This is a genomic window from Desulfacinum infernum DSM 9756 (assembly GCF_900129305.1).
Lineage (GTDB): Bacteria > Desulfobacterota > Syntrophobacteria > Syntrophobacterales > DSM-9756 > Desulfacinum > Desulfacinum infernum.
The window spans coordinates 1-57671 of the sequence record NZ_FQVB01000013.1 but is presented as its reverse complement, the minus strand read 5'-3'; the positions used below and the strand labels follow the sequence as shown (position 1 = coordinate 57671).

The 57671-nt window shown below is 62.5% G+C and carries 50 protein-coding genes and 1 tRNA gene (1 of these 51 running past the window's edge); 19 read left to right on the top strand and 32 right to left on the bottom strand.

All coding sequences use genetic code 11. From position 1 onward, the window contains the following. The 10 genes from BUB04_RS07900 to hflX form a co-directional block, all read left to right on the top strand. On the top strand, positions 1-391 hold the final stretch of the coding sequence (locus BUB04_RS07900; RefSeq protein ID WP_073038451.1) for a YkgJ family cysteine cluster protein. The gene continues 398 nt to the left of window position 1, outside the view; the window shows 391 of its 789 coding nt (coding positions 399-789); the start codon falls outside the window, past its left edge; the stop codon is at positions 389-391. A gap of 50 nt (positions 392-441) precedes the next feature. Continuing rightward, positions 442-2058, top strand: a complete 1617-nt coding sequence (locus BUB04_RS07895) for an ASKHA domain-containing protein (RefSeq protein ID WP_084076303.1) — start codon at positions 442-444, stop codon at positions 2056-2058. Then, complete coding sequence (locus BUB04_RS07890) at positions 2055-2384, top strand: FtsB family cell division protein (RefSeq protein ID WP_073038450.1); 330 nt, start codon at positions 2055-2057, stop codon at positions 2382-2384. The genes BUB04_RS07895 and BUB04_RS07890 overlap by 4 nt, the downstream gene beginning before the upstream one ends. A 516-nt stretch (positions 2385-2900) precedes the next feature. Beyond that, a complete protein-coding gene (rpsF, locus tag BUB04_RS19300; protein WP_178371940.1) occupies positions 2901-3329 on the top strand; it encodes a 30S ribosomal protein S6 in 429 nt (142 codons plus the stop codon). A gap of 39 nt (positions 3330-3368) precedes the next feature. Next, positions 3369-3623 carry a 30S ribosomal protein S18 gene (gene rpsR / locus BUB04_RS07880; RefSeq protein ID WP_084076301.1) on the top strand — a complete coding sequence of 85 codons (255 nt, stop codon included), beginning with the start codon at positions 3369-3371 and terminating at the stop codon, positions 3621-3623. Between the two features lie 109 nt (positions 3624-3732). Then, a complete protein-coding gene (locus BUB04_RS07875; RefSeq protein WP_073038448.1) occupies positions 3733-4653 on the top strand; it encodes a YybS family protein in 921 nt (306 codons plus the stop codon). A 77-nt stretch (positions 4654-4730) separates the two neighbouring features. Further along, positions 4731-5177 (top strand): 50S ribosomal protein L9, encoded by a 447-nt coding sequence (gene rplI, locus BUB04_RS07870; protein ID WP_073038447.1) that lies wholly within the window; start codon positions 4731-4733, stop codon positions 5175-5177. 4 nt (positions 5178-5181) lie between these two features. Next, a complete protein-coding gene (gene dnaB / locus BUB04_RS07865) occupies positions 5182-6543 on the top strand; it encodes a replicative DNA helicase (RefSeq protein WP_073038446.1) in 1362 nt (453 codons plus the stop codon). Between the two features lie 48 nt (positions 6544-6591). Next, positions 6592-7911, top strand: a complete 1320-nt coding sequence (locus BUB04_RS07860; RefSeq protein ID WP_073038445.1) for a phenylacetate--CoA ligase family protein — start codon at positions 6592-6594, stop codon at positions 7909-7911. A 239-nt stretch (positions 7912-8150) separates the two neighbouring features. Continuing rightward, positions 8151-9806, top strand: a complete 1656-nt coding sequence (gene hflX, locus BUB04_RS07855; protein ID WP_245795150.1) for a GTPase HflX — start codon at positions 8151-8153, stop codon at positions 9804-9806. Between the two features lie 245 nt (positions 9807-10051). Here hflX and BUB04_RS07850 read toward each other — a convergent pair whose 3' ends face one another. Then, on the bottom strand, positions 10052-11002 hold the full coding sequence (locus BUB04_RS07850; protein WP_073038444.1) for a bifunctional riboflavin kinase/FAD synthetase: 951 nt from the start codon (positions 11000-11002) through the stop codon (positions 10052-10054). Between the two features lie 109 nt (positions 11003-11111). On the opposite strand from BUB04_RS07850, the gene BUB04_RS07845 reads away from it, so the two are divergent. Continuing rightward, positions 11112-11199, top strand: a tRNA-Leu gene (locus tag BUB04_RS07845). Positions 11200-11413: 214 nt separating this feature from the next. Here the strand turns inward: BUB04_RS07845 and cooS are convergent. From cooS to lexA, 9 genes are all read right to left on the bottom strand, one after another. Further along, positions 11414-13372: an anaerobic carbon-monoxide dehydrogenase catalytic subunit gene (gene cooS, locus BUB04_RS07840; protein ID WP_073038443.1), complete on the bottom strand. Its 1959-nt coding sequence runs from the start codon at positions 13370-13372 to the stop codon at positions 11414-11416. A gap of 248 nt (positions 13373-13620) precedes the next feature. Continuing rightward, entirely contained in the window at positions 13621-14721 is a 1101-nt protein-coding gene (locus BUB04_RS07835; protein ID WP_073038442.1) for a two-component system sensor histidine kinase NtrB, read from the bottom strand. Between the two features lie 270 nt (positions 14722-14991). Then, on the bottom strand, positions 14992-16344 hold the full coding sequence (locus tag BUB04_RS07830; RefSeq protein ID WP_073038441.1) for a sigma-54-dependent transcriptional regulator: 1353 nt from the start codon (positions 16342-16344) through the stop codon (positions 14992-14994). A 323-nt stretch (positions 16345-16667) separates the two neighbouring features. After that, positions 16668-17243: a hypothetical protein gene (locus BUB04_RS07825; protein WP_073038440.1), complete on the bottom strand. Its 576-nt coding sequence runs from the start codon at positions 17241-17243 to the stop codon at positions 16668-16670. Between the two features lie 294 nt (positions 17244-17537). Further along, entirely contained in the window at positions 17538-18749 is a 1212-nt protein-coding gene (locus BUB04_RS07820; RefSeq protein ID WP_073038439.1) for an MFS transporter, read from the bottom strand. Positions 18750-18924: 175 nt separating this feature from the next. Then, entirely contained in the window at positions 18925-19392 is a 468-nt protein-coding gene (locus tag BUB04_RS07815) for a nucleotidyltransferase family protein (RefSeq protein ID WP_073038438.1), read from the bottom strand. Between the two features lie 283 nt (positions 19393-19675). Next, positions 19676-20026: a DUF5320 domain-containing protein gene (locus BUB04_RS19295; RefSeq protein ID WP_073038437.1), complete on the bottom strand. Its 351-nt coding sequence runs from the start codon at positions 20024-20026 to the stop codon at positions 19676-19678. Between the two features lie 409 nt (positions 20027-20435). Further along, positions 20436-20636: a hypothetical protein gene (locus BUB04_RS07805; RefSeq protein WP_073038436.1), complete on the bottom strand. Its 201-nt coding sequence runs from the start codon at positions 20634-20636 to the stop codon at positions 20436-20438. A gap of 20 nt (positions 20637-20656) precedes the next feature. Further along, on the bottom strand, positions 20657-21265 hold the full coding sequence (gene lexA, locus BUB04_RS07800) for a transcriptional repressor LexA (protein WP_073038435.1): 609 nt from the start codon (positions 21263-21265) through the stop codon (positions 20657-20659). Between the two features lie 199 nt (positions 21266-21464). On the opposite strand from lexA, the gene BUB04_RS07795 reads away from it, so the two are divergent. Then, a complete protein-coding gene (locus tag BUB04_RS07795; RefSeq protein ID WP_073038434.1) occupies positions 21465-22430 on the top strand; it encodes a YheT family hydrolase in 966 nt (321 codons plus the stop codon). Positions 22431-22848: 418 nt separating this feature from the next. Here the strand turns inward: BUB04_RS07795 and lpdA are convergent, their stop codons facing one another. From lpdA to BUB04_RS07760, 7 genes are all read right to left on the bottom strand, one after another. Beyond that, entirely contained in the window at positions 22849-24267 is a 1419-nt protein-coding gene (gene lpdA / locus BUB04_RS07790) for a dihydrolipoyl dehydrogenase (RefSeq protein WP_073038433.1), read from the bottom strand. A gap of 37 nt (positions 24268-24304) precedes the next feature. Then, positions 24305-24523 carry a type II toxin-antitoxin system HicA family toxin gene (locus tag BUB04_RS07785; protein WP_073038432.1) on the bottom strand — a complete coding sequence of 73 codons (219 nt, stop codon included), beginning with the start codon at positions 24521-24523 and terminating at the stop codon, positions 24305-24307. After that, on the bottom strand, positions 24524-24766 hold the full coding sequence (locus tag BUB04_RS07780) for a type II toxin-antitoxin system HicB family antitoxin (protein WP_073038509.1): 243 nt from the start codon (positions 24764-24766) through the stop codon (positions 24524-24526). It lies immediately after the preceding gene. 46 nt (positions 24767-24812) lie between these two features. Next, on the bottom strand, positions 24813-26180 hold the full coding sequence (odhB, locus tag BUB04_RS07775) for a 2-oxoglutarate dehydrogenase complex dihydrolipoyllysine-residue succinyltransferase (protein ID WP_073038431.1): 1368 nt from the start codon (positions 26178-26180) through the stop codon (positions 24813-24815). A gap of 106 nt (positions 26181-26286) precedes the next feature. Further along, positions 26287-26853, bottom strand: a complete 567-nt coding sequence (locus tag BUB04_RS07770) for a hypothetical protein (RefSeq protein WP_073038430.1) — start codon at positions 26851-26853, stop codon at positions 26287-26289. 214 nt (positions 26854-27067) lie between these two features. Further along, on the bottom strand, positions 27068-29785 hold the full coding sequence (locus BUB04_RS07765) for a 2-oxoglutarate dehydrogenase E1 component (protein WP_073038429.1): 2718 nt from the start codon (positions 29783-29785) through the stop codon (positions 27068-27070). A 230-nt stretch (positions 29786-30015) separates the two neighbouring features. After that, positions 30016-30246, bottom strand: a complete 231-nt coding sequence (locus tag BUB04_RS07760; RefSeq protein WP_073038428.1) for a DF family (seleno)protein — start codon at positions 30244-30246, stop codon at positions 30016-30018. A gap of 371 nt (positions 30247-30617) precedes the next feature. On the opposite strand from BUB04_RS07760, the gene BUB04_RS07755 reads away from it, so the two are divergent. Further along, positions 30618-31850, top strand: a complete 1233-nt coding sequence (locus BUB04_RS07755; protein WP_073038427.1) for a methyl-accepting chemotaxis protein — start codon at positions 30618-30620, stop codon at positions 31848-31850. 638 nt (positions 31851-32488) lie between these two features. On the opposite strand, the gene clpB is transcribed toward BUB04_RS07755, so the two are convergent. From clpB to dnaK, 4 genes are all read right to left on the bottom strand, one after another. After that, on the bottom strand, positions 32489-35119 hold the full coding sequence (gene clpB, locus BUB04_RS07750) for an ATP-dependent chaperone ClpB (protein WP_073038426.1): 2631 nt from the start codon (positions 35117-35119) through the stop codon (positions 32489-32491). 46 nt (positions 35120-35165) lie between these two features. Further along, positions 35166-35498, bottom strand: a complete 333-nt coding sequence (locus BUB04_RS07745) for a chaperone modulator CbpM (protein ID WP_218588396.1) — start codon at positions 35496-35498, stop codon at positions 35166-35168. 137 nt (positions 35499-35635) lie between these two features. Then, positions 35636-36607: a DnaJ C-terminal domain-containing protein gene (locus BUB04_RS07740; RefSeq protein WP_073038425.1), complete on the bottom strand. Its 972-nt coding sequence runs from the start codon at positions 36605-36607 to the stop codon at positions 35636-35638. Positions 36608-36746: 139 nt separating this feature from the next. Then, positions 36747-38648, bottom strand: coding sequence for a molecular chaperone DnaK (gene dnaK / locus BUB04_RS07735; protein ID WP_073038424.1), 1902 nt, complete (start codon positions 38646-38648; stop codon positions 36747-36749). Between the two features lie 203 nt (positions 38649-38851). Between dnaK and BUB04_RS07730 the strand changes: the two genes are divergently transcribed. Continuing rightward, the gene (locus BUB04_RS07730) at positions 38852-39616 is read left to right on the top strand and encodes a TIGR04211 family SH3 domain-containing protein (protein ID WP_073038423.1); all 765 of its coding nucleotides are present in this window, start codon (positions 38852-38854) and stop codon (positions 39614-39616) included. Positions 39617-40159: 543 nt separating this feature from the next. Then, positions 40160-40765 carry a hypothetical protein gene (locus tag BUB04_RS07725; RefSeq protein WP_073038422.1) on the top strand — a complete coding sequence of 202 codons (606 nt, stop codon included), beginning with the start codon at positions 40160-40162 and terminating at the stop codon, positions 40763-40765. A 15-nt stretch (positions 40766-40780) separates the two neighbouring features. On the opposite strand, the gene BUB04_RS07720 is transcribed toward BUB04_RS07725, so the two are convergent. The 6 genes from BUB04_RS07720 to BUB04_RS07695 form a co-directional block, all read right to left on the bottom strand. After that, the gene (locus BUB04_RS07720; protein ID WP_143156403.1) at positions 40781-41737 is read right to left on the bottom strand and encodes a hypothetical protein; all 957 of its coding nucleotides are present in this window, start codon (positions 41735-41737) and stop codon (positions 40781-40783) included. Positions 41738-42099: 362 nt separating this feature from the next. Next, complete coding sequence (locus BUB04_RS07715; protein WP_073038420.1) at positions 42100-43119, bottom strand: hydroxymethylglutaryl-CoA lyase-like TIM-barrel protein; 1020 nt, start codon at positions 43117-43119, stop codon at positions 42100-42102. 196 nt (positions 43120-43315) lie between these two features. Then, the gene (locus BUB04_RS07710) at positions 43316-44917 is read right to left on the bottom strand and encodes an acyl-CoA carboxylase subunit beta (RefSeq protein ID WP_073038419.1); all 1602 of its coding nucleotides are present in this window, start codon (positions 44915-44917) and stop codon (positions 43316-43318) included. Between the two features lie 44 nt (positions 44918-44961). Continuing rightward, entirely contained in the window at positions 44962-45744 is a 783-nt protein-coding gene (locus tag BUB04_RS07705) for an enoyl-CoA hydratase (protein ID WP_073038418.1), read from the bottom strand. Between the two features lie 106 nt (positions 45745-45850). Continuing rightward, positions 45851-47032 carry an acyl-CoA dehydrogenase family protein gene (locus BUB04_RS07700; RefSeq protein WP_073038417.1) on the bottom strand — a complete coding sequence of 394 codons (1182 nt, stop codon included), beginning with the start codon at positions 47030-47032 and terminating at the stop codon, positions 45851-45853. 413 nt (positions 47033-47445) lie between these two features. Further along, the gene (locus tag BUB04_RS07695) at positions 47446-48279 is read right to left on the bottom strand and encodes a 50S ribosomal protein L11 methyltransferase (RefSeq protein WP_073038416.1); all 834 of its coding nucleotides are present in this window, start codon (positions 48277-48279) and stop codon (positions 47446-47448) included. 146 nt (positions 48280-48425) lie between these two features. Here BUB04_RS07695 and BUB04_RS07690 point away from each other — a divergent pair, with 146 nt between their 5' ends. From BUB04_RS07690 to BUB04_RS07675, 4 genes are all read left to right on the top strand, one after another. After that, positions 48426-49070 (top strand): MBL fold metallo-hydrolase, encoded by a 645-nt coding sequence (locus BUB04_RS07690; protein WP_073038415.1) that lies wholly within the window; start codon positions 48426-48428, stop codon positions 49068-49070. Between the two features lie 201 nt (positions 49071-49271). After that, the gene (locus tag BUB04_RS07685) at positions 49272-49799 is read left to right on the top strand and encodes a methylated-DNA--[protein]-cysteine S-methyltransferase (protein ID WP_073038414.1); all 528 of its coding nucleotides are present in this window, start codon (positions 49272-49274) and stop codon (positions 49797-49799) included. A gap of 115 nt (positions 49800-49914) precedes the next feature. Next, entirely contained in the window at positions 49915-51255 is a 1341-nt protein-coding gene (locus BUB04_RS07680; RefSeq protein WP_084076295.1) for an inositol-3-phosphate synthase, read from the top strand. A gap of 103 nt (positions 51256-51358) precedes the next feature. After that, positions 51359-51622: a cytoplasmic protein gene (locus tag BUB04_RS07675; RefSeq protein WP_073038413.1), complete on the top strand. Its 264-nt coding sequence runs from the start codon at positions 51359-51361 to the stop codon at positions 51620-51622. On the opposite strand, the gene cobD is transcribed toward BUB04_RS07675, so the two are convergent. From cobD to BUB04_RS20275, 5 genes are all read right to left on the bottom strand, one after another. Continuing rightward, positions 51597-52751, bottom strand: coding sequence for a threonine-phosphate decarboxylase CobD (gene cobD, locus BUB04_RS07670; RefSeq protein ID WP_073038412.1), 1155 nt, complete (start codon positions 52749-52751; stop codon positions 51597-51599). The genes BUB04_RS07675 and cobD overlap by 26 nt on opposite strands. Before the next feature lie 125 nt (positions 52752-52876). After that, positions 52877-53875 (bottom strand): adenosylcobinamide-phosphate synthase CbiB, encoded by a 999-nt coding sequence (gene cbiB, locus BUB04_RS07665; RefSeq protein WP_073038411.1) that lies wholly within the window; start codon positions 53873-53875, stop codon positions 52877-52879. A 144-nt stretch (positions 53876-54019) separates the two neighbouring features. Then, positions 54020-55579 carry a cobyric acid synthase gene (locus BUB04_RS07660; RefSeq protein WP_073038410.1) on the bottom strand — a complete coding sequence of 520 codons (1560 nt, stop codon included), beginning with the start codon at positions 55577-55579 and terminating at the stop codon, positions 54020-54022. Next, positions 55576-57021: a cobyrinic acid a,c-diamide synthase CobB gene (locus BUB04_RS07655; RefSeq protein WP_073038506.1), complete on the bottom strand. Its 1446-nt coding sequence runs from the start codon at positions 57019-57021 to the stop codon at positions 55576-55578. Before BUB04_RS07655 ends, BUB04_RS07660 begins: the two co-directional genes overlap by 4 nt. A 413-nt stretch (positions 57022-57434) precedes the next feature. Next, positions 57435-57671: group II intron maturase-specific domain-containing protein (locus BUB04_RS20275; protein ID WP_218588395.1), on the bottom strand; the 237-nt coding region annotated here is incomplete at its 5' end.

Here is a 57671-nt window from a genome sequence, read left to right as displayed (position 1 = left end):
GGAGATCTGGGCGCAACTTTGCCGCTGGACCCCTTCCGGGGTTTCCCCGAACCGGGAGCAGCGTCTCACGCGCCGTCTGCATCAGTACCACGGGATGGACATCGCCTGTCCGTTTCTCAAGGGAGACGCTTGCAGCATCTATGGGCAGCGGCCGTTGCCGTGCCGCATGCACTACAGCCTCTCCCCTCCCTACTGGTGCCGCCCGTCCCATTTTCAGCACCCCCATGCGGTGCGGTTCAATCTGGAACCCGGCGCCCCCGTTTATGAGGAACTGGACAAACTGGACGCAGCTCTCGGCTTGCTAAAACTGAGCGATCTTCTGATTTGCGGTTTTCTCCAATTTGTGGTCAATGTGATGGGATTTCAATCCATCCACTGGGTGGATGTCTGAACGCAAACGAACCGCGAATCAACGCCAACGGACGCAGATGGGGCTTCGGCATGAAGAAAGACGCGCATCCGGAACCGGACGATAGGGACCTCTTTCCCGACTGGCTGCAAACGGATCCCCTGGTGGTCCGCCGCACCCTGTCCGTGCCGCCCCCCAGCCTGGAAGACAACACGGCCGATGTGGACCGCCTGGTGCGCACTCTTCACCGAAGCGGTTTTTCGCCCGTGCGTGTGGATCCTTCGGATTTGGACGGAATCTCCAGCCGGCTTCGACAGGGAGATTTCACGGTTTCCGTCGTCCTGGGCTACCGGGAAGACCATTGGGCCCTGCTGGAGGTGGACGCGGGAGCGTCCTCCGAGCCGGTGCTGGGACTGGCGGTGGACCTGGGAACCACGCGCCTGGCCTTCTATCTGGTAGACCTGGAAAAGGGGATCGTGGTCGACCGACGCTCCGAACCCAATCCGCAAATCCCCTACGGCGAAGACATTCTCACGCGCATCGTCTTCGCCTCCGCCCCCCGCAACCGAAAAATGCTCCAGGATCTCCTTCTGAACACCTTCCGGGACGTGACGGCCCGGATGTCGGCGGACAATGGACTGGACCCCAACCGGATCTTCGCCCTCGCGGTGGCCGGCAACACCACCATGAGCCATTTTCTTCTGGGACTGAACCCGACCAACATCTGCAAGGAACCATACATTCCCGTGGCCAACCGGTTTCCGTTTCTTCGCGGCCGGGATTTGGGGCTCACCATGCACCCGGGCGGGCTGGTCTTCGTCTTTCCCAACGTGGGGTCCTACTTCGGGGGAGACCTCATCGCCGGCATCCTGGCTTCCGGCATGCACCGCCGGGACGAACTGAGCCTGCTGGTGGACGTGGGCACCAACGCCGAGGTAGTGCTGGGCAACAAGGACTGGCTCATCGCCTGTGCCGGGGCTGCGGGTCCCGCCCTGGAAGGCGGCGTGGTGGAGCGGGGCATGATGGCCGGCCCCGGCGCCATCGACCACGTGCGCATCGACCCGAACACTTTGGAGCTTCGCTACCACGTGATCGGTGAGGAAAAACCCAAGGGCCTGTGCGGCTCCGGGCTCATCGACCTGGTGGCGGAGATGTTCATGGCCGGCATCCTGACCATCCGAGGCACCCTCAACCGCAACCTGGAGTGCCCGCGCATGGTGGAAACGGACAACGGACCGGGGTTCGTGGTGGCCTGGGGACCCGAAACGGCGGACGGACGGGACCTGGTGGTGAGCGAAATCGACATCGGCATCCTGCTCAAGTCCAAGGCGGCCATGTACACCATCCTCAACATCATCGCCCGCAAGGTGGGGGTGAGTCTTCAGGACATCCACAAATTTTATGTGGCCGGCACCTTCGGGAACCACATCGACCCGGTCATGGCCATCCGCATCGGCATGCTTCCCGATCTTCCCCTGGAAACCTACCAAGGGCTGGGAAACACGGCCGGCCGCGGCGCCGCCATGGTGCTGATGGACCGCAGCCTGTTGCAGGACATGGAACGGGTGAGAAACCGGATCACCTACGTGGAACTGAACGTGAACGTGGAATTGATGCACGAATTCCGGGGAGCCACTTTTCTCCCCCACACGGATCCAAGCCTCTTTCCGTCCGTACCCATCCCGAAGCGAGCGAGGGAGGCGGTATGACCTTTCGATCCCGTTTGAGCGGCATCCGAAAATACCTGGGGGTCCCTCTGGTGGTGGCCCTCCTGGCCGTTCTCAACTTGGTGCTCCTTCAGGCGGTTTTCCTGTCGCCCAGGGGACTGGCGGGGCTTCGCAACAAGCGCGAACAGGTGCGGCAATTGGAGGAAAAGACCCGGCAATTGCAGGTCCGCTGCCGGGAACTCTATGAGGAAGTGGACCGGCTGAGGCACGACCGGAAATACCAGGAGCGCGTGGTACGCGAGGAGCTGGGCTGGGTGGCCCCGGACGAGATCCTGGTTCGGTTCATTCCCGAGAACCGTGATCCGTAGTCCGTGAGCCGTAATCCGTGAACCGTGAACCGTAATACGTGATCCGCAAGCCGTGAGCCGTGAGCCGTAAGCCTTGAGCCGACGGGGCCGATTCCCCCTTTTTCCAAAGTCACAGTTGCCTAACGGTCATGGCGAGGCTCGCCACCCCACATGAATGAAAGATGCCGTCGAGCGAGGGGTTTTCCTGTAGGGGCGAATGATTATTCGCCCCTACAGGCCGCGCGCACGAACGGAACGAGGTCGCGTTTCATACAAGTTGGACGATTCTCTCTCCTGGTGCGGTCCGGGAGGGCGGGCGTAAAGCCCGCCCCTACACGAACGCATGGCCCCTCCGGCAGGCTTGTCGCCGAATCCCATCGCCCTCCCGCCGCCTCACGCCCCACGATTCGCGATTCACGATTCACGGAAACCCTTGACGCTCTTTCCCCGCCTGTGGTAGGTGAGGCAGTTCCCACAAACAAGCTCCTTGCTCCGGCCCTGAGCCGGGGCTGCCAAGCCGAAAGGAGGATAAGAAGAATGCAGTTGCGCAAGTATGAATCGTTTTTCATCCTGGACCCCGACCTGCCCGAAGACGCTCACCAGAGCGTGGGCGAAAAGATGCGCGGGGTCGTCGAATCGGGCGGCGGGACGATCGTGTCCTACGTGCCCTGGGGCAAGAAAAAGCTTGCCTATCCCGTCAAAAAGAAAACCTACGGCTACTATGTGCTCATGGAGTTCGCTTCCGGCTCGGACCTGATCGCGGAGCTGGAGCGCAACATGCGCCTGGATGAGCGCGTCCTCAAGTTCATCACGGTCAAGCTGGACGACGAGTTCGACCCCGAGGCCGAGAAGGAGAAGGCCCCGCGGACCGTTCCCGCGGACGATTCCGATGAGGAGCCGGCGGCTCTCCGCAGGGACGAGGAAGAGGGCGAAGAGGACGAGGAAGACGAAGAGGACGAAGAATAAGACTTCGGCCCCCATTTTCATATACGGAGGAAACCGACCGTGGCATTGAAGAGGAAGAAGAGACGTCGGAGAGTCTTTCGCCGTCGGCGTGTGTGCCGCTTCTGCGCCGATGCCAGCCTGAAGATCGACTACAAGGACGCCAAGACCCTGCGCTATTTCCTGACGGAGCGCGGAAAGATCATTCCCCGAAGGATTTCGGACAACTGCGCCAAGCACCAGCGGGAACTGACCCTGGCCATCAAGCGGGCGCGCCAGATGGCCCTGCTCCCCTACACGGTGGAACATTCCATCTAGGGCGCTGATCACGCCCCGCAGGAAAAGGGCGCACCCCATGGCCGCAGAAACTTTGACAGGAAACGGCGAACGCCGGCAAAGCCCGCCCATGACAGTACGGGAGCTTGCTGTGGGAATTGGCGCAACCGTCGCCCTCTACATGACGGTTGTCCTCGTGCCGGTTACGGGAATCTTTGCCAGCGTCTTTACGCCGTTGCCGTCGGTGGTGAGCCTCTACCGGTGGGGCCGTTCCACGGGGATCCTGGTTCCCGGCGGGGCCGCTCTGGTGGGCGGCATCTTTCTGCTCGCCATGGGCTCCTACCAGACCCTGGCCTACTACCTGGAGCTGCTGGCGCTGGGAACCCTGCTGGGACTGGGCATGAGACGCTCCTGGTCTCTCACTCGGGTGGTGGGAGACGCGGCCGTAAAGGTCTTCCTGCTGGGAGCGGTTCTTTTCTGGCTCACCCACTCCGGTTCCGAAGGCGGGATCTTCGCCCACCTGGAACGGCGCCTCATGGCCCTGATGACCGCCCTGGTTCAGGATTCCGGCCTCACCCAAGCCCAGGAGGCCCTGATCCGGGAAAACCTGGCGCGCATCGTTCCCTTCGTGGTGAGGATCTTTCCGGGGATCGCCCTGGGATCCACCATCGTCTTCGCATGGCTCAACCTGTACCTGGCCACCCGGTTCCTGATCCGGCGACGGGTGCCGCTGCCCCCATGGCCCGACTGGCGGCGGTGGAGTGCGCCGGAGTTTCTCGTGTGGGGGGTCATTGCGGCGGGTTTCCTCACCATCCTGCCGCCCGTCAGTGCCAAGATCGTGGGCCTCAACCTGCTCTTCGCACTGGGTGCCGTCTATTTGCTGCACGGCGTGGCGATCCTGGCCTTCTACCTGGCGAAATGGAACGTGCCCGCCTTGCTTCGAGGCGTGATCTTCGGTTTGGTATTCCTGCAACAGTTTGTGAGTCTGGGTGTCGTGGTCTTGGGGCTTTTCGACACCTGGTTCGATTTTCGGCGCTTGAACAAGAAGGCCGACCCCACCCCCGCCGGTTGATCGGGCGGCCGGGGCGGCCGATCAACCAAGGCCGACACCGGGCCGGCAAGGCCCTTGCAACAGAGGAGTGTACGATCATGAAAGTCATTCTGACCGAAAACGTGCCCAACCTGGGCCGCATCGGGGACATCGTGAAGGTGGCTCCCGGCTACGCCCGCAACTACCTGATGCCCAAAGGCTTAGCCCTGGAGGCGTCCAGCTCCAAACTGAAGGAACTGGAGCATCACAAGCGCATGCTGGCGCAAAAGCGCGAGAAGGTGCGCCGGGAGATGCAGTCCACGGCGGAAAAGCTCAATCAGGTGACGCTCACCTTCAGCCGCAAGGTGGTGGAAGAAGACAAGCTCTACGGATCCGTGAACGTGGCGGACATCCAGAAGGCGCTGGCCGACCAGGGCTTTGCCGTGGACAAGCGCGTCATCCTGCTGGACCAGCCCATCAAGCAGCTGGGGGAATTCACCGTTCCGGTCAAGATGGACGCCGACATCACCGCTGAGATCAAGGTGGTGGTCGCCAAGGAAGAGTAGATCCATGGAAGCCCTTGCCGATGAACTCCGCCGAGTCCCCCCGCACCAGATCGAGGCGGAACAATCGCTGATCGGCGGCATGCTCCTGGACAACAGCGGCCTGCCCGCAGCCATGGAGCTCCTCAAGGGCGACGAGTTCTATCGGGAGGCCCATCGGATCATCTTCCGGGCCATGCAGGATCTTTTCGAGCGCAACGAGCCGGTGGACCTGATCACGGTCACCGACCTTCTGCAGCAACGCCAGGAACTGGAAGCCGTCGGTGGGGCCGCCTATCTGGCCTCCCTGACGCAGCTGGTCCCATCGGCGGCCAACGTTCCAACCTACGCCAAGATCGTCAGCGAAAAGGCCATCCTGCGGCGCCTGATCCAGGTGGCGGGGGAGATCAGTTCCTGGTGCTACGGGGCGGGCAAGAACGCCGAGGAGGTTCTGGACCGGGCCGAATCGGCCATCTTCGCCATCACCGAAAACCGGATCCGCAATTCCTACGCCCCCATCAAGGACGTGGTCAAGGAGAGCATCCGGACCATCGAGTCGCTCCAGGAGCGCCGCGAGCTGGTCACCGGCGTTCCCACCCATTTCCGGGATCTGGACAAGATCACCTCCGGCCTGCAGCCTTCGGATCTCATCATCATCGCCGGCCGCCCCAGCATGGGAAAGACCGCCTTCGCCTTGAACATCGCCCGAAACGCCGCCATGAAAAGCGGAATCCCCTGCGCGGTCTTTTCCCTGGAAATGAGCAAGGAACAGCTGGCCATGCGCCTTCTGTGCTCCGAAGCACGCGTGGATTCCCAGAAGGTGCGCACGGGATTTCTGAGCCAGCAGGATTGTGCCAAGCTGCTCACCGCCGCCGGATACTTCATGGAAGCCCCCCTCTTTATTGACGACACGCCCGCCATCACCACCCTGGAGCTGCGTGCCAAGGCCCGGCGGCTCAAGATGGAACACGGCATCGGCATGATCATGGTGGACTATTTGCAGCTCATGCGGAGTCGGGAACATTCGGAACGGAGGGAGCTCGAGATCTCCGACATCTCCCGGTCGCTCAAGGCCCTGGCTAAGGAGCTGAACGTCCCGGTGGTGGCCCTGTCCCAGCTCAACCGCAAGGTGGAGGAACGCCACGACAAGCGCCCGCAGCTTTCGGACCTGCGGGAATCGGGGGCCATCGAACAGGACGCGGACGTCATCGCCTTCATCTATCGCGACGAAGTCTACAACCCGGAAAGCAAGGACAAGGGCACAGCGGAAATCATCGTGAGCAAGCAGCGAAACGGCCCCACGGGCCGCGTCAAGCTGGCCTACATCAACAGCTACACCCGCTTCGAAGACCTGGCCCCGGAAGAGGGAGCCATGGGCGCCCCCGACTAGGGAGCGAAAGGCGGATTCCCATCAACCCCCTGAATGATATGGAAGACCATGCTCCAGAATCTGCAAGCGGAAGAATCGTACTGGGACGCTAAACACGAGGCCCTCTCCCGGGACGGGTTGGAGGCCCTCCAGGTGGATCGGCTGCGGGAAACGGTGCGCCGGGCGCGCCGGGCTCCCTTCTACAGGGAACGCCTGCAGGAGATCTCCCTGGAAGATATCCGCTCCCCGCAGGACGTGGCGCACCTGCCGTTCACCACCAAGCAGGACCTTCGGGACGCCTACCCCTACGGGTTCCTGTGCCAGCCCAAGGACCGCTTCGTGCGCCTCCACGTTTCTTCGGGCACCACGGGCCAGGCGACGGCCGTCTTCTACACCCGAAAGGACCTGGACACCTGGGCGGACCTCATGGCCCGGTGCCTCTACATGACCGGCGCCCGTCCCGGCGACACCTTCCAAAACCTCACGGGCTACGGCCTCTTCACGGGCGGGCTGGGCTTCCATTACGGCGCCGAACGCCTGGGCATGCTCACGATTCCTTCGGGAGCCGGAAATTCCAAGCGGCAGATCCAGCTCATGAAGGATTTCGACACCACCGTCATTCACATCATCCCCAGCTACGCCCTGAGGCTCATGGACGTGATGCAGGAACTGGGCCTGGATCCCAAGAGGGATCTGTCGCTGCGCATCGCCTACCTGGGAGCGGAACCCTATTCGGAAGAGGTCCGGTCCCGTGTGGAAGCCTTCTACGGCGTGAAGGTGTTCAACAGCTACGGCCTTTCCGAAATGAACGGACCCGGCGTGGCCTTCGAATGCCGCTTCCAGAACGGGCTGCACATCTGGGAGGATGCCTACCTGGTGGAGATCGTCGACCCCGATACCCTGGAACCCGTTCCCGAAGGCCGACTGGGCGAGCTGGTGCTCACCACCCTCACCCGCGAGGGCATGCCGCTCATCCGCTACCGCACCAAGGACCTCACCCGGATCCTTCCGGGAGATTGCCCCTGCGGACGCCCGCATCGCCGCCTCGACCGCATCCAAGGCCGATCCGACGACATGTTCATCCTCAAGGGCGTCAACATCTTTCCCATCCAGGTGGAACAGGTCCTCATGGCCATCCCCGAGGTGGGCAACAACTACCGGATCGTGTTGGACCGCCAAAACAACGTGGACACCATGACCGTGGAAGTGGAAGTGACCGACAAGATCTTCGTGGAAGACATGCGGCACCTGCAGCGCATCCGAAACCGGATCACCAAGGAGCTCAAAAGCGAGCTGCTGGTCACGCCCGCGGTCTCGCTGGTGGAACCCCACAGCCTTCCCAAGAACGATGGCAAGGCGGTGCGCCTCATCGACCGGCGCAATCTGTGATCCGTGATCCGTAATGAGTGACGAGTGATGAGTGATGAGTGATGGGGGGCCAAGGGGATTCCCCCCTACCCCATATCCCATATCCCATACCCCGCGAGCCCCTGCCCTGCCTTCCGGTTCTCTCCCCTTTCCGAAAAAGTATGGTATAAACAAATAGAAAAGTGTTCGAAGCCGACCAATCACAGAGAGGGAAGACGATTCGAAGGGTTTACGGTAACATCACAGGGCTGAAGAAGCAGGTGCGAAAGCGCCTGGAAAATCTCTACAGGCGCCGGTGCACCCCGGAAGACGTGATCTCCCCCGACATGGCCAGGGACCTGGCCCGACTGTCCCAGGAAAGCGGCCGCCAGGTGGGCGTGATGCTGGCCCGGGACGGCGCCGTGGAAATGGTGTTGGTGGGAGATCCCCGATCCATTTACATTCCGGATCTTCCCAAGAGTCGCGGCGGACGCTGGCGTCTTCGGGGCTTGCGGTTCGTCCATACGCATCTCAAGGGAGAGCCGCTCAACCAGGACGACCTCATGGACCTGGTCTTCCTGCGCTTGGACTGCATCGCCGCCGTCCGCATGGATCCCCACGGGGGCGCCCGGGATCTGGAAGTGGCTCACATCTTTCCCGCCCAGGGCGGTGAACGGCCCGCCTGGGAAATCTTGCCCTTGATGTCCTGCGCCGAACCGGATCTCCACTTTTCCCACTTCATCCAGTCCCTGGAAGAGGAGCTGGAAAGGGGACGACAGGCGCTTCCGGCGGAAACGGCCAGGGACCGAGCCATCCTGGTGAGCGTGACCGATCAGGACCGGGAAGAGGCCGCCGCGTCCATGCATGAACTGAGAGAGCTGGCCCAAAGCGCCGGCATCACCGTGGCCGACACGCTGATCCAGCGGCAGCGCCAGGCCAATCCCAGGCACCTCATCGGTAAGGGAAAACTGGGGGAAATCATCGTTCGGGCGCTCCAGTGCGGCGTGGATCTGCTCATCTTCGATCAGGATCTCAACCCGTCCCAGGTCCGCACCATCACGGACATTACAGAGCTGCGGGTCATCGACCGTACCCAGCTCATCCTGGACATCTTCGCCCAGCGGGCTCAGAGCCGCGAGGGAAAGCTGCAGGTGGAGATCGCCCAGCTCAAGTACCTGCTTCCCCGCCTGGGGGTGAAGGACGACGCCCTGTCGAGGCTTCGCGGCGGCATCGGAATGAGAGGGCCCGGTGAGACCAAGCTGGAGATCAACCGGCGCCGCATCAAGGACCGCATCGCCCACCTGGAAAGGCAATTGGAGCAGGTGAAGAAAAACCGTTCCCAGAGGCGTTCCAAGCGGCTGCGAAACGAGGTGCCCATTCTGTCCATCGTGGGATACACCAATGCGGGAAAATCCACGCTTCTCAACACCCTCACCCACAGCGAGGTCCGGGCCGAAGACCGGCTCTTCGCCACGCTGGACCCCACCAGCCGGCGGTTGCGCTTTCCGCGGGACATGGAAGTGATCGTGACCGATACCGTGGGCTTCATCCGGGACCTGCCTCAGGACCTGCTGGACGCCTTTTCCGCCACGCTGGAAGAGCTCCACGACGCAGATCTGCTGCTTCACGTGGTGGACGTGAGCAATCCCCACTATGAGAACCACATGGAGTCGGTACGGAGGGTGCTGGAGAAGCTGGATTTGGACCGGAAGCCGTCGGTGCTGGTCTTCAACAAGATGGATCTGGCACCCGCCCCCGTCCTGGCGCGGGCCCTGCGACGTTATGACGCCGTGGCCGTATCGGCTCTCGACCGGTCCACCCTGGGCCCGCTCATGAACACTTTGGAAGAAAAGGTGGAGCGGCTCATCCTTCCCCAGGAAGCCGAGCTCGCGCCGGAAGCGGTTCAGACGACGCCGCAAGAAATCGACGCCGCCTGACTCGTCCAAGACTTTCGGGGCGAATTCTTCCGAAGAAACCCGTGCAGGAGGCTCCCATGAAGCGTCTGGCCGTCCATGCACGCTTCCACACGCTTCAATGGGTGTTCGGCCTCTTCATCACCATTTCTCTGGTGATCCTGGGTTTTGTGGCAATCCGGGCGGATTGGTGACCCGCCCGGATCCTGGAGTGACTCTTCTTTGCGCCTTGGCGTCTTTGCGTGAGGCACTCACCTCGCGGCTTTCGCCTAGCAGGCGGCGACGGCCATGGGCCTCCGGGATGCCAGAACCCGGCGCACCTCCTCCACGTCCTTTCGGATCTGAGCCACCAGGGCCTCCGGGCCGTCGAAACGCTGCTCGTCCCGGAGCCGCTCCACAAAGCGGACCATCAGTTCCTTGCCGTAGAGATCGCCTTCAAAGTCGAGCAGGTGCACTTCCAAAGACGGCTCCGGATCTCCGAAGGTGGGATTGTATCCGAAATTGGCCGCGCCCCAGTGGATTTCGCCGTCCAGCTCCACCTCCACCGCGTAAACCCCCGGTTTGGGCGGAACCTGCGATTCCACCTGGATGTTGGCCGTGGGAAAGCCCAGAAGGCGGCCCCGTTCCTTACCCTTGACCACCCGCCCAGTGATCTCGTAGGGCCGTCCCAGCAGGGATTCCGCCTCATGGAGTCGTCCGTCGCGGATCAGATGGCGGATGGCCGTGGAGCTCACCACGGTGCCGTCCAGCTCGATACCGGAAACCATCTCCACCTGGAAGCCGTAGCGGGCCCCCAGATCCCGGAGCATCTTGATGTTGCCTTCCCGGCCCCTGCCGAACCGGTAGTCGTAGCCCACCACGATGCCCTTGATCCCGATGCGGTCCACCAAAAGATCCTTGACGAAATCATGGGCCGAAATCCGGGCGAAGTCTTCGCTGAAGGGCACCACGATGGCCGCATCGATCCCTTCCTGTTCGATGAGTTCCAGCTTGCGCGCATGGGGCGTGATGAAATCCGGGCCGTTTCCGGGGCGCAACACCTGGAGGGGGTGCGGATCAAAGGTCATGACCACCGACTCCCCCCCCAGCTTCTTGGCCCAATCGATCACGTGCTGGAAAAGTGCCCGGTGGCCGCGATGGACGCCGTCGAAATTACCGATGGTGATCACCGGATTCCTGAACGGTTTCTGAATGGATGCGATATCCCTGTAGACTTTCATCTCCTGCTTTGGAACCTCCGATTCCGCACGAAAATGGGCTTGACACTCAAAGGCTTTTACCATAATTTAGCCCCGCCTTGAAGGCAACGGTTTTCATACACACTATAATGCCGAAGTGGCGGAATTGGTAGACGCGCTAGATTCAGGATCTAGTGGGCAATAGGCCTGTCGGGGTTCGAGTCCCCGCTTCGGCACCACGAACGAAAAGGCGCCGCAATCCGAAAGGGTTGCGGCGCTTCTGTTTTGGCGGGATGCTTATAGGTTGCGTTTGGTCGCGGATCGACCGCACGTCCCTGTTCGCCCGGCGCGTTCCGCACGAAACTGGCCGCATCACGCAAAAGGGCGAAGAATTTTGTTGGGTGGGGAGGGTTTGGGGGCGCACGGAAGGTGCGCCCCCCGGGAAGGGATTTCTCAGTCCAGGGCGCGGCGGTCGGCCATGTCGAAGAGCTTGCGTTCGCGCGGACCCATGATGCCCAGCGCTTCCCGCTTCTTGTCGATATGGTCGATCATCATCCGGGCCATCTCGTAGGGATCCGTGGCAAAGCCCCACTTGCCGAAGCCCATCTCCTCCAGGCCTTCGAACATCAGCTTGTGGAACTTGGTCCCTTCCAGGCTCGGGAAGGTCACGCCGAAGACCGTGTAGACGCCCGAGGCCACAAAGTACTGGCCGATACAAAGCGCCTTCTCGCTCATGTACTCCGGCGCCGCACCCGCCACCGGGAGATCCGAGATCTTGTCTCCCAGGCCGCCCACGCGGACCATCTCCGCACAGGCAATCAAGATCCGGCTGTTGTCCACGCACGAGCCGCAGCCCAACACCGGCGGCATGCCCACCGTCTCGCACACCTCCGCCAGGCCGTCGCCGGCCAGCACCGCCGCATCCGGCTTCATGAGCCCCGCCTTGGCCAGCGCAATCTGCGAGCAGCCCGTCTGCACCACCAGCACGTTGTTCTTGATGAGCTCTTTGACCAGCTCCACGTGGTACCAGTCCTGCTTCACCCGCGGGTTGGTGCAGCCCACCACGCCCGCCACGCCGCGGATCCGGCCGTTGATGATGTTGTCGTTGAGCGGCGTGTAGCTCCCGCGGAACGTGCCGCCCAGCATGTAGTTGATGTACTCGTGGCTGAACCCGTGCACGCCCATGTCGCGGCGCTGCGGAATCACCACCCGACCCGGACGGTTCCGGAACCGCTCGATGGCCATCTCCACCACCTTGTTGGTGCACTTTCTCGGCTCATGCTCGTGGAACTCCACGTGCTGCGCCCCTTCGATCTTGGCCCGCGGGTTGGTGGTGAAAAACTTCGTCCCGTAGCACTCGCTCATCTGCACCAGGGCCTGCTTGATGCACTGCACGTCCACCGCCATGGCGTCCGCCGCGCCCGTGGCGATCACCACCTCCGTGCTCATGAAGTTACCCGCATGGGGCACCCCGTGGCGGGAAAGAACTTCCGCGCCCGAGCAGCACATGCCCAACAGATTGATCCCCGCGGCTCCGGCCTCCTTGGCCTTGGCGATGAGATCCGGATCGTTCACCGAGTCGATCATGGATTCGAAAAGATTGGGCTCATGGCCGTGCACGATGATGTTCACATGGTCTTCCCTCAAAAAGCCCATGTTCACGCCGGCCACGTGCGGCTTGGGAGTCCCGAACAGGATGTCGGAAATCTCCGTGGCCACCATGGACCCGCCCCAGCCGTCGGCCAGCGCCGTCCGGGAGCACTGCTTCACGATGTTCTCGTAGTCCTGGTCCACGCCCATGTGGGACCGGTGCATGATCTCCATGATCTCGCGCATGGCCCCGCGGGGTACGATCCCGTGCTTTCGCCACGTCTCCAGGGTCTTTTCCGGCACCCGCTTGGCAAAGGGAATCTCGCCCTCCACCTGGGTGTAGGTCCGCTCCAGCTCCTCGTAGAGGTCCTTGGCGATCTCCATGGTCTCGCGGCCCTCCACCTCGATGCCGATGCTGGCCGCCACGCTCCGGAGCTTTTCCTCGTCCTTGATCTTGTAGTCGGCGATCCGGCCGTTGACCACCTCACGGAACACGTCCAGCATGGTCATGCCGTGGTCCGTGTGGGCCGCGCAGCCCGCCGCCACCATGCGCGAAAAGTTTCGGGCCGCGATGGTGTCGATGGTCGCTCCGCACACCCCCACCTTGGAATAGGGATCCTTGGGGTTCAGGCGGCACGGACCCATGGCGCAGTGCTTACAGCAGGCCGAATCCGCCCCGATGGGGCACGCCTTCATCTCGGCTGCGCGCTGAAAGGCCGTCTCCACCCCGTCCGCCGCCGCCTTCTGCAGCATCTGGATCGTGGCCTCACACGTGGAAAATTCCCTGAAATTGTACTCTTTCTTCTTTTTTTCTTCGGCCATAAGACACCTCCGTTGTGGGATCGCAAGTTGGCAGGCTGAATGAGAGGCAAGAACCGGGCCGAATGGAGGGATATGGGGTATGGGGTAGAGGGGTATGGGGTGAGGAGTAAGGGGTAAGGAGTAAGGAGTAAGGAGAAAGGGGTGAGGGGTGAGGACGCGCGCGGCCTATTCCTTTAACCTTTAACCTTTCACCTTTTACCTTTCACCTTTTGCCTTTCCCCTTTTACCTCGTCCATCATGGAACGGTTTCAGGGCGAGGAGATTCCATTTTGGAAGGGTTCGTCCGGAAGGAGGATCCGGAAGGTGGTTTGGACGTGGGGCAGGCTGGTGACGGAGATCCGGCCTCCGTGGGCTTCCACGATGTCCTTGCAGATGGCGAGCCCCAGGCCCGTTCCCCCGGGTCGTGCGGAAAAGAAGGGCTTGAAAAGGTCGGGAATGTGCTGGGACGGAATGCCGGGCCCGTCGTCGCGCACTCGAATCTCCAGCCCGTGCGGTATGCGACGGGCTTCCAGATGCAGGGTCCCCGACCCCTTCAGGGACTGGAGCGCGTTCTGGCCCAGGTTCAGGAGCACCTGCTTCAGATGGTCCGCATCCAGGGGAAACTCGCCCACCTCATCGGGCACCTGCACCCGGATCCGGACCCTTCCCACCCGATCCCCGTCGGCTTCCAGGAGAGCCCGCGTTTCTTCCAGCAGGGCCCGAACGGCCGTGGGCCGTCGTTCCGGAAGCCGCCCCCTGGCGTATTCCAGGAATTCCGAAAGCTTTCGTTCCAGGCGGGTGGTCTCTTTCTTCAAGAGATCCAAAAGCAGGGTTTTCTGATCCGGATCCTGAGGCTCCTTTTCCAGCAGCTTGATCCCCGTGAGGAGGGCTCCCAGCGGCGTTCGAAGTTCGTGGGCCAGACCCGCCGCGATTTCCCCGAGGAGCGACAAGCGCTCCCGCCGAAAGAGGGCCTGGGCCTGCTTTCGCACCTTGTCCGCCAGAGACCGGGATTGTTCCTGGAGTTCCCGTTCCAGGGCTTTGCGCTCCGTGATATCGCGCATGATGTGAAGCCTGGAGATGCTCCCGTCGGGGCCGTGCAGCGGCGAAACGGAGACCTCATAGACCCTGCCGTCCCGCGGCGACGTCCACTCCCGCCGCCGTTCCGGCTCAAAGGAACTCATGCCGTGCTGGCATTCCTCGCATTGGGCCGGATCATGGCCGAAGAACTCGTAACATAGGGCCCCCTCCCCGTCTCCCATCTCGCTTCGAAGGGAGGCGTTCAGAAACCGGATCCGGTAGTCCCGGCCCACCACGTAGATCTTGTCCTCCATGCTGTTGAGGATATTGAGCAAACTCTCCGAATCCATCATCAACCACCCCCCGCCTGGAGGCTGGGAGTCTGTGCCAAAAGCCGCGCGATGAGCGGGCGGGGATAAACCCCGCCCCTACTCAACCGACAGGGACCCCGGCTTCCTTCGTAGCCGCGGGGCTTCAGCCCCGCGGAAAGCGCTCATACCCCAATGAAGTGACAGGCAATACACGACGGCCCATCGGACGTGCGGAATTCAGACGCAGCCCTAAAGGGCTGCGCTACGAGGAAAGCGGTCATCCCCGGCGTTATCGGACAGGCTCCCGGAAATTCAAGACTCAACACTTTCCCACTTCTTCAGCTTCCGCCACAGGGTGTTGGTGCCGATCCCCAACACTCGGGCGGCCCGTGCCTTGTTGTGGCCGCATCGGGCCAGCACCCGGAGGATGTGGCGCCTCTCCACTTCCTCCAGCGGCACGTTCCAGTCGTCCTCGCCGCCTCGCGAAGGCGCCCCCGGGGTCTCCAGGTTCAGGTCCTCCGCGTCGATCCGATCCTTCTTGTGGAAGATCAGCACCCGCTCCAGGGTGTTTTCCAGCTCGCGCACATTGCCGGGCCACGGGTATTCCTGAAGACGTCGCCGGGCGGCCGCCGTCAGCTTCGGCACCCTGCGTCCCATGCGCCGGCTCAGCCGTTCCAAAATGGAATCCGTGAGGGGCCGGATGTCCTCGGGCCGGTCCCGAAGCGGCGGCAGGTGGATGGGCACCACGTTGATGCGGTAATAGAGGTCCTGGCGAAACCGGCCTTCCCGGACCAGGGCCGACACGTCCTGGTTGCCGGCGCTGATGATGCGAACGTCCACCTGGATTTCCTTCACCGATCCCACGCGGCGGATGGTGCCTTCCTGGAGGGTCCGAAGGAGCTTCACCTGGAAGGCCGGTGGAATTTCCCCCACTTCGTCCAGGAAGAGGGTGCCGCCGTCGGCGGCTTCCCACAGGCCTTTCTTGCTCTGGTAAGCCCCGGTGAAGGCGCCGCGCACATGGCCGAAGAGTTCCGTTTCCAGCAGGTTTTCCGGCACGGCCCCGCAATTGACGGCCACGAAGGGCCCCGCCGCACGCCGGCTTCGTTCGTGGATCCATTTGGCCATGAGTTCCTTGCCCGTTCCGCTTTCCCCCTGGATCAGGACCGGCGCATCGCTCGCCGCCACATCCGCCAGGCTCTCCATGACCGCCCGCATCGCCGGACTCTCGGCCACGATCCGGTTGAGTCCCGCTTCCTCGGCAAAGCGCCGGGCGAGATGATCCACTTGGCTTCTCAGGCGGCGGCGCTCCAAGGCCTTTTGCAGCACCCGGACCAGGTCCTCCGGGTCCACGGGTTTGGTGAGGTAGTCGTAGGCGCCGCGCTTCATGGCTTCCACGGCGCTTTCCACCGATCCGTAGCCCGTGATCACGACGGTTTCCGCTTCCGGCCTCAATTCCCGCACGTCCGAAAGAACATCCAGGCCGTCTCCGTCCCCCAGGCGAAGATCGGTGACCACCGCATCGAAGGGTCCGTCCGTCAAAGCCCGGCGCGCTTCCCGGCGGTTGGCCGCCGGCACCACCCGGAAGCCTTCCTGCTCCAGGTAGAGGCTCTGGGTCAGTCGGAGGGAGGCATCGTCTTCTACGAACAGGATTCGAGGCGTGCGCATGGTGACAGATTCAGGATTAAAGGATTAAGGATTGAAGGATTAAGGGTCAGGGCCCTGTCCTTCTTGCCTGCCGTTTGGAAAGGTGGCATGTTGGCGATCAAAAGGCAAGTCGGTAGGGCGCGGTAAGGGGTAAAGGGGTACGGGATAGAGGGATATGGGGTAAGGAGTGGGGGATGGTGACGCCGGATGGAGAGCAGGTGTGTTCGCGGTGCGCCGGCACGGGTCTTGTCTGCGCCCATGAACCGGTCATTTCGCCGGGGGCCTGCTGCGTGGATTACGCCAATGGCCTGTGCCCGGAGTGCGGGGGATCGGGAAAGAAACCGTCAGGGACCGGAGACTCCCCGCCGGCCCCGCCCGCCGGGGACGGCTGACGACTTCCACAGGATGTAGTTCCTTTCGCCGGGAAGAATCTTCCACGGGCGGAAAGGCTTTAAACCCCAGCGAACCGCTTCTTCCTTCGCCCTCCGGTACCCCCACGGACGGAAGTCCTGCCTTTCGCAGCCGTGCAAATCCTCTTGCAAGATCCACTCCGGCGCCATGGACGCGACCAGCTCTTCCCAATGGTGGAACGGCAGCACCCTCTGGCAGACCACCGCACGGCATGGCACCCCCCACAGGGATTCCACCCGCGTCCCGGGAAAGAGCCGCATCCTTTGGAGGAATGTGTCCGGGCTGAGAGCCCGCTCCTTTAAGGCGGCCCGCGCCTGAGCCGGATCCACGAAGAACCCATCCCAGTCGGCCGCTATCCAATCGGCCTTGTCAATCCCCACGTAGTAGTCCAGCTCCAGGGCGCACCAGATCCGCAAGTGATTGTCGATGCGGTTGATCCTGCGGCCGCACCCCAGGCTCACCAGGCTCCGCGGACCGTTTTCCCCCAGAAACCGGACGGCGTCTTCCATGCACGATGCTTTCTTTACGCCTTTGCGTCTTTACGCGAGACCCCTTTTGCCTCGTGCCAAGCCGCGATTTTCTTTCACGCTAATCCCCATCACGGGAAACCCGTGACAACGAAGAATGAAAGCCTCGCAGTAACATTGCAGAGACTTTGCTATAAACCGCGCGATTCTTTTCTGTGCGCGGTCCTTAGAGGGCGGGCCTAAAGCCCGCCCCTACCAAGATCCATGGACATCCCGGCTAGGGCCGGGGTCTATCCGTGCCCGTTTCCCGGCAGAGGCGGGGGTTATCCCCGCCCGCTAAGTAGGATCCCCCGAGCTCACACCGGTTTCTTCTCCGACCCGCAGCCCCCGGGACGCGGCCAGAAGAACAACGCAGGCGGCCACGAAGAAGAGGAATAGCGACCGAAATCCCACGGCGAGGCCGCGTGCGGCGGCTTCGGCAAACATCGGCATGCCCGCGGCGAACGCCAGGTTCAAGGCCATGTTCTTGAGACTCAGAACCGTGGCCCTCCGATCGCTGGGAATGCGCTTGTTGATCTCTCCTTCCACCGTGAGCGCAAGGAAATACATGCCGGATACGAGCACGGGAACGAACACCACCCCGTAGTAGGGAACCATGGCGGTCATGCCGCCGAACCCGACGGCCATGAGAAGGAGCATCACCGCTGTGGCCCGATGGAATCCCAGCGCCGCATCGATCCGGTAGGCGTTCTTGGACACCACGGAGGTGACGAGCCGCACGCCCACACCCACCACACCGAACCACGCCGTGGGGATGAGCAGGGCGTGGTAGTAGAGGGAGGTGTGCACCAACACGATGCGGGCGCTGCAGTCCACCACCACCATGAGCGCCACCAGGTACCAGAGGATCCGGCTTTCAGCCAGCACCCGGACGCTCGCCCGAAGCAGGGCCCATTGGGCGCGCCACGACAGCTTGTGTTCCGTCGTCGTCGGCTCCCTGAAAAAAAGCGAGACCACCGCAGCTCCCGCCATGCACCCGGCCGTGATCCAGATGGGGTAGCGGATATGGAAGGTGTAGAGGTAGGCTCCCAGGATGGTGGAGACGGACCCCAGGGTGAGCCCGTAGAACTGGGCCGCGCCCAGCCATTTCTTGTATTCGGCTTCGCGGCCCCGGGCCTTCAGGGAATCATACAGGAGGGCCGAATCGGCTCCGGAGGCCAGGCTTTCGTTGAACCCGCTTAGCACGCGGTTGATGGCAAAGCCTACGAGGTCCTGAGAGACGGCGAAGACGATCATCTCCACCACGGCCAGGAAGGCCGCCAGCCGCAGCGTCTTCCTCCGGCCGATGGTGTCGGCCAGCATGCCCGAAGGCACTTCGAAGACGATGATGCTCAGCGACCACAACCCCTGGAGCCACGCAAACTGTTCCAGAGTCACCCCGGCGTCCAGATAGAAGAGGGCGAACACCGGATAGTAGAAGCGCAGGTTGAAAAACAGGCGGTAGGCCACAAAGAGCGCGATGTTCCGATCCAGCGGGTGTCTCGCCATTCCCGGCTCCGTCTTCACAGGTTGCCGCACACACATGCCCGCACACGTGCGGGCATTGTGAAGACGAAGCCCCCCGCCTGTCCAGCAAAACCCAACAAGCGGATGGGACGGGGCAAGGATTCAGAGGCCGGTGTCGATCTTTTCCGGGTGGGCCTTGATCCAGTTCAGGCGGGTGTCATCGCGCGCCTTCCTCCAGGATCATGCGGATCCGCTCTTTCTTGAAGGGAGCCAGATCCGCCGCCCGCCTCAGCACATAGAGCTGATAGCGGGCCTCTTCGTCGGGATCGGCCGTGTAGAGAAGTTCCCCTCTCACCACGTCCAAAGCCAGGTAGGGCTCCGCTTCCGGAAGCACCACCAGGTCCACCCGGGGCACCCCGAAAAGATCTTCCAGCTCGATCGTCAGCTCCACCCGACCCTGTGCGCTCAGGCGGACGCCGGGAAAGGGCCGCACGCCGATATCCAGGTCGGACGTGGACGTTCCAAAGGACGGGTCCGGTTCCTGCGCGTCCAGCTGCCGCACCGCCGCCTCGGCCCGGCTGCCGAAGGCGTAGATGTCTGCAACGGCGAACCTTTGGGCGATCCGTTCCAACCGATCCCTTATCGTGGTGTTGCGGCGGTCCTGGTTCGGAGATTGTTCCGTCATGGGGCCGATTCCTTGATTGGATTTTCCTTGTGGCATAGAGGAACGGCGGGACCATGTCAAGGCGGGAACGAAGGGCCCGAAAACGTCGCGGATGATCTCTTTTCTCGTAGCGCAGCCCTTTAGGGCTGCGGAAGAACCCCCGAACATTGGATGGGCCATCGCGCATTTCCTGTAACTTCATGAAGTTGCGATGGCCCTTTCCGCGGGGCTGAAGCCCCGCGGCTACGAAAAGAGCCGCCATAGCCCGGGCTCTTGTTTCGGAGAACGATCGTCGGACAGGCTCCTACGGCTCTTCTCCTTCTTTGCCTTGTTCGATGGCGGAAATCTCCCTTCGGATCTCTTCCAATGCCCGCTCCAGGTTGGCGGCGTAACCCTTGAGGTACCCCACTTCTTCTTCCGGGCTGAGAGGCCGCCATCCCATGCGGCCCCAACCGGGCCCGAAGCCACCCCACCCGAAAGCTCTCGGGGGTCCCCACCAACACCGGACTCCGCGCCCGCGGCCTCGCCGGCCCGGGCCTCCGTAGCCCACCGGCGCCGCGGGAGCCGCTCCGCCGCGCGGCGTGGCGCACCATCCCAAACCTCGTCCCGTCCGAGGGCCTGCGCCCCAAGGTCCCGTACCATCTCGTCCCGGCATGGTCTCTCCTCCTTTTTTCCCTTGTGATGATGCGATCTTTTGACCACATCCCAAGGCAAAAAAGGTGCCGAACCCCAGAGCCGGGTTGTCTCGCAGTCCCAACGGGCCGCGGTGCATTGAAAAGGATGCCGGAACCGCGCTGCGACAGGGTGCAAGGCGCCCCCCCTCAAAGGATGGACGCCGGTCCAAGATTCCCCCATTTCGGCAGCGTACCCCACGCCCCACGAGTCTCTGAGGCTGTCCGAGAACTCCGCAAACCGTCACTCCCGCGCAAGCGGGAGTCCATAACGTGCTGTAAATGCTGGATCCCCGCTCCCCGTTCAAGCCGGGGACAAGCTTCGCGGGGATGACGAATGGGCGTTGAACGAGGCAAATTTGCCATCGTCGGACAAGCTCCTCGGATCACGGTTCACGCCCGAACCAAGCCCTTGTTGAGATCCCGGTGGGACACCACGGCCCAAGCCTGACCGCCGTAGTGTTGAGCCAGAAACGCCTTGGCCTTCTCGCGGCTTCGGGCGGCCACAAGCCGCACGCTCACCTTCGTGTCGCTTCGTCCGCCGTCGGCCCGAAAATCGTCCAGGTTGAACGCATAGAAAATCTTTTCCCTCATGACTCTCCCTCCTCACGCCCTCAGAAGCGGCTTCGGTAATGGCGCAAAAGCCCCACCACCACGCCCACGATTTCCACCCGGCCTGCAGGAACCACCATGGGCTCCATGGCGCTGTTGGCCGGTCGAAGTTCCACGTCCGCTCCCCGCAGGTAGAATTTTTTCACCGTGGCCTCTCCGTCCACCAGGGCCACCACCGTCTGTCCGCTTTCCGCCCGGGGCTGCTTTTTCACAATCAGGATGTCCCCCTCCCGAATGCCTTCTTCGATCATGGAATCGCCGCGGACCCGCAGGGCAAAATGTTCGCCGCCGGCCAAAAAACTTTCGGGAACCTCCACCGTCTCGGGCACCTCCACCGCTTCGATGGGCGTGCCGGCAGCCACCACGCCCAGGAAAGGGATGGACGCCGAACCGGGGCTCACATCCACCAGCTCCAGGGCCCGCTTTCTGTTTTTGCCCAAGCTCCGCACGTAGCCGCGCTCTTCCAGCTGCCTGACGTGCTTGTAGACGGCATTGAGGGACCGAAACCCCAGGTGCTTTCGGATTTCTTCGTAGGACGGGGCATGGCCGTGCAGGGCCATGTAGGTTTGCAGGAATTCGTAGACCCGCTTCTGGGCCGGTGTCAGATGCATGGTGACCTCCCTGGAAACCTCCGGTACTGGGGTGAATACCGAGGAAACCATAAAGTGAAAATAAGGTGAAAGTCAAGGGTTTTTGACGAAGAAAGAAGATGGGCCTATAAGATTCCGTACGACTGACCCGCCGAAGCGCAGGGAGCCCGCCCCCAAAAGGGGGCTGCTGGAGGCTGAATGAAAGGAGAGGACGCGAAAGATGCCCGTCATACATCCTTCGAGCTATCGACCGCCCCGGTTCATGACCAACCCCCATGTGCAGATGATTCTGGCCAACCAGCTCCGGTTCGTGCCGCCCGTGGCCTACGAAAGAGAGCGGATCCCTACGCCCGACGGCGATTTCCTGGACCTGGACTGGACGCGAGTGGGTTCACGGAGGGCGGCGGTGATCTGCCACGGTTTGGAAGGCCATTCCCGCAGGCCTTATGTGATCGGCATGGCCCGGGCCTTGACTTCGGCCGGCTGGGACGTGTGCGCCATGAACTATCGGGGCTGCAGCGGAGAGCCCAACCGAAAGCCCCAGCTTTACCACAGCGGAGCCACGGAAGACCTGGACACGGTGGTCCGACATGTGCGGTCCACCAAACGCTACGACTCGGTGTGCCTGGTGGGATTCAGCCTCGGGGGGAACCTGGTGCTGAAGTATGCGGGAGAGCTGGGGCCTGAGGCCCGAAGCCGGATACGGGCCGTGGCGGCCTTTTCGGCGCCGTGCGATCTCACGGCATCGGCCCGAGCCATCTCCAGGCCGGAAAACCGACCCTACCTCAAGCGCTTCCTCAAGATGCTCCGCCAAAAGATCGAGGCGAAGGAGCGGCTCTACCCCGATCTGATCCGCTCCGAGGGGTATGACTCCATCCGTTCCTTCGAAGACTTCGACAACCGCTACACGGCACCGCTCCACGGCTTCCGGGACGCGTGGGACTACTACCGCCGTGCCAGCTCCAAGCCGCTCCTGGAGCGGATCTCGGTGCCCACGCTGATCGTCAACGCCAAGGACGATCCCTTTCTGGCCCCGGAATGCTTTCCCTTCGAAGCCGCCTACCGCAATCCGTTCCTGCACCTGGAAGCTCCGGACAAGGGAAGCCACGTGGGCTTTGTGGAACGAAACCACGACGGCACCTTCTGGTCCGAACGGCGCGCGGTGGCGTTTTTGAGTGATGGGTGACGAGTGATGGGTGATGGGTGAGTCGCGACTCACGCATCAAGCGCAAGCCCCTTCGCCCCTTTTGAGAAAGGCTGTCAATTGCCCATACTTGAGGCCGCGGGAAGGGTTTGACTTGCCGGTTCAGGTGGTGTTGTACCTTGGATGCATGCGGCAGTCCCGACGGGCGGGCATAAAGCCCGCCCCTACAAAAGCGCATGGACATCTTGGGTAGGGGCGGGGTTTATCCCCGCCCGCCAAGCGCGACATTCCTCCTGGTCGTACGACTGAGTACCCCAACCACACGCAGGAGGTTGTGCCGAGGCAATCTTCCCGAAGGGGAGATTGCGCCATACGCAGCGTCATGTGTGTTCCGCTGTCAGATTAAAAGAAGGGGGCGGAACCGGCCACGGTTCACGGACCGCGGATCACGGATCACGGATTACGAATTCCGTCCATAGATGGCGCAGGCGGTGGCCACTCGGGCGGCTTCCTGCAGCGCCTCGGAAAAGGTGGGATGGCCGTGCATGACCCGGCCGATGTCCTGGGCCGCGGCGCCGCATTCCACGGCCAGCACGCCTTCGGCGATCATGTCCGACGCCCTCGGCCCGATGATGTGAATCCCCAGCACGCGGCCCGAGCGGGCATGGGAAAGAACCTTCACGAACCCGTCCGTCTCCCCCATGCACCGGGCCCGACCGGCCCCGGCGAAGGGATAGGTTCCGATGCAGTAGGGCACCTGGAGCTGCTTCAGCTCCTCTTCCGTTTTCCCCACGGACGCCACTTCCGGCCAGGTGTAGATGATGGACGGCACGGCGTCGTAATTCACTTCGCTTTCCAGCCCGGCGATGCCTTCCACGCACGCGACGGCTTCCGCCGAAGCCTTGTGGGCCAGCATGGGGCCCGCCGTCAGATCCCCGATGGCGTAGATGCCGGGCACCGACGTTTCGTAGCGGGTGTTCACCATGATCTGCCCCGTTTGGGGATCCGTGGCAACACCGAGGTCTTCCAGCCCCAGGCCGCGCGTAAGAGGCCGGCGCCCCACGGCCACCAACAGCCGGTCGAAGACCCGTTCCTCTTCGCCCTTCTTGGTCCGGAGGCGCACCCGGACCGCATCGTCTTCCGCGGCGGCCTCTTCCACCCGGCTTTCCAGCAGGAACTCGAAGCCTTGGCGCCGGAGCAACCGCTCCAGGGTTCGGGACACCTGGGAATCCAGGAGGCTCGCAATGCGGGGAAGCATTTCGATCACGGTCACTTGAGACCCCAGCCGGTTCCACACCGTTCCCAGCTCCAACCCGATGTACCCACCACCCACGATGCCCAGGCGCTCCGGCACGCGGTCGAAGACCAGGGCCTCGGTGGACGAGACGATGAGGCGGCCGTCGAAGGGCAGGGACGGCACCTGGACGGGCTCGCTTCCCGTGGCCAGAATGACCGCTTTGGCCTGGAGTTCCACAGCCGGTCCGTCATCCGGTTCCACCCGCACCTTTCCCGGCCCCAGCAGGCGGCCCGTTCCGGCAAGGATCGTCACCTTGTGGCGTTCCAGGAGCTTTCGGACGTTTTCGGTGAGCTCCGCCACCACCTGGTCCTTTCGGGCCATCATGGCCGCCAGATCCAGCTCCACCCCGCTCACCCGAACGCCGTGTTCGCTCAGGCGATGCCGCGCCGTGGCGTAGTGTTCACTGGAATCGAGCAGAGCCTTGCTGGGAATGCAGCCCACGTTGAGGCACACGCCGCCCAGGCGGGCGTTCTTTTCCACGCACGCCACCCGCATGCCCAGCTGTGCGGCGCGCACGCACGCCACGTAACCCCCGGCCCCCGAACCGATGACCACCAGATCGTAGCGGTTTTCTTCCGTCATGGTTTTCTCCACAACCAGGGTTGTCCCGATTCATTCACTAGACCCGCTCCCATTCGTCCCGGGAGATCCCCGCCTGCTTCAGAATGCGCTTTAGGAGAGCCCCGCTGATTTCCCCGCCGTGGGGATTGGGGACAAAAAGCTTGAGATCGCCACGAACCATGAACTGGTGGCGTCCCCCTGAGTAAGGCCCGGAAAACCCCAATTCCCTGAGCGCCTTGATGAGTTCACGGCGTTTGATGGGACCAAGCGGAGGCATTTAAGCTGTCTCCCGGATCACTCCAGGTTTCGTCCCATCCAACTCCGGCAATGTATGATCCATCGCCAGAGCAAGAACAATCCACTCCTCCAGAACCTCCTGCAATTGCTCCCGGCACGCATCAAGGGTCTTTTCGTTGGCAAAGACCCCCTGAAACCCGGGGATCTCGCCATAAAAGGATCCGTCTTCGAGAAGCTCATAGCGAGCCCTTCTCATGGCCTTTGCAATATAGTCTGTCAGCATGCGCATTCTGGTTTTCCTCTCTTCCTGCCGCAAGGCCGAACGCCTCTCACACCCCCACCAGGAGTCGCTCCGGGTCTTCAATGAATTCCTTGATCCGCTTGAGGAAGGTCACCGCCTCCCGGCCGTCGATGATGCGATGGTCGTAGCTCAAGGCCACGTACATCATGGGCCGGACCACCACCTGCCCATCCACCACCACCGGGCGGTCTTCGATCTTGTGCAGACCCAGGATGCCGCTTTGCGGCGGATTGAGAATGGGCGTGCTCAGAAGCGAACCGTAGACACCCCCGTTGCTGATGGTGAAGGTCCCGCCTTCCAGGTCGCTGAGCTGCAGGCGGTTTTCGCGGACCTTCTTGACGAAGTCCACGATGGCCTGTTCGATCTCGGCGAAACCCAGCCGGTCCGCGTAGCGGATGACCGGAACCACCAGGCCGCGTTCCGCCCCGATGGCCACCCCCATGTGCACGTGCCGGTTGTAGACGATGTCGTCGCCGTCGATGAAGGCGTTCACTTCCGGGATTTCCTGCAGGGCGGCCACGCACGCCTTGACGAAAAAGCTCATGATGCCCAGGGACACCCCGTACTTTTCCCTAAAAGACTCCTTGAACCGACGCCGAAAGTCCATGACCCGGCCCATGTCCACCTCGTTGAAGGTGGTGAGCATGGCCGTGGTCTGCTTGGCGTGGACCAGCCTTTCGGCGATCCTCTTTCGGATGCGGCTCATGGGCTTTCGAATCGTTTCGGGGCTTTCGTCACGGGGGGACTCCGGCTTGGGCGGGGCATGGGGGGGGGCGGTAGGCGCGGGCGAGGGGGCTTGGGGAACCGGAACCTCCTTCGGGGTGGGTTCCTCCGTTTGGGATTCCAGAAAGAGAAGGAGATCGCCCCGGGTGACCCGACCGTAGGGGCCCGTACCTGCCACCCGGCTGAGATCGATCCCCTTTTCGGCGGCCAGCCGGGCCACGGAAGGAAACACCTGGGGCATTTCAGCCGCCCCGGCGCTCGGCGGCGCCTCGGCGGGGACCTCCGGAGAAGGCACTGCCTCGGCCTCTTCAGGCCCTTTGGGAGCGACCACCCGGGCGACCTCCGCCGCCAGGGTTTCCCCTTCTTCCGGTTCTTCTCCCACGGAAGCTGGGACCACGGAGGCCTCGGCGCCTTTTTCGGGGACCGCCTCGGAAGCCGCTTCCGTGTCGATCCGGCCCACCACGGTGCCCACGGTGACGGTTTCGCCCGCTTCCACCAGGATCTCCACCACCCCGTCCGACTCCGCGGCCACCTCCAGGGTCACTTTGTCCGTCTCCAGAACGAAAAGAACCGTCCCCTTGGTCACCCGTTCCCCGGGTTTGACGAACCACTCCGCCAGAACCGCTTCCTGCACCGATTCGCCCACATCGGGAATGACGATGTCCTGTTTCATGGGTTGCCCCCCGTGAGACTTGATGACCAATCCGTAAGTTGCAGGCAGTGGTGGAAACCGCCTTCTTTGACCCCGGTTGCCCGACAAGAAGGGAAGGGCGGTCGCGTCAGGACCAGAACTTGAGAAGTCCCATGAGCACGGTGAGGAACGAAAAGCCGATGCCCATGGTCCACTGAAGGCTTGCAAAACGCCTGTCCATGGCCTCGAAGCGTTTGTCCACAGTTTCGAAGCGTGCATGCATCTCGCGCTGCAGCGATTCAAAGCGTTTGTCCATGGCTTCAAAACGCTTCTCCATGGCCTCAAAGCGTTTGTCCACAGCCTCGAATCGTGCATGCATCTCGCGCTGCAGCGACTCAAAACGTTTGTCCATGGCTTCGAATCGTTTGTCCGATGCCTCAAAACGGGCGGTCATTTCCCGCTGCAGCGCTTCGAAACGCTTTTCCATGGTCTCGAACCGCCCGGATTCGATTTCCCGAAGGGCCTTCAGCTCTTCCTCCACACGGACGATGCGCTCCATGAGGGACAATTCCTTGGCGCGCAACTCATTTTGGCGCACAAAGTCGGCAATCTTTTCCTTCACAAGCCTTTCCACGTCCTGCTGGAGGACCGCCCGTAAGGCTGCGAGCATTTTTTCATCCAATGGCTGATTGCCGGGAACGTCCGTCGTGACCATGGTGCCCTCTCATGAGATTAGGCCAATGGAAACCGCGCCGGAAAGACGCCGCAAGCCGTGACGCGCCGCCCGGGACAAGACACGATATCCCCTATCACGGAGCGCGGTCCAAGGGCTTTGACTCTACACATCCTATCACCGCACGAAAACCCCAGCAAGATGGCGGCACCCCCCATCCGTTCTCCGTTATCCGGTAGCCGGTAGCCGGTAGCCGTCACTCATCACTCAAAATCGCTTCCGCCACGATCCGTTCCTGTTCCGCCTTGTGCCGGTGGTGGAACCCGGTGGCGGGGCTCGCCGATTCGGGTCGGCCCACGTAGGGGGGATCTTCCCCCAGCAGATCCCGAAGGCGCAGCCGCACGTGGGCCCAGGCGCCCATGTTGGCCGGTTCTTCCTGAACCCAGAGCCAGCGGGATACGGAAGCATACCGGGCCAGCAGGTCGTCCAACTCGGCCCGGGGGAAGGGATAGAGCTCCTCCAGGCGAACGATCACCAGGTCCTGCCTCCCCGCCGCTTCCCGCTTGGCCGCCAGGTCGTAGTAGATCTTGCCCGTGCACAGGATCCCCCGGGCCGCCGTTTCCACCAGCCCGTTCTCGTCCAAGACCGGCCGAAAGGCCCCTTCGCTGAATTCCTCCAACGAAGAAACGGCCTTGGGGTGCCGCAGGAGGCTCTTGGGGGCCATGACCACCAGGGGCTTCTTTTCGGGTGTGAGCGCCTGGCGGCGCAGCAGGTGGAAGAGCTGGGCCGGCGTGGTGGGATAACAGACCCGCAGGTTGTCTTCAGCGCACAGTTGCAGAAACCTTTCCAGCCGGGCGCTGGAATGTTCCGGTCCCATGCCTTCGTAGCCGTGGGGAAGCAGCAGGACCAATCCGCTCCGGAGGCCCCACTTGGCTCCCGCCGAGCTGATGTACTGGTCGATGATCACCTGGGCGTTGTTGGCAAAATCGCCGAACTGGGCCTCCCAAAGGACCAGCGCCTTGGGGTCCGGCAGGGAATAGCCGTATTCGAATCCCAGCACGGCGTATTCGGAAAGGCTGCTGTTGTAAACCGCCAGGCGGGCCTGTTCCGGCGCCAGGTGGTTGAGGGGCACGTAGGTCTCTTCCGTCTTCACGTCGTAGAGGATGGCGTGGCGGTGACTGAAGGTTCCCCGGCCGCAGTCCTGGCCGCTCAAGCGCACCGGATGACCGTCCAGCAAAAGGGATCCCAGGGCCAGCAGCTCGCCCGTGGACCAGTCCAGTCCCTCCCCCTTTTCCAGGCGTTCTTGCCTGCGCTGCAGGATTTTCTGCAGTTTGGGGTTCACGTGAAAACCTTCCGGGTACGTGTGGGCCGCCTGGACGATGGACCGGAGACGTTCGGCGGGAACCGCTGTCCGAGCCGGCTCCCCGGCCGCCTCGGGAGGAGCCGATTCCGCGCCGAGCAAAAAGGCTTCCGGAAAGACGCACCCTTCGCTTCTCGCCGCCGACAAAGCCTTTTCCAGCTCCTCCTGGATCCCCTTTTCCAGCCGCTCCACATCCTCCTTGGACGCCACGCCCTGTTCCTGGAGACGCGCGGTGTAGATCTCGTTTACGGGCGGGCGCTCCCGGATGCGTTCCACCATCCTGGGCTGGGTGTAGTAGGGCTCATCGCCCTCGTTGTGGCCGTAGCGCCGGTAGCAGATGAGGTCGATCACCACGTCCTTTCCGGTGCGGTAGCGGTAGTCGCAGGCGAGCTGGATGACATGGAGGGCCGCGTCCGGGTCTTCTCCGTGCACGTGGAAGACCGGAGCCGGGAGCATCTTGGCCACGTCCGTGGCGTAGCGGGTGGACCGGGCCTCTTCGGCCACCGTGGTGAAGCCGATCTGGTTGTTGATGACCAGGTGGATGGTGCCGCCCGTGCCATATCCGGGAAGCTGGGACAAATTGAGGGTTTCGTAGACCACGCCTTGGCCCGCGAAGGCGGAATCCCCGTGGATGAGAACCGGAAGAACCCGCCCCGATCCCTCCTCTCCACTTCGGTCCTGAAGGGCCCGGGCCAGGCCTTCCACCACGCCGTTGACCGCCTCCAGATGACTGGGGTTCGGCACCAAGAAGATCCCCACCTGCCGTCCGTTCCCCACGTCCACGATCCCCCGGAAGCCCTTGTGGTATTTCACGTCGCCGCTTCCCGTTTCCGCTTCCGTGTCGCAGCTTTCCTCGAATTCGGCGAAAATGGCTTCGAGGGGCTTTCCCAGCACGTTCACCTGCACGTTGAGTCTCCCCCGGTGGGCCATGCCCAGCACCAGGGTTTCGCAGCCCAGGGCCGCCGCCTTGCGGACGAGACCGTCCAGCATGGGGACCAACGTCTCGGCACCTTCCAGAGAAAAGCGCTTCTGGCCCAGGTAGGTCTTGTGCAGAAACTGCTCGAAGCGGTTGGCCCGCCAGAGCTTTTCCAACATCCGCCGGCGCGTGTCCGGGGGAAGGTCCGGAAGGTTTCGGACCGATTCCATGCGGTCCCGGAGCCAGTCGCGCTCTTGGGGATCGGTCAGGTGCATGAATTCGGCGCCCACGGACCGGCAGTACGTCTCCTTGAGGAGAGCCACCACGTCGCGAAGCGGCGCTTCGTCCCACAAGGAGATGGAAGGGGTGGGCACGACCCGGTCCAGGTCTTCGTCCCTGAGTCCGCACGATTCCAGGCTGAGAAGCGGATGCTCCCACGGGCAAGGCTCCAGCGGATCCAGACAGGAAAGCCAATGCCCCCATTCGCGGTAGCGCCGGATCAGTTCTTCCACCCGCGCCTGGAACAACGCGTCTTGCCGGGATGGAACGCCGGCAACCGGCACCCCGGGCTCCGACGCCAGTTCAAAGCCCTGGAAGAACCACCGCCAGTCGTCCGGAACGCTTCCGGGGTCCTTTTTCCATCGTCGGTACTGTTCTTCCAGGTAATCGGGGTTGATCGTCACGGGAAAATCGTTCATGGGCGCCATCCGTTGGTTCGTGAGTCGTAAGTCGTCAGGCGTCAGGCGTTAGGCGTGGTGATTGCGGGGGCTTCGCACCTCTCCCCCCTTAATCCCCTAATCCTTTGTTCCTTAATCCTCTAATCCTTTAATCCTTGATCCTTGGCCTTCCCTTCGCGTTTCAGGGCGGCGATCAGGAGCTGTTCCGGGGGCACCTTGGAGAACCGACCGTCCTCCATGCGGTAGGTGCGTCATCCCAGCCCGTACTGGAAAGCGTGTTCCCCTTCGGGCTCGATGTCGCTCCCATTCACCCGGACGGTGGGAGACCCCGGGAAGCTCAGGGACTGGGCCTGCTGGGTATCCTCCACCATAACCACTCGCACATCCGCCGGAATCCGCAGACGTTCCAGTACGGACCGCACCAGGGCTTGTGTGGGCTCTTGAGCGGCGCAGCCCGGTGCGAAGAGCAGGGTGATTTCCATGGATTCATCTCCTCCGGAGTCTACAAGACGTTCGTGACGAGGATTGGCGTTTATTCGCGTTCATTGGGGGTTCTCTCTAGAGGACGGGAACCTATCGCGACCTAATCTGAGCGATTTTTTCTTCGGGTGTCTCTTACACCGCGTGATTAGCGGGCGGGGATAAACCCCGCCCCTACCCAATGGGTCCGGGGCTTTTTGTAGGGGCGGGCTTTACGCCCGCCCTTCAGGAGCTGTCCATTAGAAAGAACCGTCCAATTCAGGGCGAATAAATTGCTCAAGCAAAATCCTTTGGATGCCGATACAGCCTATTTGAAGCATTTCGTCGTTCTTTCCTTTTAATCCGCTTGCACGCGGCAGACAAGGAGGGGTCCATGCATCTGTTGCTCCAGTGCGCTCTGGTGATCGTCTTCTCGCTGGTCATGGTCTACACCAACGCCGCCATCTTCTACTGGCTCTACGGGAAGGTGCGGCCCACCCGGCTTCTCATCCCCTTCACCCCCATGCTTCTCGCCTGCATGGTCACCTGCTATCTCATCGGGACCCGAGGCTTTTCCGACGTTCGTTTTCTTGCCCTTGTTTTTGTGGCGAACGTGATCCTTGGATTCTTCAACTGCTTACTGGTAGCCCAAAAACTCTCCAAACCCCTGGCGGAGCTGACGGAGAGGCTCACCGACGGAGGGCACCGCCTGATCCAATCGGCTCACCAGGTCCACGAGGCCAGCCGGGAGATGGCGGAAGGGGCCGCCAGGCAGGCGGCCGGTCTGGAGCAATCCGCGGCGTCCCTGGAAGAGATTTCCTCCATGACGCGGCAGAACACGGACCGCGTCGCCCAGGGCCAGGCCATGCTCCGAGACGCCAACCGCATCTTCACCGAGGCGTCTTCCAGCATGGAAGCCCTGGCCGGAGCCATGGGCTCCATCAAGGAGTCCACTCAAAAGACGGTGGAGATCGTCAAGACCATCGAAGAGATCGCTTTTCAGACCAACCTGCTGGCCCTGAACGCCGCCGTGGAGGCAGCCCGGGCGGGAGAGGCCGGCGCCGGATTCGCCGTGGTGGCCGACGAAGTGCGCAATCTGGCCATGAAGGCGTCCGAAGCGGCCCGCATGACGGGGCAGCTCATTTCGGACACCCAGCATTCCGTGAAGATGGGAGATGAGCTCACCCGCCGGTCCCAGGAAGGCTTCACCAACAGCCTGGGTATCGTGGAAAAGATTCGTCATCTCATGCAGGAGGTCATGGAAGCCGGTCGCGAACAGACGGAAGGCGTGTCTCAGATCAATGCGGCGGTCTCGGAGATCGACCAGGTGACCCAGCAGGCGGCCCTGAAGGCCGACTCCTTGGCTCAGGCGGCCCGGGAAGCGTACCATTTGGCGGGAATGATGCGAGATACCGTCCAGCGCCTGATCACGCTCTTCGGACTCGCCAACCGGAACGGACTGAACGGCAACGGCCACCCGCCGGAAGCGCTGGAGGGTCCTTCGGCAAAACGGGAGCCAACCTGGGATGAAGATGGATCCAAGACTCGGGAAAAGCCGGACGGGATGATCATTGCCCCCAGCGCACCAACGCGCCGCCTCACAACCGATGCGGGCAGGGGGTTTTGAAATGCGGGGGTAAGGCCCGCCATCCCGTATCGGTGACGGAACTTCCTCCGGTCTGCCTTCCGCCTGGGGACGCTTCTCAAGGCGGATCCCCCAACCGTCACTCCCGCGCAAGCGGGAGTCCATAACTTACGCGAAATTGTGGATCCCCGCTTCCGCGGGGATGACGAATGGGCATTGAACAGCGCAAATCAATCGTTCTATGACAGGCTCGTAGATTGTCCGAAAACGCTGGGGATCACCGGTTTTCTTGTAGCGCAGCCCTTCAGGGCTGCGGAGGAATCCCCGGGCATCGGAGGGATCATCGGGTATTGCCTGCCACTTCATGGGGTTAGGATGGTCCCCTTTCCGCGGGGCTGAAGCCCCGCGGCTACGAAAGAAGTCGGATCCGTTGTCGATTGATGAAGGAAACCCGTTCTCGGGCAGGCTCCCAGCGGTCCTTTCATCGGAATCATGGTAGACGCACGATGAGCGGGCGGGGATAAACCCCGCCCCTACCCTGCGGGTCAACGCCCATTTGTGGGGGCGGGCTTTGCGCCTGCCCTTGAGGGCCGCACCCTGAGAGGGACTCGTCCAATGTGGAGTTGAGCCGGGCCATTCCGCAACAGGCGAATGTAGGGGCGAATGATGATTCGCCCCTACTACGCCGCTTCGCGATCCTCCGGGTTGGTGTGGGTCACCACCAGCTGCCCGTCCTCCAGATCCACGCGGATGACCGCCCCTTCCAGGATGTCGCCGGCGATGAGGGCGCGCCCGATCCGGGTTTCCAGTTCCCGCTGCAGGAACCGTTTGAGCGGACGGGCTCCGTAGACCGGATCGTAGCCGGTGCGGGCGATGAACTCGCGGGCCGCATCGGTGATTTCCAGCGAGATGCGACGATCCTTGAGGCGCCGTTCCAGATCGCGGGTGAGCAGCACCACGATCTGCTTCACTTCCTCCAGGGTGAGAGGCTTGAAGAGCACGATATCGTCCACCCGGTTCAGGAATTCCGGACGGAAATGGCGCCGCAACTCCGCCATGACCTGTTCCCTGGCGCTCTCCTTGATCTCGCCTCGGTCCGTCACCCCTTCCAGCAGGAAATGGGACCCGATGTTGCTCGTCATGATGATGACCGTGTTCTTGAAGTCCACGGTCCGCCCTTGGGCGTCGGTGAGGCGCCCGTCGTCCAGGATCTGGAGCAGCACGTTGAACACATCGTGGTGCGCCTTTTCGATCTCGTCGAAAAGGATCACGCTGTAGGGCTTTCGGCGGACGGCCTCGGTGAGCTGTCCCCCTTCCTCGTAGCCCACGTATCCCGGAGGTGCACCGATAAGGCGGGAAACGGTGTGCTTTTCCATGTATTCACTCATGTCGATCCGGACCATGTTGTCTTCCGAATCGAAAAGGGCCTCGGCCAGCGTCTTGGCCAGCTCCGTCTTGCCCACGCCGGTGGGACCCAGGAAGATGAAGGACCCGATGGGCCGGCGCGGGTCTTTGATCCCGGAACGCGCCCGGATGACCGCATCGGCCACCAGCCGCACCGCCTCGTCCTGGCCCACCACGCGCTGATGCAGCACTTCATCCAGCTTGAGGAGCTTTTCCCGCTCTCCCTCCACCAGGCGGGTGACGGGAATGCCGGTCCAGCGGGAGACGATCTCCGCAATCTCCTCTTCGGTCACTTCCTCCCGAAGCAGGCGGTTGCCGCCCTGCTCGGCGCTGAGCCGTTCTTCTTCCTCACGAAGCTGTCGTTCCAGTTCCGGCAGGCGTCCGTGTTTCAGTTCCGCGGCCCGGTTCAGATCGTACTGGCGCTCGGCGATCTCGATTTCGTGACGCACCTTTTCGATCTCTTCGCGCAGGGCCTGCACCTTCTTGATGGCTTCCTTTTCCGCCTCCCACTGGGCCCGCATGGCGTCCGCCTTGGCGCGCAGGTCCGCCAGTTCCTTCCTCAGGTTTTCCAGCCGTTCCTGGCTGGCCTTGTCCCGCTCCTTCTTGAGGGCCGCCTCCTCGATCTCCAGCTGCATCACCCGGCGGGTCACCTCGTCCAACTCCGCCGGCATGGAGTCGATCTCGGTCCGGATCATGGCACACGCTTCGTCCACCAGGTCGATGGCCTTGTCCGGCAGGAACCGGTCGGTGATGTAACGGTTGGAAAGTACGGCCGCCGCCACCAGGGCGCTGTCCTGGATCTTCACCCCGTGGTGCACCTCGAAGCGCTCCTTCAGGCCCCGAAGGATGGAGATGGTGTCCTCCACCGACGGCTGATCCACCAGAACCGGCTGGAAGCGGCGCTCCAAGGCCGCATCCTTTTCGATGTACTTTCGGTACTCATCCAGCGTGGTGGCCCCGATGCAGTGGAGTTCCCCGCGGGCCAGCATGGGTTTGAGCATGTTGCCGGCGTCCATGGCCCCTTCCGCCTTGCCGGCTCCCACGATATTGTGGAGCTCGTCGATGAAGAGCAGGATCCGGCCTTCCGATTCCTTGATCTCCTGCAAGACCGCCTTCAGGCGTTCTTCGAATTCACCCCGGTACTTGGCTCCCGCCACCAGCGCTCCCATGTCCAGGGCGAAGATGGTCTTGTCCTTGAGCCCCTCGGGCACATCCCCCCGCACGATCCGGTGAGCCAGGCCTTCCACGATGGCGGTCTTTCCCACTCCGGGTTCGCCGATGAGCACCGGGTTGTTCTTGGTCTTCCGGCTGAGGATCCGGATGACCCGGCGGATTTCACTGTCCCGGCCGATCACGGGATCCAGCTTGCCGCTTCGAGCCTCCTGCACCAGATCCCGGCCGTACTTCTGCAACGCCTCGTAGGTGGATTCCGGTGACGCGGACGTGACCCGCTGGTGGCCGCGCACGGCGGTGAGCGCCTTCAGGACGCCGTCCCTCGTGACGCCGTGTTCCTGAAGGATCCTTCCCGCCGGCGTGGCGGAACCTTCCTCCACGAAGGCGATCAAAAGATGCTCCACGGAGACGTACTCGTCCTTGAGACGGCCGGCCTCTTCCTGAGCCTTCACGAGAAGCTTGTTGAGCCGCTGGGTGATGTAGACCTTGCCCGGTTCGGCCCCCGGTCCGCTCACCCGCGGCTTTCTTTCCAGTTCCCGGACCACCGCCTCCGTCACGGCATCCACGGAAACATCCATGCGTTTCAGGATCCGAGGGACCAGCCCATCGGATTGTTCCAGCAGGGCCAAAAGCAGATGTTCGCCGTCCACTTCCACATGCCCGTATTTCACGGCCTTGGTCTGGGCCGCCTGCAAGGCTTCCTGCGATTTGATGGTGAATTTATTGAGATCCATAACGGTTTCCTCCTCTTTTCAAACATATTCTTCGGCAACCGTGGAATCAGCCCCAGAGTTGGCGTTCCAGCTGCCGGACGCGGGCTTCCAGCTGTTCCACTCGGTTCATGAGCTCCAGTACCACGCCGATTCCCGCGTAGTTGATTCCCAGGTCCCGGCGGAGTCTCAGGATCTTTCGAACCACGTAGACCGCGGACGCTTCGAAAAAGAGATCTTCCAACCCCGTATCGTCGATGGGGTCCAAAAGCCCCAGGTGCACAAACCGGCGAAGGAGGTCCGGATGCACCCCCGAGGCGCTGGCCAGTTCCGTAAGACTCAGAACGTCCGTCTGTCTCGGGTATTCCGCCATCCGAACCATATAGAAACGGGTCCTCTGCATGACAACCTCCTGATCCCTCCTTCCGCCCCTTCCCAATCAACACCGCCCCAGGGGCGAATGGCCATTGGCCCCTACCGTCCCCGTACACGAACGGAACGAGGCGACGTTTCCTAGCAACCCTTTCCCGGGCCGGCCCCTTATCCGCGCGGATTGAACCGGGACACCTCCCCGAGCCTCCGAAAGAGATCCTTTTCTTCCTTGCTGAGCTTCTTGGGGACCACGATCTTCAGCACCGCGTAGAGATCCCCGGGCGCCCCCTTGGGGTTGGGCATGCCCTTGCCGCGAAGCCGAAGCTTCTGGCCCGACTGGCTGCCCGCCGGAACCTTGAGGGAATAGGTTCCAGAAAGGGTCTTCACCGGCACTTCCGCACCCAGGGCCGCTTCCCACGGGGTGATGGGAAGATCCATGTAGAGGTCCCGCCCCTCCAAGCGATAGACCGGATGCGGCTCCAGCTCCACCTTGAGATAGAGATCCCCCGGACGGCCTCCCCCCATGCCTTCCTGGCCTTGCCCAGCCAGGCGGATCTTCTGTCCAGGGAGGATCCCTTTGGGGATTTTCACTTCCAGGGTCTTCCCGGGGCGTCCCACACCGGCGATGCCGGGGGCCTCAGGCGGAAGCGTGAGGGTCTTTACGGCGCCGTGATAGGCATCTTCCAGGGAGATGCGAAGAACGGCCTCCCGGTCCGCCCCAGGCTGACGCCACACGCCGCCGGTCTGGGTGCCCGCCGCGCTGCGCGACCGGCCGAAACCGGACCGGCCGAAGAGCATTTCGAAAAAGTCGCTGAAATCCCCTCTCCCGGACCAGAAAAACTCCGACTGCCCCGGCCCGCCGCCGAAATCGAAATGCACGTCCCACCCCGGAGGCGGCCGGAAATCTTGGCCAGCTCGCCAATGGGAGCCCAGTTGGTCGTACTTGGAGCGCTTTTCCGGGTCCTTGAGCACCTCGTAGGCTTCGTTGATCTCCTTGAACTTCTCTTCGGCGCCCGGTTCCTTGTTCACGTCCGGATGGTACTTTCGGGCCAGTTTTCGATAGGCCCGCTGGATTTCGTCCTGGGTCGCGTTGCGCGAAACCCCCAGGATGTCATAGTAATCCTTGAATTTTACCGCCATTCGCGTCCACCTCTGATGTCGTCATCCGGGATCCGAAATCCGCCATCCGCCGCGGATACCCCCAAGCCTTCTCACAGGACGGGGCGCACGTTCGGTGCGCCCCGCGGATGGAAGGACGGCCCCGAAGCCGGGAGCACCTCTATTTTTCAGTATACTCGGCGTCGATCACATCGTCACCGCCGCCGGCCGATCCGGACGCGGCCCGGCCCGCCTCGGCGCCCGCCGCGGCTCCGGCCTGCTGCTGATAGGCGGCCGCCGCCACTCCATGCAGGGCCTGCTGCAGGTCGCTGGCCAGCTGCTGGTAGCGCTCCTTGGTGGCACTTTCGTCCGCCACGGCCTTCCGGGCATCCTCGATCAGCTGCTCGCAGCGGGCCTTTTCGTGGAGCGGCACCTTGTCTCCCAGATCCTTCAGGGTGCGCTCCAGTTGGTACGCCAAGGAATCCACCTGGTTGCGGGCATCCACTGTTTCACGCCGCCGCTTGTCTTCTTCGGCATGTTCCTGGGCGTCCCGGACCATGCGTTCCACCTCGGATTTGTCCAGGTTGGTGGAATCGGAAATGGTCACCTTCTGCTCCTTGCCCGTTTCTTCGTCGCGGGCCGTGACATTCAGGATGCCGTTGGCGTCGATGTCGAAGGTCACCTTGATCTGCGGTACGCCTCGAGGCGCCGGGCGGATGCCTTCCAGCCGGAAGCGACCGAGAACCCGGTTGTCCTTGGCCATTTCCCGCTCACCCTGGAGCACCACGATGTCCACGGCCGTCTGGTTGTCTTCGGCGGTGGAGAAGATCTCCTCCCGACGGCACGGGATGGTGGTGTTCCTTTCGATGAGCTTGGTCATGACGCCGCCCAGGGTTTCCACGCCCAGGGAAAGAGGCGTCACGTCCAGGAGCAGCACATCGTCCACCTCGCCTTTGATGATGCCGGCCTGGATGGCGGCACCCACCGCCACCACCTCATCGGGGTTCACGCTCATGTTGGGCTGCTTGCCGCCGGTGAGTTTCTTCACCAGCTCCTGCACGGCCGGGATGCGCGTGGAGCCGCCCACCAGGATGACCTCGTCGATGTCGTCCGCCGTGAGCTTGGCGTCCGCCAGGGCCTGCTTCACCGGCCCCATACACCGCTCCACCAGATCCTGGGTCAGGGCTTCGAACTTGGCCCGGGTGATCTTCATGACCAGGTGCTTGGGACCCGTGGCGTCCGCCGTGATGAACGGCAGGTTGATCTCCGTCTCCGTGGTGCTGGAAAGCTCGCACTTGGCTTTTTCCGCCGCTTCGTAGAGCCGCTGCAGGGCCTGGCGGTCTTTCCTCAGATCGATCCCCGTGTCCTTTTTGAATTCCTCGGCAAGCCAATCCACGATCCGCTTGTCGAAGTCGTCGCCACCCAGGTGGGTGTCGCCCGCCGTGGCGCGCACTTCGCATACCCCGTCGCCCACGTCCAGGATGGACACGTCGAAGGTTCCGCCGCCCAGGTCGAAGACCAGGATGGTTTCGTTCTTCTTCTTTTCCAGTCCGTAGGCCAAAGCCGCCGCCGTGGGCTCGTTGATGATGCGGAGCACCTTGAGGCCCGCGATCTCGCCCGCCTGCTTGGTGGCCTGGCGCTGGGCGTCGTTGAAGTAGGCCGGCACCGTGATCACGGCCTCGGTCACTTTTTCGCCCAGATACTTGGACGCATCGTCCACCAGCTTGCGAAGCACCTGGGCCGACACTTCCTCCGGGGCGATGAGCTTTCCGCGAATGTCGAAGCGAACCGCGTCGTTGGGGCCCTTCACCACCTTGTAGGAGACGATCTTGGACTCCTCCTCCACCTCGTCCCAGCGGCGCCCGATGAAGCGCTTGGCCGACGCCACCGTGGCCTGCGGATTCAAGATGGCCTGACGCCTGGCCACCTGGCCCACCAGCCTCTGGCCGTCTTCCATGTAGGCCACCACCGAGGGGGTGGTGCGGGATCCTTCCGCGTTGGGAATCACGGTCGCCTTGCCGTTTTCATAAACCGCCACCACCGAGTTGGTGGTTCCCAAATCGATTCCGACCGCCTTTGCCATAACTCCCACCTCCATATCACTTTTATTTGAACGATTTCATTGTGTTGGGTTCAGCCACAAGTTAATCACCTTTTGCGACCGCGCCAGCCCCCTTTGCAACATTTTTGTATCCTTTTGGGGACCCAAAGATACTCCTCCTTCCTTTTCCTTGCCCACAAAAGGCCCGACACCTATAATCCGAGCCAAGATAGGGAGAACCTCGGATGTCTACGGTCGGAAAGTTTCGGGAGTCGACGGTGGGGACGATGGCCATTTGGAAGGTCTGGAGAGGAAAGACGTTGAGGCGAAATCGGGCCGAAGTGTTGGCAATCTTTCTGGTCTGCCTGACGGCGGCCCTTCTCTGCCCCCGGCAGGCGGCGGGAGCCTATGTGACCGATTCCTTCCAGATCACGCTGCGAAGCGGCCCCAGCACGTCCCACAAAATCTTGGCCATGCTGGAATCGGGACAGGCCGTCCAGGTACTCCAAACCCGGGAAGGATGGAGCGAGGTGCGGGTGCAGGACGGTCCCGTGGCCGGCAAGACCGGCTGGGTTCTCAGCCGCTTTCTCATGGACCGTCTTCCTTGGGAAAAACAGGCCAAAAGGCTCCAGGAGGAAAACAGCTCGCTCAAGTCGAGCCTGGCCGGAAGCGAATCCGAATGGAACCGGTTGCAGTCCCGTGAAAAGGAGCTGACGGAACTGCTGGAAAAGACCGCCCAGGAACTGGAGGCGCTCCAGAAGGAATACGCCGCACTCAAGGAAGGATCAACGAACTATCTGAAGCTCAAGGAAGAACACGAAAAGGTGCAGCAGGCCCTGGCTGAAAGCCAAGCCATGGTGAAGAAACTGGCCGACGAAAATGAAACCCTCCGTTTTTCCCACAACATCAAATGGTTTGCAACCGGCGCCCTGGTTCTCTTGTGCGGCTGGGTCATCGGGCTCATGATGGGCCGAGCCAAAAAGAAGAGGCGCTCCACTTACTTCGGGTAGGTCGCGGTGTGAAAACCAAGGTTCCTGACCCCGATGATTTTATCCTCATAGGGGCGATTCGCGAACCGCCCCTACACAAATAACTCCCCCATGATGTCGGAAGATGTGAACGTCATTCCAAGACCAGCCTTTGGGACGGATTGCACCACACCTTGGGGCCTTGGCGACTTGGCGTGAGGAAATGGGATGGGAGCCAAGGCTGAAGAACCCCCCGGGTCCTCCCCCTCCCTGGGGCCCTCTTGAAGGGACCTCTGAAGATTGGCATAATAAAAAGGAACGTTCATCTTTCAAACCCGGCAATGAGAAGTCCTGAAAAAGCCGTTGAACCGTCACCCCATTTTCGAACCCGATCTTAACGGAACGGAGGTCCGCCTCCTCCCGTGTCGGCATGCGCCGGCAGGATGGTTTTCGTTGGACCCATGCGGCGGTCCTTAAGAAAGACCTCAACCCAGAGAAGCTGCGATCCGATGAGATGATTGGAGGTGCTTCCGCCTCGGGTTGGCGGTAGGTGGAACGAGTGGAGCGAAGCAGGAGGTCCCTCACATGACACGGCTGGAAACGCGAAGCTTGCTGGAGTACTTCAAGGACGCCGTGGAAAAGACGGCCCAAGAGATGGACGTGCACATTTCCGAACTGGCCCGGTTCTACCTGGTGGATCTCCTTTCCCGCTACACCCAGGCGCGGGTTCTTCTGGAACCCGAATGGGGAGAACGGGAAAAGACCTTCGGACAGGCCTTGCTGGAAAGCTACGGCGCGAGCAGTGAAAAGCGCGCCCGCATCCTGCGCCAGATCGGCGACACGACCCTCTTTCTTTCGGGTTTTTTTTCCGACAGCTTCCAGCGGAGCCTGGTGGACATCGACTATTACGCCGCCATCGGCAGCACCGCCTACAAGAACCTGGAATCGCTCCTTGCCGGCCGCATCGTGGACTGGGGCTTTGGGGGCGTTTTCGACGAGCTGAGCGAACATTTCCTGCAGGTGGTGGACATGTTCGCCGAAATCAGCGAAGCGGGCGGAACCCGGCGTTCCGGGGACATTCTGCGCATCTACGAGCGCTGGCTCAGAACGCGAAGCCCCCGAGACCGAAGGCTCCTGCGGGAAGCGGGCATCATCCCCATCGAGGATTCGACGCCGGATATCCTTCAATAGTGCGACAATGGGGACCTAACGCGAAGGCGACTTAAGGGCCTGTTCGATGCGCTGCAGCCCCCGTTGAAGATCCTCAAACTGGCTCCTGAGGGTTTTCAGAATGAGCAGGGTATCCGCATTGTGCAGCGGGAGCCGAGCCAGGAGCTGGTCGTAGAAGAGGCCGTCCAGGCGGGTGAGCAGAAAGCTTTCCAGGCGCGTGACCAGGCCGGCACCCACCGCAAAAACGAGGGCCGCCGCCACGGCCTGCACAAATGCCAGCAGGCTGGTGGCCCCCACCACCACCACGTCCCCCATCTCCCCCGTTCCCTGGATCACCGGCTGGAGTTGGAGAAAGAAGATCCAGCCGGACTGGGCCAAGCCCACCAAGGGAAGAAAGCGTGCGATCCAGCGAAACGGTTCCCAGGACGCCCCCGTGAGGTGCCAGTCCACGCCTTCCAGACGCTGTTCCCGGTGCATCATTTCCTCGGAAGACGGAAGCCCCTGCGCTCCGGACAGGAGCAGCCGAAGCCTCTTATGCGCCAGAGAAAAAAGGGAAAAGGGAAGCCGGTGGGCCGTGCGAACCAGCTGTTCCACCGGAAGGATGCGTTCGGGGCTTTCCAGGAGCCAGTCGCCGTCGGGTTTGGGCCGCCCGGGGAGGGCCCCCAGATGCTTCTTGAGGGACCGGGCCACCACAAAGGCTCCGGTGGTCTGAGAAGCCAGCCAAAGGAATCGAAGAACGAGGCACGACAAAAGGACCCCGAAAAGGAAGAGAAGAACCGGTCCAGCTAATCCCTTTTCCACCCATGGAAGCTGGAACCAGAATCCCGCCTGCCGCACACTTTCGGCCGTGATGGCCGCCCCGGACGGCCCCGCCCCCTCGACCCACGTCCGGATGACTCCACGGGCCGGGATTCCTCCCGCCAAGGCCAGCAGAAGAAAGACGAACCACCACAAACGCTGCGACGATTCATAACGTCGGATCCCGTATTCCATGGGGCACCCCTTTTCTGAACCCACCACGTCGTTCGCCCATTCTTCGATCATCGCACTATATAATGGGCTCGGGCGGGACAGCAAGTGGCGTTAGGGGTTAGGAGTTAGGGGTTAGGGGTTAGGGGTTAGGGGTTAGGGGTTAGGGGTGGAGGGATCACGGGAGGGATGGGATGTCAAGGGACTTCTGCACAAAGGGATAGGGGGAAACCTGAAAAGGACGAGCGGCGGGAGCGGTCTCAAACCGCCCCCCACCGCTCGCAGGGGAACCCGGCACTGAGAGCCACCCCCCCGCCCCTTCAGCAAAGGGGGGGAGGGACGGATCACGGATCACGAATTACGGTTCACGATTCACGGTTTACGGATCACCCGCGTCCGGTCATGAACTTGGGGATGCGGCCGGTGCGCACGCACTCCGACCGGAGCCTACGGCCCACGATCTTTTCCACCCAGCGGCCGATCTCCAGAACCTTGTCCACATCCACACCCGTGTCGATCCCCATCTCGTCCATCATGACCACCATGTCTTCCATGCTGACCAGCCCCACGATGGACGGATCCACGTAGTAGTAGGAACCGGTCCCGGCCACGGGAACCCCGTCCACGAAGTTGGCCGGCTGTCCACCGATCCCGCCCATGGTGCCTTCGTAGTGGGTGATGCCTGCATGGAGCGCCGCCAGCACGTTGGCCAATCCCCACCCGCGGGTCGTATGGAAGTGGGCGATGTGTTTGGAGGTGTCCGGAATCTTGTCCAGGATCATGGAAAAGTAGTCGTAAACCCGGTTGGGGGCAGCCGATCCGTCGTGGTCGGCGTGCTCAATGTCGTCGGCCCCGATGTCCAGCCACCGCTGGGTGAATTCCAGAGCCGTCTTGAGCTCCGTGGGACCCGCAATGGGGCATCCCCAGATGGTGCTCACCGTGCCGCATACCTTCATGCCCACGTCGTGGGCCTTGGGAATGTACTCCTCGCACATCTTCCAGTATTCGGCCAGGGTGGTTCCCGAATTCTTCTTGTGGTGGGCTTCGCTGGTGGAAACCATGAAGAGGATCCGGTCGGGCCCGTAGCCTTCCTTGCGGGCCTGAATGGCCCTTTCCACAGCCGCTTCCCGAATGGTGATGGCGGTTACTTCCACGTCCTTGATCAGATGGGCGATCTTTTTGCTCGAACGGAACTTTTTCAGCAGCTCGTCGGCGTCCTTGAACTGGGGCATGCCTTTTGGATTGCCGAAGTTGGTCAGCTCCACACGTTTGAAACCGGCCAGCACCAATTGTTCGGCAATCCAAAGTTTGGCGTCCGTGGGAATGAACTTCTCCTCATGCTGGAAGCCGTCTCGAACCGTGATGTCGCCCAGCACAACCTTCTTGGGATAGTTGAGTCCTGCCATGGGATGTCCTCCTTAAGTGTTGGGGTTGGTGCTTCTGCTTCTCCTGTTGGGCGGCATGTGAGGCGGTTTCACACGCTTGGTACACACAGCAAAAAACTCATCCTATGTGGTCCATCCTCCCTTCTTTGCGTCATTGCACCTGGCGTGAGACCCGATGAAATCGCTACCCTTTCCTTTCCCACCTTGCGTGAGGAGCTTAGAATCGGAGGTTGCCGAAGGCCGGCTCCCCGATGGGCTTCAAGAGGCTCACCTCAAAGGCCACGGCCAGCCAGTCCCGGATTTCCCGGAACTTGAGCACGCGATCGTTAAGGAGCCGTGCCCCGCAAAAGAAGGGATGGGCCTCCCCGTCGTATTTTTCGATCATCTGCTGGCGGAAAGCCTGCTTTTCCCCTTCGCTCATCGGACGGCCCTCCGCCTCCCGCTTGCGCTCTTCGATGGTCAGGAGCACCTCCGCCGCCGACCGGCCGCTCATGACCGACGTGCGCGCGCGCATGGTGGAAAAGAGGAAATGGGGCCGGTAGGCGCGTCCGCACATGCCGTAGTTGGCCGCGCCGTTGTCCGGACCGATCACCAGCTGGATGCGGGGCACCTGGGCGCAGGAAACGGCCCGCACCATGTCGGCGCCGTATTTTCCGATGCCCATGTGCTCCGATTCGGAACCCACCATGTACCCGGGGGAACTCTGGATGAAGAGAAGCGGCGTCTTTTCCTGGGAGCAGCGCACGATCCATTCCGTGGCCTTTCGAGCCGCCTCCACGAAGATGATCCCCAGGCCGTTGGAAGCGATGATGCCCACGGGGATACCCTTGAGGCGGATCTTTCCGGTGACGATGTTGTCGCCACGGCCCGGAGCGTAGTTCCTCTTGTATTCGATGAAGTGGCTGTCGTCGGCGATGGCGCGGATGATGTTGCGCACGTTGATTCCCTGGTGGATCTTGGCCGGGAGCTCTTCGTAGATGGTCTCCACCGGAACTTGGGGTGGAGACTCGGCATAGCGGTGGATCTGCAGCTCCTGGGGCCGCTCCAGGGAGAGGATTTCCCGCACCTTCTCGATGGCCTCGTCCTGGGTCCGGCAGAAATGGTCGGCGCCTCCGGAAATCTGGGTGTGCACCCGGGCTCCGCCCAGATCCTCCGCCGAAATCACTTCCCCCGTGGCCGCCTTCACCAGCGGGGGTCCGCCCAGGAAGGAATAGGCCATGCGGTCGATCATCACGGCCTGACAGGCCATGAAGACGATGTAGGCCCCGCCGGCCGTGTTACCGCCCGTGCTCAGAGTGATCTGCTTGAGACCTTTGGCCGACATGCGGGCCATGTTGTAGAACATGGAACCGAAATGGCCGTCATCGGGGAAGACGTCGGCCTGCATGGGAAGAAAGGCCCCGCCCGAGTCGGCGATGTAGACGCAGTTGAGGCCGCACTGCTCGGCGATGGCCTGGGCCCGCATGTGCTTTTTCAGCGTGATGGGGAAGTAGGTTCCCGCCTTCACCCGGCTGTCGTTGGCGATGATCATGGTCCAGTTGCCGTAGATCTTCCCCAGGCCCGTCACGATCCCGCCGCAGGGCACATCCTCCACGCCGGGATAATGCATCCCGAAGCCCGCCAGGCGGCTCAATTCGTAAAATTCCGTTCCCGGATCGATCAGCTTCTGGATGAGCTGGCGCACCGGCTGCTTGCCCTGCTTGGCCAGCCGCTGGACGGCCGCCTCGCCACCGGGCCACATGGCCTGGTAGACCCGCTCATCCAGCTTCAGCTCCTCGTTCTCCCAGAAGGCCCTGTTCTGCGCTCTTGCATCACTCATGGCGTCACCCTTTCCCTGGCGCGTCCCGTGCCGCGGCGGACCGGCTACTTGCCCTTGTAGACGGGCTTTCTCTTCTCCCGAAAAGCCGCCAGTCCCTCCAGGCGGTCTTCCGTGGGGATGGTGATCCAGTAGGCGTTGGATTCGATGGCAAGCCCGGTGTGAAGATCCGTTTCCAGCCCGTAATTGATGGCGTACTTGGCCTGCTGAATGGCGATGGGCCCCGTTTCGCAGATCATGCCCGCCATCTCCAGGCAGGCGTCCAGGAGCTTTTCCGGTTCCGCCACCTGGTTCACAAGACCGATGGACAGGGCCTCCTCGGCGCCCACGCGCCGGCCCGTAAAGATGAGCTCCTTGGCCTTGCCGCGACCCACCAGGCGGGGCAGCCGTTGGGTCCCGCCCGCCCCGGGGATGATGGCAAGCCTCGTTTCCGTAAGCCCCATGGTGGCCGTGGTGGACGCGATCCGAATGTCGCAGGCCAGGGCCAGTTCGGTGCCGCCGCCCAAAGCGATTCCGTTCACGGCGGCGATCACCGGCTTGGGAAGGTATTCGATGTTGGTGAAGAGATTGCGGATGGTGAGGATGAATTCCTTCACCTGCTGGTCATTGAGCGTGGCCCGCTCCTTGAGGTCCGCGCCGGCACAGAAGGCCTTGGGGCCGGCGCCGGTGATGATGATCACCCGCACGTCGTTATCGAACCGGAGGGATTCCACCTTCTCGTGCAGGCCGCGCAACATGGCGAAATTGAGGGAATTCATGACTTCGGGGCGATTCAGGGTGAGGATCGCCACCTGCCCTTGTCGTTCTTCCAAGACCACCTGCTGTTCCATGAGCGCCTCCGTGGTCCGTGAGCCGTGATCCGTGGTCCGTAATGCGTGAGCCGCGATCCGTTCCTCCCCCCTTTCTCAAAGGGGGCCGGGGGGATTACCCGCGGTGTTATTTTCCGGCGCGGGCGAAGGCTTCCCGAAGGAGCTCCCGAGCCACGATGATGCGCCGGATCTCGTTGGTACCGGCCCCGATTTCATAGAGCTTGGCGTCCCGCCAGAGCTTCTGCACGGGAAATTCCAGGCAGTAGCCGTAGCCGCCGTGGATCTGGATGGCCTGATTGCAGACCCAGGTGGCCGTTTCCGAAGCAAACAGGACCGCCGCCGCCGCCTGCTTGGTGAGCTCCGTTCCCTTCCCACCGCGTGGCGCCTTCTGGGCCAACTCCGCGGCCCGGTAGACCATGAGCCGCGCCGCTTCCGTGCGGGCGTACATGTCCGCCAGCTTCTGCTGGATCATCTGGAAGTTGCCGATGGGCTGGCCGAACTGCTCCCGTTCCGCCGCGTAGCGCACCGAATAGTCCAGGGCCTGCTGGGCCATGCCCACGGATCCTCCGGCCAGTACGATCCGCTCAATGTCCAGACCGCTGGTCATCACGTGAACGCCCATGTTTTCCTCGCCCACCAGGTTCTCGGCCGGCACCTCGCAGTCCTCGAAGACCAGCTCGCCCGTGGGGGAACCGCGCATGCCACACTTCTTGAGCTTTCTCGATACGGAAAAACCGGGAAAGTCCTTTTCCACGATGAAGGCGCTGATGCCCTTGGCTCCCTTTTCCGGCGCCGTCTTGGCATAGACCAGAATCACGTCCGCAATGGGACCGTTGGTGATGAACATCTTGGTGCCGTTCAGGATGTACTTGTCGCCCTTTCTTTCCGCCCGGGTACGAAGGCTCATGGCGTCCGATCCGGCGTTGGGTTCCGTCAGGCCCAGGGCCCCGATCTTTTCTCCAGCCACCATGGCCGGCAGGTACTTTTCCTTCAGGAATTCATTGGCGTTCTTGTGGATGTTGTTCATGCACAGGTTGGAATGGGCGGCATAGGTCATGGCCAGCCCCGGACAGATCCGGCTCATCTCCTCCACGGCCAGGGTCTGCATGAGCACGTCGCCGCCCAAGCCCCCGTACTTTTCGTCGATGGTGATGCCCAGGATCCCGATTTCCGCACACTTCTTGAAAAAGTCAGGAGGAAACCAGTCTTCCTCGTCGATCTTTTCCTGGAGCGGTCCCAGTTCGTTGACCGACCACTTGTAGACCATCTCCTTCATCATGCGCTGTTCTTCGCTCAACTGGAAATCCATCGCTTCCTCCTCTACTTTTCGGGCGGCCGGTCGGCTCGGGCGCCTCCCCCCACCCCGTCCCGGGAACTTGGAAAACGAGCATCGAACGTCGAATCGGAAACAGAAAAGGCCGCACTCTGTTTCGTCAGCAACAGAACGCGGCCTCCTTCAAGCAGGCACCTTTTCGGATGAAAACCACCACTGCCACATCTTCTCGCCGGTCAACCAGAACATGCGTGTGAGCCTCTAAGGGAAGGGTCCCGCTGCCACAGGGAAAAGGCGCTTTCGGTAGCAGAGCGTGAGACGAAAAGAGCACGGAATCGAGCGTTTGCGGGATCGGTTTATCTCAAGGGACAGCTTGTTCCAGATTTTTGTAGGAGATTGCAAAAAGTTTGTCAACAACGAACCCGCTCTTTTTCTGAAACAATGTTTCATTAAACGATACGGCAGGCCTCCACAGCCTCCCAGCCGTCCACGGCAATGCGCTCCTTTACCCGAAAGTCGTCGGGCAGGTACTCCAGAAATTTCGGGTACTGGGCCGAAAGAAAACCCGACGCCAGCACCCGGGAAAAACGCCTCCAGCCCTTCCGGCGAAGAACCCCCTTCAGGCTCGGCCACTCCAGGTTCATGAGGAGGAGATCCCCGAACATCCCCACCGCCTGCAGATCCCGGCCCACCACGGGAAAGACGATCCCTTCCAGGTCGTTCAGGGCGATGTTTTCCGCCGCTTCCTTCACCGCCAGGGGGTTCACGTCCAGGGCCACCACCCGGTGCGCGCCCAGTCGTGCGGCGGCCAGGGCCAGCACCCCCGTCCCCGTCCCCAGATCCACCACCTCCCGGGAAATGGCGTCCCGAAGGACGCGATCCAGCAACAGGAGGCAGGCCCGCGTGGTGGGATGCATGCCGGTCCCGAAAACCAGGCCCGTCTTGAGCGTGATGGGCAACATGCCCTCGCCCGGTGGAGCCCCGGGGGATTCGGCTGTGATGAGAAAGGGCCCGACGGTGAGAGCCGGCGGCCTTGGCTGCTGCCACTGGTGGAATTCCAAGGCGTATTCGCGGGTGATCTTTCCCGAAACGGCTCTTTCCACCACTCGGCGCATCTCTCCCGTGGGTTTCCTTTCAAAGAAAAGGTACGTATAAGGAGGTTCCGGCCACGATCCCAAACAGCCCGGCAGGCGATGGATGGCCCTGTGGGAGATCCCTCCTCGGCATTCCAGCACGTGCAGCCACCCGCCAGGCCTTTTGACATTCTTCTTTTCCTGGTCCATTGTGGTGTATCCTGCGGGTTCGGAATTCATGGGAAGGCTCCGGCAGGGCTTCCCGGCATCCTGCCGGCGCAGGCGAAAGCCCCACGTTACGAATCCCATAACGCTCGGCTGAATGGTTCGGGCCCACGCACGCGGAGGAATCCACCATGAAGATCATTCAAAAGCCGGTCGGGCTCATGGAGGTCTTTTGCTACCTGGTGATGGACGAGGAGACGGGAGAGGCGATTCTCATCGACCCGGCGGGCAACGAAGACGAGCTGGCGGCCCTTGTCCAGGCCAATAAAGCCGTTTGCCGCTACATTGTCAACACGCACGGGCATGCAGACCACACGTGCGGCAACGCGCGCATGAAGGAACTCCTGGGAGCGCCCATTGTGCTGCACGCCCTGGACGACGATTTCTTCCAGCGGCTGGAAAATCAGCAGTTCGCCCGCGCCATGGGATTTCCGGTCTCCCCGCCGGCGGATATCCGCGTCCGGGACGGAGACGAACTCACCTTCGGGAAGCTCACCCTGCGCTTCCTCCACACCCCGGGCCACACGCCGGGGGCGTGCTGTCTCCTCATCGACGGCAACCTCTTCACGGGAGACACCCTCTTTGTGGGGGCCGTGGGCCGAACGGACCTTCCGGGGGCGTCCTTCGATCAACTCCTGCAATCTCTTCGAAAAATCATCCAGCTGCCGCCGGAAACCGTCATCTGGCCCGGCCACGACTACGGAGACCGGCCCACGTCCACGGTGGCCGACGAAATGAGGACCAACCCCTACATCACCGACTTCCTGTTGGAATAGGAGCGTGTCTGAAAATGGCTCATTTACCCCTTCCAACGTCCAGCCGTCATCCCCGCAAAGCTTGTCCCCGGCTTGAACGGGGAGCGGGGATCCAGGATTTCCGTCAACTTTTGGACTCACGCTTGCGCGGGAGTGACGGTTAGGGAAGTTCTCGGACAAGCTCCCAGGAGATTCTCCACCGTCCCGAAAGGAGGGTTCGCCATGGACTTCCTGTGGGTCACCATCCGGCCCTACCGCCCCGTGGCAACCATCGCCGCGGCGGCCACCCGGAAAGGCGTCTGCAGCCTTCTTTTTCTCAACCCGGCGTCGGAACCCGACCCCGTCACAAGGGTCCTGGACGCTCTGGCGCCCGTGGCCCGAGGGCGAAAGATCCGGTTGAGCTCCAATGATCACCTGGACGCTCTGGAAACGCAACTGGCCGGCTATTTCCAGGGCTCGGGCGCGCATCCGGACGTGGCGGTGGACTTCCAGGAAGGCACGCCCTTCCAGCGGGCGGTCTGGCAGGAATTATGCCGCATCTCCTACGGAGCCACCCGCACCTACGGCGAGGTGGCCGAAGCCGTAGGGCGGCCCCGGGCGTTCCGGGCCGTGGCCCAGGCCTGCGGCCGCAACCCGGTGCCCATCGTGGTGCCCTGCCATCGGGTGGTGGCCCGGGACGGACTGGGCGGCTACTCCAGCGGCCTGGAGATCAAGAAAGCATTGCTTCGCCTGGAAGGGGCTTTTCCTTGACACGGTTTGCGGGCGGCCCGTATAGGGATGGGGGCGTTCCTTCAAGTATTGGGAAAAAGCGGATTGCTGGGGGATTCAGACGGATTTTCGGATCTCGAAGATACGGAGGACAGCCTTGGAAGAAAGACAGCTGAAGAGGAAGGAACAGATCGAACCTCCCAAGGGCAAACTGGGAGTGCTCATTCCGGGAGTGGGTGGAGCCGTGAGCACCACCTTCATTGCGGGCGTGGAAGCCGTCCGGCGGGGCCTGGCGGAACCCATCGGATCCCTCACCCAACTGGGCACCATCCGGCTGGGGAAACGGGACGAGTACCGGATCCCGCGCATCAAGGACTTCATCCCGCTGGCTTCCCTGGAGGACCTGGTCTTCGGGGGCTGGGACATCTACGACGCCAACGGCTACGAGGCGGCCTCCTTCGCCAAGGTGCTCCACCGCGATCACCTGGATCCCATCAAGGACTTCCTGGAAACCATCCAACCCATGCCGGCCGTCTTCGACCGGCGGTTCGTCAAGAACCTGGACGGCAACCACGTAAAGCCCGGAACGAACCTGCGGGCCCACGTGGAAGCCCTCAAGGAAGACATCGCCCGGTTCAAGGAAGAAAACGGCGTAGACCGTTGCGTCATGATCTGGTGCGGCAGCACGGAGGTGCATCTCAAGGCCGAGGAGCCGCACCGGTCCGTGGAAGCCCTTCAGAAGGCGGTGGACGCCGACGACCCACGCATCGCCCCCAGCATGCTCTACGCCCTGGCGGCCCTGGAAAGCGGTGTTCCCTACATCAACGGAGCGCCGAACCTGACCGTGGACATCCCGGCCTTTGTGGAACTGGCCAGAGAAAAGCGGGTACCCATCGCGGGCAAGGACTTCAAGACCGGTCAGACGCTCATGAAAACCATCCTGGCTCCCGGCCTCAAGGCCCGCATGCTGGGCCTGGAAGGCTGGTATTCCACCAACATCCTGGGCAACCGGGACGGCCTAGTCTTGGACGACAAGGATTCCTTCAAGACCAAGGAAGAAAGCAAGCTGTCGGTGCTGGAATACATCCTCCAGCCGCAGCTCTACCCCAGCCTCTACAAGAACTACTACCACAAGGTCACCATCAACTATTACCCGCCCCGGGGCGACAACAAGGAAGGCTGGGACTGCATCGACATCTTCGGCTGGCTGGGCTACCCCATGCAGATCAAGGTGGACTTCCAGTGCCGGGACAGCATCCTGGCGGCGCCCCTGTGCCTGGACCTGGTGCTCTTCACCGACCTGGCCCAGCGAATCGGCATGCACGGCATCCAGGAATGGCTCTCCTTCTACTTCAAGAGCCCTATGCACAAGCAAGGACTCTATCCGGAACACGACCTCTTCATCCAGCTCATGAAGCTCAAGAACACCCTGCGCTACCTCATGGGCGAAGATCAGATCACCCACTTCGGCCTCGACTATTACATGGGGGATGCGTAACGAGTGATGGGTGACGGGTGGCGGACGGCGGGCGTTCCTTCGGGCGCCCGCCGATGTCTTTCGGCCCCTTCGGCGGCCCCCCCTGTAATGCGAAAGGATGGTGATGGCGGCCAAACATTCCCACCGGTTCGTGGAAGAATACGACGGCCTGGTGGCCTTCGGCTTTTCCCGGGACGTGGATGAAAAGACGCTGATGGTCTACCTGCAGAAATTTTCCGACGACGCTCTTCTGAAGGTGCTCATCCCGAGGCTATCCAACGGGGAAATGGAAAACCTCTTCGAGCTGCTTTCGGATCTCATGCGCAAGCATCTGTCCGACGGCGAATACCATGCGTACTTCCTCAAAGAGGACAAGGACCACCCGTAGGTCCCTTCCGGGATCCTTCCCGGGCGGAGACACGGCTGGATTCACGGTCGGCGTCGACCCAGCGGCGGAGAGCGGCCAGGAGCCGGTCGTTTTGGGCGGGAAGGCGCACGGCGATGCGAAAATCCCGGGGAGTCAGGCCGTCGAAGGAAGCGCATTCGCGGATGAGGACTCTTTCTCGGCGTAGCAGGAGGTCCCGGAGCGCCGGGGCGTCCGGAAGATCGTCCGCCATGCGCACCAGCAGATAGTTGGCCCGGCCGGGAAGCACGCAAAATCCGCCCATCCCTCCCAAAGCGATCTTCAGTCGATCCCGCTCCCCCTCCACCATCTCCAGGGTCTCCCGCCGGTAGTCCAGCTGCTCCAAGCAATAGGCTCCAGCTTCCTGGGCCAGGGCGTTCACGGACCAGGGGGGCAGGTACCCGGCGGCGGCCTCGGCGATCTCCCGGGACGCCAGCAGGTATCCCAGCCGAAGCCCCGGTATGCCGTAAAATTTCGTCATGGACCGAATGAGCACCAGGCCGGGATGTTCCGCAAGATGGGGCAGGAAGGACTCCTCTTCGCAGAAGTCGATGAAGACCTCGTCCACCACCAGGGCCACGCCCCGCCTTCGGGTCTCTTCCACCAGCCACGCCCGCAGGGACTCAGTAAGGACCGTTCCCGAAGGGCTTCCCGGATGGGTCACCAGCACCGCATCGGGCCGTTCCCGATCCAAACGCTCTCCAATCTGCTCCGCGGTGGGCTGCAGCCCGTTCTCCCAGGTCCCGTAACAGCGGTCCACCTCCACCCCGGCCGCGGAAAAGGCCCGCACGTATTCGGTAAAGGTGGGAAGGGCGGTGAGCACCCGGGAGACCCCCAGGATCCGGGGAAGGGCGTAGATGAGTTCCGTGGACCCGTTTCCCACCACCACCTGCTCCGGGCGGACGTGGTGGCGCCGGGCCAAGGCGTCCACCAGGGTCCGGTTGTGGATGTCCGGATAGTGCTGCAGGCGTCCGTAGGCGGCCACCAGGGCATTCAGCAGCCCCGGAGGCGGGCCCAGGGGATTGATACTGGCGCTGAAATCCAGGATGTCCTCCGGAGCGCATCCCAGACGCCGGGCAACCTCGTAAACGTTTCCACCGTGGATTCTCTGCATATTTCCGCTACTCGCTCCCCATCCCTTGCCCCATGCGGACGCACCACCCAAAGCCCGCCCCTCCTTCCATCCCCCGTAGTCCGTAGTCCGTGATCCGTGACCCATCACTCGTCACTCATCACTCATCACCCCCAAAGCCCGCGCACCAGGGCGGCCGAAAGCGCCGCCAGGGCGGACGTGGTGAAAAGAAGGCGGGTCATGAGGCGGAAGGACTTCTCATCCGGCGCCGCCACGGGATCCCCCAGGGTGGGTTTTTCCACCGTGCGGCCGAAATAGATCCCCGGGCCCCCCAGCTGCACCCCCAGAAGCCCGGCGGCCGCTGCTTCCGGAAAGCCCGCATTGGGGCTCTTGTGCTTTCGGGCGTCCCGCCTCACCACGGCCCGACCGCGGCGCCGGTCCAGGCCCCAGACGGCTCCCGCAGCCAGGAGGAGCAAGGCGGTGAGTCTCGCCGGAATCCAGTTGAAAAGATCGTCCATGCGGGCCGCGCACCATCCGAAGTCCCGGTAGCGTTCATTCCTGTACCCCACCATGGAATCCAGGGTATTGACCGTCTTGTAAAGGAGCCCGCCCACGGGTCCGCCCAAGGCCAAGTAGAAAAGAGGCGCCACCACCCCGTCGGAAAGGTTTTCGGAAACCGTTTCCAACAGGGCCCTCCAGATGCCTTCCTCGTCCAGATGGGCCGTCTCGCGGCTCACGATGCGGGAAAGAAGCCCCCGGGCCTCTTCCAGCCGACCCTCGCGAAGTGCCCGGGCCACCGCCGCGGATTCGTCATGGAGGCTTCGCGTGGCCAGGCAGGTGCAGGCGATCCAGACACCCAAGAGGCCGGAAAGGAAAGGATGGATCCAGTGAAACAGCAGCAGAGCGGCCGTTACGGCCGCTCCCACCGCCCCCACCACGGTGAGCCAGAAGGCGGCGCCCAGAACACGAAGCCTCCCGTCCGGCGTCCCGTCGGAACCCGCCCCCAGACGGGGGCGGCCCCCGTCGCCGGTTTCCAGATAAAAGAAGCTCTCCGCCTTTTCGATGAGCCGTCCGATCCAGCGCACCGGGTGCGGCCACGAAGGAGGGTCCCCCAGCAGCAGATCCGCCAGCCAGGCGAGCAACAGGTGAGAAGCCGAAAAGGTCATGGGCGACCCGCTCCGCCGTCTACCGAAAAAAACTTCCAAACAAACCCCAACGCATGTGGGGCCAGCCGCACCCCCATCCCCCTCTTACCTTTCACCTTTTACCTTGTTCCTTTCCCCTTTCCCTTAACCCATACCCCTTCTTCTTCAGATCCCCACGATCCGGTAGATACGCTCCACATCGCAGTGGCTCCGCACATGATCGGCCAAAAGATCGTACTGGGCGTCCTTCCACCGGCCGTAGTTGGAAATCCCGAAGGAAAGCCCGCAGCCGTCCCGCTTTTCCGCCAGCAGGGACAGGAAAGCCCGCCGGAAGGCGTCGTTGTCGAAGATCCCATGGAGATAGGTCCCCCAGACCCGGCCGTCGGCCGAGGATAAACCGTCGTCGGCATCGGCTGCGGAAACGGCCCGGCCGTTGCGGGAAAGGATGCGAAAACACGGGGTCGCCTGGGAGTTCAGGGGCCGGCTTCGGCCCATGTGGATTTCGTAGCCGGAGAGAACCGTCGACGGGGAAACCCCACCCAATCCCAGCCTGTTGTCCGGATGCAGCCGGGCCGTGACCTGGGTCGTCACCTTCTCCGAGGCCATCTCCGTGGTCATGGGAAGAAGCCCCAAACCCGCCGTCTCCCGCACCCGGCTCTCCACCCCATGGGGATCCGTGATCCGCTCCCCCAGCATCTGGTAGCCGCCGCAGATCCCCACCACCACGCCTCCGGCCTTGAAGTAGGCACGCAGGGCGTCGGCCATGCCGCTTCGTTCCAGGGCCAGCATGTCCTCGATGGTGTTCTTGCTTCCGGGAAGCACCACGGCATCGAAGCGGAACACGTCCCCGGGCCGGTCGAAATAGACCAGGTCCACGCCCCGGTCGTACTCCAGACAGTCGAAATCAGTGTAGTTGGAAACAAAGGGGAGGCGCACCACGCCGATGGACGGTCTTTGTCCGGACGATTCCTTCGGCCCCGAGCCCATGCGCCGCCCCAGGGCCACGCTGTCCTCTTCGGGGAGGGCGATGTGGTCGAAGTGGGGCACCACGCCCAGTACGGGCTTTCCGGAACGCCGTTCCAGGATCTCCACACCGGGAAGGAACAGGTCGGGGTCTCCCCGAAGCTTGTTCACCATGAACCCGGCGATAAGGTCCCGCTCCTCCGGCTCCATGAGCATGTAGGATCCCAGAAGGGCCGCAAAGATCCCGCCCCGGTCGATGTCGCCCACCAGGATGGAGGGGGCATGGGCCATCTTGGCCATGGAAAGGTTCACCAGGTCGTGGTCTTTCAGGTTGAGCTCCACCGCACTCCCCGCGCCTTCCAGCACCACGATGTCGTAATTCTTGGAGAGGCGCTCGAAGGCGTCCCGAACCACGGCCGTGAGCCGTTTCTTGTAGGCGTAATAGTCCTTGGCCGAGAAGTTGCCCACGGCCTTTCCCAGGACGATCACCTGGCTTCCCATGGTGGAGGTGGGCTTGAGGAGGATGGGGTTCATGTCCACGTGCGGCTCGATCCCGGCCGCTTCCGCCTGCACCACCTGGGCGCGGCCCATCTCGCCCCCCTGGGGCGTGATGAAGGAATTGAGGGCCATGTTCTGGGCCTTGAAGGGGGCCACCCGAAAGCCGTCCTGCCTGAAGATGCGGCAGAAGGCCGCCGCCAGAACGCTTTTTCCCACGTCCGATCCCGTTCCGAGAAACATGAGGGTCTTGGCGCGCCGTGTCATGAAGATCTCCCCGATCTCGCTAGCGATACCAAGTGATGGGCCGCCTGCGGACAGCTTCCCCAGTGGAGGTGCACGTAGCTGGCCAGCACGGATCCCGCCAGATAGCCTTCCGGCCGTTCGGCGCGAAATTTCCGGCCGGTGAGCCGGTACACGCTTCGGCAGCGGGATCCCGCGGCCTCGTCCCCTCCCACGATCTCCGAATAGTGGAATTCATGGCCGCGAAGACGCGTGCCCCTCGGCCCCAGCAGGGTGTTTTCCGTCAGGACCACCTCCACATACCCCAGGGCCTTCCGGTGCGGGAGCATGCGGGTTCGAAACGGCAGCAGTCCGGCCATGGGAAAGACCTCGCCGGAAAGGAGCTGGACGGAGCGGCTGAGGGTCATGAGGCCGCCGCATTCCCCATAGATGGGGCGACCTCGGGAGGCCAGGCGCCGAAGGCTTTCGAAGAAGGGCCTGTTCTCCGAAAGCCTCTCTGCATGAACTTCCGGGTAGCCGCCTCCCAGATAGACGACGTCGGCCTCCTCCGGAACGGCCTCCCCGGCCAACGGGGAAAAGAACCGAAGGCGGGCGCCCGCTGCCTCCAGAAGATCCAGGTTGTCCTGATAGTAGAAGCAAAAGGCTGCATCGCGCGCCACGGCCACAACCACCGAATCCGGTCTGGGGCGGCGCTCCGAAGCGCTCTGGACGGATTCGACTCCCCCGCGTTCCCCTCCATGGACCACCTCCCCGGCGGGTAGGACCGGCTGGGGGTGTCGCCAACACGAACCCACCAGCCCGTCCAGATCCACGTGTTCTTCCGCCACCCGGGCCAGCCTTTCCAGGAAGGCCTTGTCCACGCCCGTGTCTTCCACGGTGACAAGCCCCAGGTGGCGTTCGGGGATCGCCACCGCATCCTCCCGCGGAATCCCTCCGAACACGGGTACCTGCGGGCAGGAGGATTCCATGGCTTCCCTCAGGAAACCCAAATGGGACGGGCTTCCCACCCGGTTGAAGACCACGCCGGCAAGCCGCAGGCCCGGATCGAAGGAAGCGAACCCGTGGACCAGGGCGGCGGCGCTCCGGGCCATGCTGCGGGCGTCCACCACCAGGAGCACCGGAAGGTCGAGCCACTTGGCCATCTGGGCCGTGCTGCCCGCTTCCGACACCCCGTCGTAACCGTCGAAGAGGCCCATGACCCCTTCCACCACGGCGCCGTCGGCTTCCGCCAGCAGCCGCTCAAAAAGGGAGACGTTGTAGTGCCGGGAAAGCATCCAGCCGTCCAGGTTTCGCGAAATGCGCCCCGTGGCCTGTGTGTGGAACCCCGGATCGATGAAGTCGGGGCCCACCTTGAAGGGCTGGATCCGAAGGCCGCGGCGCCTGAGCGCCGCCAAGAGGGCCAGGGTGACGGTGGTCTTGCCCGACCCGCTCTGGGGCGCCGCCACCACGAAGGCCCATTTTCTCATCCTGTCCACCTCCCGCTTCCTGCGGCCGAAACAGCCGGCAACCCAACCCCCGCCATGCCGAGGCCCGGTAACGACAAACGGGCATGGTCGTCACGCGTGGATCAAAAAACCGAAACCGGGGCATGGTCTTTCTGGGGGAGCGCCGTAAGAGGCGATTGTCTCTGCGTGACCGAACGAACAGGCCGCGCACCTATCGTCTCATTCCCGTAACACCTTTGAAGACGTTCTTGTACCCCTTCGGAAGGGCCGTTGCAAGGCGAAGGCGCGGGAGGCCGGGCGGGCTTCCCCCGGCCCAATCGTTATCGACCGGACAGGCCGACCCTGATAGGGGTAGGAAGGACTCGTTGCCGAGTCCCTCCCCCCTCCGAACCGTACGTGCGGATCTCCCGCATACGGCTCTCCGGTTGGTGGTTTTACCCCGCTGAGGACTGGAGCATTGCGCGATGGGCTGCCACGAGGCTGTACAACCCATGGCGCTCAAAGAAAGCATTCGGCCATCTGTTATGATCGCGGCCTCGGCTGATCCCCTTTCGTCCGCTGCGCTTACGCAGAATACTGCGCAGTCGCCGACGAACCCATGAGTCGAGACGGGGAAACGTCCACCTGGAGGAGTGTTTGAAGTATTCCATCCATCCACGAAGGCTGCGGTT

Bases quoted from the DNA above. Each gene is read 5' to 3' on its own strand.
- BUB04_RS07895 (WP_084076303.1), top strand. From the start codon at position 442: ATGAAGAAAGACGCGCATCCGGAACCGGACGATAGGGACCTCTTTCCC.
- BUB04_RS07890 (WP_073038450.1), top strand. From the start codon at position 2,055: ATGACCTTTCGATCCCGTTTGAGCGGCATCCGAAAATACCTGGGGGTC.
- rpsF (WP_178371940.1), top strand. From the start codon at position 2,901: ATGCAGTTGCGCAAGTATGAATCGTTTTTCATCCTGGACCCCGACCTG.
- rplI (WP_073038447.1), top strand. From the start codon at position 4,731: ATGAAAGTCATTCTGACCGAAAACGTGCCCAACCTGGGCCGCATCGGG.
- dnaB (WP_073038446.1), top strand. From the start codon at position 5,182: ATGGAAGCCCTTGCCGATGAACTCCGCCGAGTCCCCCCGCACCAGATC.
- BUB04_RS07860 (WP_073038445.1), top strand. From the start codon at position 6,592: ATGCTCCAGAATCTGCAAGCGGAAGAATCGTACTGGGACGCTAAACAC.
- BUB04_RS07850 (WP_073038444.1), bottom strand. From the start codon at position 11,002: ATGAAAGTCTACAGGGATATCGCATCCATTCAGAAACCGTTCAGGAAT.
- cooS (WP_073038443.1), bottom strand. From the start codon at position 13,372: ATGGCCGAAGAAAAAAAGAAGAAAGAGTACAATTTCAGGGAATTTTCC.
- BUB04_RS07835 (WP_073038442.1), bottom strand. From the start codon at position 14,721: ATGATGGATTCGGAGAGTTTGCTCAATATCCTCAACAGCATGGAGGAC.
- BUB04_RS07830 (WP_073038441.1), bottom strand. From the start codon at position 16,344: ATGCGCACGCCTCGAATCCTGTTCGTAGAAGACGATGCCTCCCTCCGA.
- BUB04_RS07825 (WP_073038440.1), bottom strand. From the start codon at position 17,243: ATGGAAGACGCCGTCCGGTTTCTGGGGGAAAACGGTCCGCGGAGCCTG.
- BUB04_RS07820 (WP_073038439.1), bottom strand. From the start codon at position 18,749: ATGGCGAGACACCCGCTGGATCGGAACATCGCGCTCTTTGTGGCCTAC.
- BUB04_RS07815 (WP_073038438.1), bottom strand. From the start codon at position 19,392: ATGACGGAACAATCTCCGAACCAGGACCGCCGCAACACCACGATAAGG.
- BUB04_RS19295 (WP_073038437.1), bottom strand. From the start codon at position 20,026: ATGCCGGGACGAGATGGTACGGGACCTTGGGGCGCAGGCCCTCGGACG.
- BUB04_RS07805 (WP_073038436.1), bottom strand. From the start codon at position 20,636: ATGAGGGAAAAGATTTTCTATGCGTTCAACCTGGACGATTTTCGGGCC.
- lexA (WP_073038435.1), bottom strand. From the start codon at position 21,265: ATGCATCTGACACCGGCCCAGAAGCGGGTCTACGAATTCCTGCAAACC.
- BUB04_RS07795 (WP_073038434.1), top strand. From the start codon at position 21,465: ATGCCCGTCATACATCCTTCGAGCTATCGACCGCCCCGGTTCATGACC.
- lpdA (WP_073038433.1), bottom strand. From the start codon at position 24,267: ATGACGGAAGAAAACCGCTACGATCTGGTGGTCATCGGTTCGGGGGCC.
- BUB04_RS07785 (WP_073038432.1), bottom strand. From the start codon at position 24,523: ATGCCTCCGCTTGGTCCCATCAAACGCCGTGAACTCATCAAGGCGCTC.
- BUB04_RS07780 (WP_073038509.1), bottom strand. From the start codon at position 24,766: ATGCTGACAGACTATATTGCAAAGGCCATGAGAAGGGCTCGCTATGAG.
- odhB (WP_073038431.1), bottom strand. From the start codon at position 26,180: ATGAAACAGGACATCGTCATTCCCGATGTGGGCGAATCGGTGCAGGAA.
- BUB04_RS07770 (WP_073038430.1), bottom strand. From the start codon at position 26,853: ATGGTCACGACGGACGTTCCCGGCAATCAGCCATTGGATGAAAAAATG.
- BUB04_RS07765 (WP_073038429.1), bottom strand. From the start codon at position 29,785: ATGAACGATTTTCCCGTGACGATCAACCCCGATTACCTGGAAGAACAG.
- BUB04_RS07760 (WP_073038428.1), bottom strand. From the start codon at position 30,246: ATGGAAATCACCCTGCTCTTCGCACCGGGCTGCGCCGCTCAAGAGCCC.
- BUB04_RS07755 (WP_073038427.1), top strand. From the start codon at position 30,618: ATGCATCTGTTGCTCCAGTGCGCTCTGGTGATCGTCTTCTCGCTGGTC.
- clpB (WP_073038426.1), bottom strand. From the start codon at position 35,119: ATGGATCTCAATAAATTCACCATCAAATCGCAGGAAGCCTTGCAGGCG.
- BUB04_RS07745 (WP_218588396.1), bottom strand. From the start codon at position 35,498: ATGCAGAGGACCCGTTTCTATATGGTTCGGATGGCGGAATACCCGAGA.
- BUB04_RS07740 (WP_073038425.1), bottom strand. From the start codon at position 36,607: ATGGCGGTAAAATTCAAGGATTACTATGACATCCTGGGGGTTTCGCGC.
- dnaK (WP_073038424.1), bottom strand. From the start codon at position 38,648: ATGGCAAAGGCGGTCGGAATCGATTTGGGAACCACCAACTCGGTGGTG.
- BUB04_RS07730 (WP_073038423.1), top strand. From the start codon at position 38,852: ATGTCTACGGTCGGAAAGTTTCGGGAGTCGACGGTGGGGACGATGGCC.
- BUB04_RS07725 (WP_073038422.1), top strand. From the start codon at position 40,160: ATGACACGGCTGGAAACGCGAAGCTTGCTGGAGTACTTCAAGGACGCC.
- BUB04_RS07720 (WP_143156403.1), bottom strand. From the start codon at position 41,737: ATGGAATACGGGATCCGACGTTATGAATCGTCGCAGCGTTTGTGGTGG.
- BUB04_RS07715 (WP_073038420.1), bottom strand. From the start codon at position 43,119: ATGGCAGGACTCAACTATCCCAAGAAGGTTGTGCTGGGCGACATCACG.
- BUB04_RS07710 (WP_073038419.1), bottom strand. From the start codon at position 44,917: ATGAGTGATGCAAGAGCGCAGAACAGGGCCTTCTGGGAGAACGAGGAG.
- BUB04_RS07705 (WP_073038418.1), bottom strand. From the start codon at position 45,744: ATGGAACAGCAGGTGGTCTTGGAAGAACGACAAGGGCAGGTGGCGATC.
- BUB04_RS07700 (WP_073038417.1), bottom strand. From the start codon at position 47,032: ATGGATTTCCAGTTGAGCGAAGAACAGCGCATGATGAAGGAGATGGTC.
- BUB04_RS07695 (WP_073038416.1), bottom strand. From the start codon at position 48,279: ATGGACCAGGAAAAGAAGAATGTCAAAAGGCCTGGCGGGTGGCTGCAC.
- BUB04_RS07690 (WP_073038415.1), top strand. From the start codon at position 48,426: ATGAAGATCATTCAAAAGCCGGTCGGGCTCATGGAGGTCTTTTGCTAC.
- BUB04_RS07685 (WP_073038414.1), top strand. From the start codon at position 49,272: ATGGACTTCCTGTGGGTCACCATCCGGCCCTACCGCCCCGTGGCAACC.
- BUB04_RS07675 (WP_073038413.1), top strand. From the start codon at position 51,359: ATGGCGGCCAAACATTCCCACCGGTTCGTGGAAGAATACGACGGCCTG.
- cobD (WP_073038412.1), bottom strand. From the start codon at position 52,751: ATGCAGAGAATCCACGGTGGAAACGTTTACGAGGTTGCCCGGCGTCTG.
- cbiB (WP_073038411.1), bottom strand. From the start codon at position 53,875: ATGACCTTTTCGGCTTCTCACCTGTTGCTCGCCTGGCTGGCGGATCTG.
- BUB04_RS07660 (WP_073038410.1), bottom strand. From the start codon at position 55,579: ATGACACGGCGCGCCAAGACCCTCATGTTTCTCGGAACGGGATCGGAC.
- BUB04_RS07655 (WP_073038506.1), bottom strand. From the start codon at position 57,021: ATGAGAAAATGGGCCTTCGTGGTGGCGGCGCCCCAGAGCGGGTCGGGC.